The sequence below is a fragment of the Bacteriovorax sp. As-1 genome (genome assembly GCF_058446905.1).
In genome coordinates, this window is record NZ_CP184341.1 from 739,360 (window position 1) to 797,030 (window position 57,671).

A 57,671-nucleotide genomic window follows, 5' to 3' on the forward strand; every position below is an offset into this window, starting at 1 on the left:
TTGACGACAACGATAAATTCTCAAACTACGGCCACACTTACGCCGGAGTAATGTACTACCAGACAGCGCGTACAAACGGATTTAACTCTCTTGAGTCAGCACTTATTGGATTTGCTTCTTCAACAGCATGGGAAACTCTTGAGTACCATGAAGTTATGTCAATCAACGACCAGATCTTAACTCCTATTGGTGGTTATGTTATCGGTGAAGCAACTTACCAGATCTCATGTGCACTTGTTTCTAAAAATTCACTTGGAGCAAAAGCTCTTGGTTATACTCTGAACCCAAATATGGCGCTAAACCATGCTCTGGATAAAGCTTATAAAGGCGATAAATACGCTGCTCAACCAGACTGTAAAAAGCCACGTTGGTCAGACATCTCAGTCTACGTTGGTCTTGAAAAAGGACAAAAGGCCTACGAGCCATCTAAAAATAGCGACTACGTGATTGGTATGAACGCGACAGTTGTAAAGATGGAAGACTACAACAAAGAAGGTAAAGGCGGACAACTCGTTTACGATACAGCAATGTCTAAAATGATCGTGGAGCTTAACGGTAACCAGGGACTAACAGATCTTCGAGTTGTTGCTCAAGTTGTAATGGCGGCCTACCACCAGAAGAACATGACAAAAGATGAAAAAGGACAACTACGTGGATACGACCTGGTCGTTGGTATCGGTTCGGGATCAACATGGCATGACCGCGGAGGCGCAGAGCTTTCAGATAAAGAAGATTTCTACGGTACAGTTAATATTTTAGGAGCAACAGCTCACGCCAACATTAACTACAATGGCTTTAACATAAGAGCGGACTTCGGTATCTACGGTGACTTCGCGATGGTAAAAGCATACTCACTGGAAAAATACAGAACAGCTAACGGTGGAATTGATAACGAATCAAGCGTAATGAAAAGAAAAGGATACTACTGGGGAGCTGGTGCTTCGGCCATCGCCGCCATCTCAATCTCAAAAGGAAGATGGGAGGTTGGATACTGGGGACAACACTCTTCAGCGACAAGTATCAATAATAGAAACAGAGTTGAGGCGACAAGCGGAAACACATTCTCGGATACAATGCACATCAACCGCGTGTATGTAAGCTTCAGCTTAACAAAGAACTTAAAGCTTCAACTTTCTCACGAGTACAATATCAGAACTGGTTCAATGAATGGTGATGCTTTTGAGACGAAAGAAATCGAAAAGAGAACAATGGGAACACTGGTTTATAAGTTTTAAAGCTTTCAGGGTGCCCTAACACCCGGGAGCATATAAAAAAAGGGCCTCTTATTGAGGCCCTTTTTATTTTTTACTCTGCTACTTCTTCCATTATCTCGCCCGATTCTTCATCGACACGGAACGGAGTATCCGCGATGTCTACGCGGTGACGACACTTAGGACATTCCAATTGCTTACCATTTTTCTTCGTAAACTTCTCTCCCATAACCGGGTGGCCACACGAAGGGCAATCGAAGGCGTATGGTTTTGTCCACATAGCGTTTGAACACTCAGGGTAGTTTGAACATCCGTAGAATAGTTTTCCGTAACGGCTTTTCTTCTCTGCGAATTTACCAACCTTACAAAGCGGACATTGAACGTCCAGGGTAAATGGTAAAGTCGTCGCACACTGAGGGTAATCCTCACATGCTAAGAACTTCCCGTATTTCCCTTTTTTAATCGCTAAACGCTTGCCGCACGTTGGGCATGGGTCTTTAGCGAATTCTTTTTCAATAATTGTGATAACGCCATCCAGAGACTTTTTAAAGTCTTCTGTAGAGTTACAGTCCGGGTAGTTTGAACAAGCAAGGAACTGCCCGTTTTTCCCCCACTTAATCTGGTATTCACCATCAGCGCATTTGCGGCAATGAACCCCAGTTGGGATCGATTGCTTTTTAAGGTTCTTCATTTCGTCTTTCGCTTTTTCAAGCGTCAACTCAAACCCTTTCCAGAATTCGCGAAGAACTTTCTTCCAACTAACGTCGCCTTCTTCGATCTTATCCAGAAGCTCTTCAACCTTAGCGGTGAATTCAATATCCATAACGTCAGGGAAACTCTCCACTAACATTTTGCACACGACGTTTCCAAGTTCAGTTGGAACGAAACGGTTTTCAATTTTTTCTACATAGTTTCTATCTTGAATGTTTGAAATGATTGCCGCGTATGTAGACGGGCGCCCGATTCCATCTTCTTCAAGAGCTTTAACCAGAGAAGCTTCATTAAATCTTGGAGGAGGTGAAGTCCAGTGCTCTTCCATGTCGATTGCTTTCTTCTGAGCGAATGTCTCACCTTCTGCGATATCTGGAAGAAGTCCTGTTTTCGGTTCTTCATTTTCTTCTGAATCGTCTTCGTTCTTTTTGCTTTGCTTTTCAGCAAGAGAATCAAGATATACAGTTCTAAATCCCGGGAATTTTACAATCGATCCGTTTGATTTAAAGTAGTGCCCAGCTGCTTCGAAAGTGACAGTTGTCTGATCAATAACCGCAGGGGCCATTTGAGATGAGATAAACTTATTCCAGATTAGCTCATAAAGCTTTTGTTGATCAGGATCCAAATCACCACGCACTTCATCCGGTGTGAACTCAAGGTTAGTTGGACGGATGGCCTCGTGGGCGTCTTGTACCTTACTTGTTCCCTTTTTCTTATAAACAATTTCTTCAGCAGATAAAGAATCTTTTCCGTACTTCTTTTTGATGTAATCGCGAAGAGACTTCATTGCTTCCGGCTCAGTTCTCACCGAGTCCGTTCTCATATAAGTGATCAAACCTTGAAGACCGTGGTCTCTTAGTTGAACCCCTTCATAAAGCATTTGAGCAACCATCATCGTTCTCTTGGCCGTAAAGCCCAGCTTGTTAGCGGCTTCCTGCTGAAGTTTAGATGTTGTAAATGGCGCTGTTGGGTTTTGTTTTCTTTCTTTTTTCTTAACTTCGATTGCTTTTAGTGGCTTGCCTTTGATGTCTGCGAGAACACTCTTTGCAAGTTTTTCTCCGGCGTTTCCATCAAGTTCAGTTTTCTTCCCTTGCTCTTCACCGTAGTAGCGCACTTCAAAGTTAATACCTTTCTTTTCAAGTTCACCTTGAATTGAAAACCATTTCTCTGAAACGAATTTTTTAATCTGGTCTTCGCGCTCAACAATAACTCTTAAAGCTACCGACTGAACACGTCCCGCTGAAATCCCTCTTTGAACTTTGTCCCAAAGGATTGGCGAAATTTTGTAACCCACAAGACGGTCAAGAACACGTCTTGTCTTTTGCGAGTCATACATTGGCTGATTAAGTTCAGTTGGATTATCAATCGCATTTTTAACCGCAGTTTTTGTTACGGCGTTAAAAACAACTCTGTGGATCCTTTTCTTTTTTCCGATTTCTTCAGCAAGATGGAAAGCGATCGCCTCTCCTTCGCGGTCCATATCTGGTGCGAGGTAGATTTGGTTGGCATGACGAGCGAGTTCCTGAATTCTTTCGATCTTATCTTTTTTTCCAGTAATCGGAACAAGGTCTAGGGCGAAGTCATCTTTAACATCAACACCTAGTTTTGATTTTGGAAGGTCTTTGATGTGACCGTTAGACGCCACAACCTGAAATCCCTTCCCTAAATATTTTTTAATGGTTTTTGCTTTTGACGGAGACTCAACGACCACCAGGTCATAATCTCCGTACACTTTTTCATTGTCGTCTTTATCTGCCTTGCTTCCAGCTACTTTCGGAGCTTTTTTGGCCACGACAGCTTTTGCTGCTTTTGCTGGTGTCTTTTTCACGACGACTTTTTTCGCCGCTTTTTTAGCAACTGCTTTTGCACACATGTTTTTTACCTTAGTGTCTTAATTAAATTTTTGGTAACTACTTTTTGAGATCAGTATTCAACAACTCATCCACTTCTTCAAGGTCAAACTCAGTCAGACCGTATGGATTCTCTTTGTTGTTGATGTCTTCATCGAGATACTTTCTTCCGATGTCCTTCTCAATTTCGTTTAGTGACTCGAATGCATTAGGATCTTGTTGTTTAGATTTCTTCTCTAATTCTTCAAGACTCTGCTGCTCCAGGAACTTATCCTCATCCACTTTCGATTCATTGAGAGAGCCCTCAGCATCTCTAATTTCCGACTCGAGACGATCTAACTCTTTAACATCGCGCTCAGAGTCTTTGATTACTGACTTGTCGCGCTCCTGACGCTCTAGCTCTTCTAGCTCGTCTTCGGTTAATTGAATTTTATCAGCTTTATTTAAAATATCTTGGCTTACATCATCAAGATTTAACTCTACGTCTAACTCATCAAGAGCTTTGCCTTCCATTTTCTTGACGTCAATAAGCTTGTCTTTGCCTTTTAAGCGAATACTTCTCGCCTGTTCTTCCTGAGTTCTTGTAATTGCAATACTTCCCACTGCAATTTCATTCATTGAGCCAGTAATTAGAGCGGTAGCAAAATTGTCAGTAATATTAATAACTGTCAATTCACCAATCTTATACGTCGGGCTTGGAGTGATTTTTCTCTGAGTCCCGCGATCAACAAAAGAGTAAATATCAAAAACATTTCCTAACTCGACTCCATCGGCGCGCCCACGGTCAAGATAAACGACATCTCCGTAAGAAAGGCCCGAGATAGAATCGCGGTAACTGCCAATAATGGCCGCTTCAACATTTCTTCTACTAAACGTCTTTGCAAGTTTTCCAATTTTTGGAGTGTACACAGTGATGCGGTCTTTTCTTTGAACAAGTCCCGACTGCTCTACAACCTGACACTCCCAAACGTCGTCAATCTTTCTAATGGCCTTAATTTGTGCCGTTGTCGTATATAAAAATCCTGAACGATCAGACACCGGATGTTTCACTTCTCCACCCGAAGTATAAACTGAGAACATATCCCCTGGTTTGACCTTCGTTGATTTGTCGAAATTAACATAAAGAGTTTCAAGTTTATTAATAAAAACAGACTCTTTCGGTGACGCTTTAATCTCCCCTAAATCCTGAACAACGTTGGTTGTAACAAAGGTATTTAAGAAGAAACCTTCTTTGTAATTGAAAACAATTTTATTGCTCTTATCAAAACCACTGCTGTCGTAAGCTTCAGACGGCTCCGCAATAACGATATCTGACATTGGTGGATCATATTTTTCGTATTCAGTATTGCGCTGTTGTTTTTCCAAACGCTCTAAATCTTCATATGTCTCTTCCGAAGCAAACTGGAAATACACCCCTTGATCCAGAAGCTTCTTTCTTTCCTGAATCCAAGAAGGACGGTTCCTATCATCTGAACTTGTGTAAGCTCCACCGCCTTTTGCTCTTTCAATTTCATCATCGCTAAACTCGCCCACTTGAACTTGCGGGAAAGTGTCGGCATCCCCTGTATCGAAGGCCAGGATTGTTCCCGGTTCAATCTCATGGGGGTTGGTAATCTGCGGATTTAGCGACCAGATTTTTGAATAATAAAAACCTGAACCAAATAACGACTTCGAAATTTTCCAAAGGTAATCACCTTTTTGAACTTCGTATTTCTCTAATTTTGACTTAATCGCCAGGTCATCCCACTCCTTTGGAGTGATTTTATGCTGAACGTATTTAGAAAGCTCTAAAAGCTTCTTCTCTTCACTTCCGACATCAAAATTAACGCCTTCATCGGCGATAATTTCCGCTTTATCATCGGCCGCACTAGAAACATTCTGCCCCTTAGGACTGACAACGTTTAAAGGCCCTTTTTGATCGGCCGGCTCAATCGGAGCCTTGCCTTCCATGTCTGTTGGGTTTTTAACTGGCTCTTTATCAAAAACAATTTCCCCTACATCTTCTTTTAAAGACTGGAGGTCATCTTGTTCTTCGAGAGTCGACATCTGCACATCTGTCGTTGGTGCCGAAGCAGAATCGCCCGATGGGTTCAGTGATTCAAAAACATTTACTTCTTCCAGGTCAGCATTTGTCGGCTCTTGCGCGTGAACTTTCCCACTAGCAAGACTCGCCAATAAAACCAAAAATAAATACTTGTTCTTAGATACTGCCATCCTAGCCTATCCTTAACTTTTAAGTTGCTTCAAAGAAATCGTGTAAAAGCGAATAATACTTCGCTTGTTTTTCAGGTTGTTTTAGTTTTTCACTGCACACAACCAGTTTCCCCAGGGCCTTGATAACAAATCCTGAGAAGGCATATTTTCCAATGATTTCTTCATACACTTGTGAGGCCAGGTCAAATTCACCTTGAGCAAAGAGAAGATCGCCCAACATCATTTTTGCGCGGACAACGATTTGCTTTTCTTTTGAAGCTTCAAGCTCTTTTAAGATGATGAGTGCCTGCTCAAACTTATTAACCTTAACTAACTCCTGCACTTCGCGCAGTCTTGAGATCTGGTCATCAATTTCATCTGTATTGTTAACAGTCTTAACTCCCATACTTGTTGGAAGGGCCGGACCTTTTTCTTCTTTAACTGCTGCAAGCGCATCTACGCCATCAAGATTAGGTGCATCTGGAATAGCGTGATCAATCTTATTCACTAACTCAGAAGGGTCAAGCACAGTGCTCTCCGCAATTTCAGGCCTCTTCTGTTCATTAGGGTTTGCTGCTGGCTGAGCAGCTGCAACTTCTTGTGATTTTAAATTCTTGGATTGATTTAAAAGATCGTTGTACTTTCTAGCAAGCTCGTCATATTGCTCTTTTGGAACTGTCGACGACTGCGATTGCACTCCATCATTTAAAGCAGAGTCCACTGTTTGATCGCGATGCAACCAAAGCGATGAACATGAGGTTAGAAACAGGGTGCTACATAATAGCAAACCGCTGTTTATGGCCTTACTGGCATAAATCCTCTTCACTTTTTGTCCTCCATGACTTGTAAATGTGAATGCGATAACTTAACTTTTATTCTAAATCAGATCAGATACATGTCAAACGTGTTTTAAGGGTTCTATGTCAAATCAATACAGTCAACTTTTTCACTACATCATCAGACTTAATAAAGAAGATTCAGCTTTTTTTTATTTCCAACTCGAGGCCAACGATGGCATCTGCTTTTACTCAACCATTGAGCACCCCCATCACGCTCAGTATAGAGACATCGAACTCCGTGGCGATCTAAACTTAAAAGGTGAAATGGAACAAATTCTAAAAGAGTGTTCTAAAAAATTTAAAATCGATATATTACTTGATGAAACCATTGCGGATAAAAAAGGTTAAGTATGAAAAGAATTTTTTTAATTGCCCTACTCCTTATTAGTGCTTCTTGTTCGACGACACCGGTGACGGGAAATAAAGCATTTTTATTAACATCATCTGAAAGTGAAAATAAACAAGGTGAAGAAGCTTACAAAGAAATCCTTTCAAAAGAAAAAGAAGTGAAAGGAACTCCTGAAGCAAAGATGGTTGAAGAAATCGGAAAGCGTATCGCCGCTGTCGCCAACCAACCAGACTTCAAATGGGAATTTAGAACACTTCAAAGTGATGAGCCCAATGCTTTCTGTCTTCCTGGTGGTAAAGTGGCGGTCTACACTGGTATTTTTAAATACGCTAAAAATGAAGCAGGACTGGCAACAGTTATGGGTCATGAAATTGGACACGCTATCGCTCGTCACGGTGGTCAGCGCATGAGTCAACAAATGGCCACGAATGGACTGCTTGCTGGCCTTGCCGTTGTTGGTCTTTCAAAAATGGACAACACAAAAAAGACTGTCGTCATGGCCGCTCTTGGAGCAGGTGCAACTTACGGAATCATTCTTCCTTTTTCAAGAAAACATGAAACGGAAGCGGATGAGATTGGATTAGTGCTAATGTCAAAGGCCGGATATGATCCTCGCGAATCAGTAAACTTTTGGGATCGTTTTTCTCAAGCGAGTGCAGGAAAAGCCCCTCCTGAATTTTTATCAACTCACCCCAATAGCACGAATCGCAGGGATCACTTAAGAGAACTTCTGCCAAAGGTGCTTCCTGATTACGAAAACTCAGCAAAACTTGGAACTGGAAAAAATATCTAAAAAAAAGGCTCCCGAGGGAGCCTTTTTTATTTCTTCTTCGCTTTCTTTTTATCAGCTTTCTTCTCTACTTTCTTTTCTTCCTTAACCGGTGCCGGCTCTGGGTAATTAAGTTTTACCACTACCGCAAAGTGATCTGAAAACCCCATCTTCTCTTTTGTCTTGGCACTTGTATCGAAACGATTCGGCACCATAAAAGTCTTGACGTCTTTTTCATCTTCACTTCCCAGACCTTTTCTCACTTCTTTAAGGGCAAACTTTGGCAGGTAGATTTCAAAGCTCGCTACGTCGATCTCCAGGTCTTTTCCATCCTTAAGAGCACTCGTAAAGAAAATATGGTCCAGCATGTTCCACTGGTTTTTTGGAGGATAATAGTAAGTTCCTTCCGGTAATTTCTTTTTTACATCGTCGCTAATTGATTTATCAGCTTTGAATGTGTCGGCAAGATCTGAAAACAAGTTGTCTTTATAAAGAACTGTTTTAAACGGGTGCGGATTGTTTTCATCAATCGTATTGAAGTCTCCCATCGCAATAATTCCCATATTAGGATTTTTTGCCAGGATTTCTTTTACTCTTGTCGCTAGAACTTCAGCGGCCTTCACTCTCCATGAGTCTGGGTTTGCTAATGATGGCCAGTGGTTTACAAAAATAGTTAACGGTTGTCCGCCAACAGTAAACTCGACTTCAAGGATATTTCTTGATGGGTAGTCAACAGGAACGTGGTGTTCAGCGCGAGAGATTTTTTTGATGTCTGGTGATGTCTTGAATAAAAGAGCAACGTCTACTCCGCGGTTATCCGGGCTATCCGTCATCTCCATATTTTCGTAGCCAAGTTTTTTAGCTAAACGCCCAACAACATTTGGATTTTCAACCTCAACAAGTCCTAAGAAATCCGGGAGACCAGCTCTTTCTTTTGTGACAACATCAACGATCTGAGAAAGTTTGATTTCAACTTTTTCTTCAGTCCAGTCAGCGTCGTAGCACTCTTGTCTTCTGTATTTACTTTTTTCTTTAGCACAGGCCTCTTTTTTTCCCGAAGCATCTTTTGGTAAAAAGCTCCAGTCAATTTTGCCTTCGTCATGAGTAGCATCAAAAAGGTTTTCTACGTTGTATGACATAATCTCCACAGACTTTGCCTGTGCATTGACTGCCATAATCGCAAGTAGCAATGATAGAATCATTTTCATGAAATTAAGCTCCTTCTTAAGTGAATGAGCCTAAAATCTAACAGACTTAGAGTTCAGTGACTAGCGAAAGCACGTCGTCATGATGGGTTTTCGTTTTGACGTCATCCATTATGTGCTTGAGTTTCCCATCGCTCCCAATAATAAATGTTGTGCGAAGAATCCCCATGTACTCGCGTCCCATGAATTTTTTAAGGCCCCACACTCCGTACTTTTCAGCAATCGCATGGTCTGGGTCAGAAAGAAGTTCGAAATTTAGTTTTTCTTTCTCAATAAATTTTTTAAGTTTTGCCGGCTCATCTGGACTGATTCCAAAAACAATAGTGTTAGCTTTTGCCAATTCTTTTTTAGAATCACGGATACCACAGGCCTGAGTCGTGCATCCCGGAGTCATTGCCTTGGGATAAAAATAAAGCACGATCGTTTTATCTTTGATCTTCTTTAAATCAACTTCTTCTCCATCTTGATTTAAAAGAGAGAATAAAGGTGCTTTTGTTCCGACTTTAGGAAAGGCCATGAGATCTCCTACCACTTGTTTCTTAATTCACGAAGTTTAATGAAAATAGTTTTATCACTCTCGCCTTGAAGCTGCAAATGCTGCTGAATCTCTGCTTCTCGAAGGCGAAGAAAAGTATTTATCTCACGCTCTTTTTTAATATCGTTAATGAAAAAGACTTCATTGAGATTGATGCCCTCTAATTTATTTAAATAGGCCTTCGCACTTTTATTGCTGGCCTCAATGTTGAGAGTGAATTCCAGGTTTCTTTTTAAATACTCATGCCCAGGATAAATGAGAAGTTCATCTGGGTATTGAGAAAAAATTCCGCTAATTGTTTCATACAGCACTTCAGGATTCCCGCCATTGTGACAGTTGCCCACTCCCGCATTGAAAAAACAGTCCCCAGTAAAAAGCGCATGAGGCGCACCTTTTTCTTTAAGCATTAAGCAAATATGAGACATCGTGTGCCCCGGTGTGAAAATGGCCTCCAGAGACCAATCACCACTTTTGTAAACGACATCGCCATCTCGCAGGTCTTTTGTTTTTCCCGGGATATTGGCCTTCTCATGGGCATAAACTGGACACGAATAAACTTTTAGAAGCTCCTCATTGCCTGAGTAATGATCGCAATGATCATGGGTATTAATAATCCCCGCGAGCTTCTTGTCCTCACCTAAAAAGTCCTTAACTTCCGAGGCATTAAACGGATCAATGCAATAAATGGCCCCATCAGAAAAAGTGATGATATAGCAGAAGTTTCGTAGGGTATTCTTAAAGAAGATTTGCTTAACTTTCATAGGCTTCATACTATAATAGTTAAGAGAGGGTTTAAATATGGAAGCTAGTTTTTTTACCAAAATTTTTTTAGTGGCCCTATTCGTTAAAAGTCTAATTGAAAGTATCTTAGACAAACGCAATATGGACCACATTATCAAGCACAAAAACGAAGTGCCGGAAAAATTCAAAGATCAGATCACACTCGCTGATCACCAAAAAGCTGCGAGCTATTCGGTCGAAAAAATTAAAGCATCGCAAGTTTTTCACTTAGTGGACTTAGTCGTTTTTCTAGGACTGACCCTTCTGGGTGGGCTAGAACTCATTAACCACTTTGCGATGGGCTTTTCGACTTCACCGATTATGACCGGGCTTATCTTTTTTGGTTTCCTGGGAATTTTTAGCAGTATCGTTTCTCTTCCCAAGACACTTTATTTCACCTTCGTTATCGAGGAGAAGTATGGTTTTAACAAAACGACATGGAAAACATTTCTGGGAGATATGTTTAAGGGTGCTTTATTAACAGTGATTCTTGGTGGCCCTATCGCCTACGCTATTTTATGGTTAATGGCCAAGATGGGGAATCTGTGGTGGGTCTACACTTTCCTTTTCCTGAGCGCAGTTCAATTGCTGCTTCTTTTTATTTACCCGACTTTTATCGCACCAATCTTCAACAAATTCACTCCACTTGAAGAGGGTGATGTGAAAAATAAAATTCTCAATCTTCTTGCTCGCTGTGGATTTAAAAGTTCAGGTCTTTTTGTAATGGATGCTTCAAAGAGAAGTGGTCACGGAAACGCTTATTTCACAGGCTTTGGAAAAAACAAGCGCATCGTCTTTTTTGACACTCTCTTAAAGAGTCTTGATGCTGAAGAAGTTGAAGCTGTTTTAGCTCACGAACTTGGTCACATGAAAAAGAAACACGTGATTAAAGGAATGATCAAAGGATTTCTTTTTAGCTTTATTGGCCTGGCCGTTTTAGGTTACTTAAAAAACAACACGGCCTTCTTTAACGGCCACGGTGTTCAGACCATCACAGACTATATGGCCTTAACTTTGTTTTCAATGGTGGCCGGAACATACACTTTTCTTCTGACTCCACTTTCATCTTACACTTCAAGAAAGTACGAATACGAGGCTGATCAATTTGCCTCTGAGAATGCTCAGGCGAGCAAACTGATTTCTGCTTTAGTGAAGATGTATAAGGACAACGCCAGCTCACTGACGCCAGATCCGGTTTTTAGTAAGTTTTATTATTCTCACCCTCCCGCGCTGGAGAGAGTGAGTTTCTTAGAGAAATTACAAGGCGTAAGGGCGGAAGTCCGAGCGAACTAAAGAATACATATGCATATCGCGGGGTTTACCTTTTAGGTACATCGAAGCTTTTAAGGTCCCCTCGTAATGCATCCCTAACTTTTCCATCACTCGCGAACTCTGCGGATTTAAAACATCACAACGACACTGAAGTCTTTCAATTGCAAAATGATTAAAAGCATAATTGATGATCGCTTTTGATCCTTCAACCACTAATCCCTTTCCCCAATGCTCTTCACTTAAAGCGTAAGCAAGTTCAAAGATGCGGTTTTTAGGACTTGCGGGAATAAGCCCCACGCTTCCGATAACTCTTGCCTTTGGGTCATCTTTTAAAACCAACACCATTGGCTCTGGTGCGCCTTTGGCGTAAGAGCTTTGGGCATAGTCGATAAATTTCTGAGTATCTGCCACACTCTGGTGTGGCTCCCACGTTACATAACGGGCCACATTTGGGTTCTGGCAGTATTCAAAAATATCATTCAAGTCTGTTTGTTTTACTTTTCTTAAAATTAGGCGCTCTGTCTCAAACGACTCTACAGGAAAAGGCGCAAACTCTTCTAATAGAGGAAAGCTCTTCACTTCTTCCTTAAAAAAAGTTTCGAGCTCAGGAGTAAAAGCTGCCAGCCTGTTACAATCGATATCCAGCTCGGCCACAAAGTGCCCGGCCTTATCGGCAATCGGAACCACAAGCTCCGAGCGAGTCTTTAAACTACACGCGATATGAGTAGAATCCTTAGTCACATCGGCCACATTAACCGTGCGCTCTTCTCTTAAGGCCATTCCACAAAAACCGCGGTCAATAGGAATTCGGACGTGATCGGTGTGTTCGCCAATAAATGGCCCTAGAACTAAGTCTGTCGAATTCAGCTTATGCAGGTAACTTTCTTTGTAGTAAATCCCAATCCAGTCACACACCGCTGGCTGTTTTGATTTAAGAGTTTCAAGCCACGCTAAAACTTTAGCGAAATAAATATCCATATTAAGCTGTCTTGCTAAAAAGCACTTCGTTGAAAACAGTTTTTAAATGATCGAAGTATGGTTTTCTGTATTTTTCGATTTCGTTGTGAATTTCATGGTAGGCACCATCAAAAACTTTAAGCTGGAATGATTTATCTACCGTCGTAAAGTATTCGATCAAATCGCGACTTCCCACCACATGGTCCGCTCCCCCAACTGAAACATAACTTGGGCATGTTGATCTCAGAGGTCTTGAGAAAGTGCTCTTAACCGTCTTCATGATTTCAAACATAAGTTTTGATTCAAGCTTGAGTGAATTTAATGGATCTTTGATGTAGTCATCTTTTACACGTGGATCGTGAGAAAGGTATTTTAAATCAACTAACCCACCAAGCCCTACTGAATAAGGCAAGCTGCTGGCCGAATTAAAAAATCCCATCGGCAGAACTTTTACCAGCGTTCCTAAGAAACCATCAGCACCACACGGTGGAGCATTGACGATCAGGCGCTCTGGATAAATATTTTCATCTACATAATTTTGAATGAATGAACATGTAATGAGAGCACCCATTGAGTGTCCGAAAAGCACGTAGCGGTTCATGCGGTATTTTTCTTTTAAAAATCTCGTGATCTCTAAAAGGTCTTCCATATAAAGATTGAAATCTTCGATATAAGCTTTTTTCCCCGTGCTTCTGCCGTGGCCTCTTAAATCGTATTGAAAAATGTTGAAGTCGTGGCCGAAGAGGTCCACTAAGTATTTGTGGCGCTCAAGGTGTTCCTGGACTCCGTGAGTAGCGATAATCCAGACCGGGCTTCCTGACTCTTTCACTTGAGTGTAGAGTTCAGCTCCGTCGCGCATTTTAAGAAACTTTTTATCCATGAACATTGGGGCCCCCAAAAAGAGTGATGCCCCAATTCTACAATAAGATCTAAATAAAAAACAGCCTCGAAATTATTTCTTCAGCAGGCGGCACTCACGCCCTTGGTATGAGTATTCAGTGACTTCGTTAAGAGGTACAACTTCAATACCTTTGTCTCTGAAAGTCTTTAAAAGAACTTCTACTGTGTCTACCGAACGAGAATGGATATCGTGCATTAAAACCACGCCCCCTCCCATTGGGTTTCTGATAGTGTATTTCTCTTTTTTAGGTTTCCCTGACCATCTACCTTTTACCATGTTGTAAGCTGTTCCACCTTCGATGTTCGCCAGGATATTTGAAATAACATCGCTCTGATCCATTGGTTTTAACCAATCCAGAGAGTCAATATCCCAAAAAGCAAAGTTAATACAGTTGTCGCCAAAAAGTTCCTGAGAAACCTCTTTCATCACGTTCATGTGGTGGTATGAAAGAGAACCTGCTCCATACGCTCCGTATGGAAAACGGTAGTAGATCTCTCTATTAGGAGCATCTACGCTCTCAAGTACCTGAGCAACGTTTAAAATCGATTTCTTTAATCCTTCTCTATAATCCACTTCTGATTTTGAATTGTTGTTCTCGTGATCATGGTGGTGGCTGGCGACAATATGGCCTTCACTCGCTACGCGCTTAATAAGCGGAAGCGTTTTATCGTTAAATTTTTCTGAAAGCATGAAGAATGTCGCTTTCACATTATACTTCTTTAGGATTTCCAGAAGACGCGGAGTTTGCACTGGATCTGGTCCATCATCAAAAGTTAAAACAACTTTTTTAGTCCCAAAAAGCGAACGTGCTTTATATTGATCAAAACCAGTGTCATGTCCTGGTCTATAGTCTTTTCCTTCTTCAGGGAATTGTTTATCTGTAATAACCTGAGCGTGGCCCACAGAAGATAAAAGTAATAATGCTGCCAGAGTTAATGTTTTCATTTTTTATCCGTGGTTATTAGTTGCAAAGTTTTTCAAATTCAGGATTCACTTTCCCCGCTTCATACTTGATCATCGTCCAGTTATGAGCTTCATCGGGGTTATCTTTAAAGCGGCAAAGGTTTCTAAAGACACGACTTGTGTCACTTGCACTCAAGTTCATTTTTTTTACATTTTCTAAAACGCTGATTACTGTATTGGCATCAGACATCGCAAAAACTTCTTCAATTTCCTGAGCGACCAAGCGCTTATCTGAAGGGTTCTTCCCTCTAGCAATACGAAGAAGAGCGTCTGCTTTTGCCGTTCCTGTGTAATCAGCAGTAAGTTTAATCAGTTCATCTGTCTTAATGCTTTCACTGTCAAACTCGCGCAGGATATCCAGCGCTTCAACTTGCAGCATTTCTGCATCTGAAGCAGCTAATTCATGCAGCATTTCCCAGTTCACCTGAGACTTAAGAGACTCATCTTTTCTGAGACTCTCTTTCATAATTTTTAAGTTTCTATTGATAAGAATGTGCGCCGGCGTTCTCTGGTCATCAAAGTACGCATCGTCTTCGCCTCTTGTGGTCATTCCACAGAAGTCTTTTTTCAAACAAGCATACATATCAGGAATATTGATTTGAGCGGTTTTAAAGAAGCCCTGGGCATTCTCTCGGCTTACCAGAGTCTCAGGTTTAGCAGCATAGTTAGTAATCTGCTTCCACTCGTCACCTTTGATGTTTTCTGGTTTTAAATTTTTTGTGATTTTTACAAAATCGCCTTGTAAAATTTCTTCCGGCGTTTTGTCTGTCTTGACTTCAACTGTCTCAGAAGGGACAGGAGTGGTGGTGGATATTTTCCACCACACACCTGCTAATCCCAAGACAACTAAAATAAGGGAAATTATTTTTTTCATCGTAATTATTACTTTAAAACTTTATCCAGTGCAGTTCTGTTATTAGTTGCAGCTTTTAGGTTGCTTGTTACTTCCATTACAGCGTCAGCAACTTCTTGCTCAAGTTTAAAGTCAGCAACCATATCTACTGATAAAGTTCCTTTAAAGTTTAAAATCTTGTTCAGGTTTTTCTCGAAACCTTTGTCATGGTGCTTGTATGGAGATGATGAATCATCAAAGCGACAAGTTTTAGAGATTGACCCTGAGTTATATTGTCCGGCCCACACACCTCTGATCAGGTTGATGTAGCTTACTTTTGTCTTTTTAAACAGACCTGAATCAGCAATACACTTGTATTCTGTTACGTTTCTGTAAACAGGGTTGAAACCTTTCATCAGGTGACCGATTCCGTATTCAAGTGTTGATTGAACACTTTCATATTTTTTGTTCGCTAAGAAATCGTCAAAGTGCCATCTGATAGAAACTTGCATAAGCGATAAGTCTGTACCGTCTCCACCACGGATGATTTGTGTAAGTTTGTCTGTCTTGATAGCTTCACAGTTTGGAAAAAATGGTTTTTCTGCTGTCTTGAAGTATTGGTTAAACAGGTTGTAGTTTGTTTCCCCTGCTTTTTTAACCAGGTCACCGTTGTTGACTTCAGTTCTACAAATGTCTGATCCTTCTACGCCTCTGTACTGAATGTAGAGACCTTCTTGCATAGGAACTGTAAGCGCCATAGTAAGAATTGCGTAATAAGCTTGAGTGTCTCCGGCCTCAAGGTACTTTTGTCCTTGTCTGTCGGCCTCTTTAAGAATCAAGCGAACAAGGTCAGATCCGTACTTGTTCTTAGCAGCTGCGTTCCCTTGGTCGCGGAAAACTGGACCCGCAAGAGTGATTTCCGGGTTGATTGTGTACATCATTCTGTCCAGTGCCTTGTTACGTGCTGGCTCTGCAGAGAAAGCTGATGTCGTCATGATTGAAAGTGCTGCGATAGTACCCAATAATTTTGTTGTCATAGATTACCCCCCATAAATTTTGTAGTTTTTTACTCTTCCGAAAAGGCCTTTTTCAAGGGGGGCTGTATTTTTTTTACGGTATGAAGATTTTTCATACAAAGGGATTTTTGCTGGTCTTTCAAAAAATAGGGGGCTAAAAGATGGCCACTATTTTAGGACTAATTCTCAATCCAATTATAACGGGGGAACACACATGAGAAAACACATTGCGCCTATGATGCTACTTTCGGCACTGGCAATTTCACCAGTAGCTCACTCACAAGAAGCTGCTCTAGACAACGAAGAGGTAACAACACCTGCGGTTACTACTTCAAGCAATATTTATTATATTGCTCTAAATGGACTAAGAGTTCGTTCAACTCCAGAAGACGCTGGTAAAACAATGGGCGTTCTTTCACTAAACGAAAGAGTTCGTCTGGTTAGTCCTGAACTTATTAATGATAAGTATGTTCAGATCGAAATCATCAAAACTGTAAACAAAATGCTTCCTTCAGAAAAATACTATGTTGTGCGCCAGTACCTTTCTGAAAAAGTAATTGACTACAAAGAATTCACAGGAAAATACTTTACAGTTCTTAACGTAGCGACAGAAACTCTTCGTATCTATGAAAGACAATGTGCTGACAATTCTTGTCCACACAAAATGATTATGGAAACTGAAGTTGTTGTTGGTGAAGACCGCGACCACCCGGCAGCTGAAAAAGGAAAAGGACGTTCAGTTCTTGGATCGTACCGTTTAACTGGATGGGCAAAATTCTATCAAGACGGTGAAGGTCACTACCCTGCATGGTACAAAGATGGATACCCTGATCTTCCAAAAATCGGAGAAAACGATTGGACTGACTGGTTTAAGAGCAAATATATGCCAGCAGACGCTAACGGTAAAAAATATGGATCAATGAGAGGAGCTTTTGGTTGGTACGCTGGTTTCGTAGCACCAAACCCATTTGGTCAATGGACACACGGTACTGTTGGATGGGGAGAAGATAAAGATAAGTACATCAAGAAAACAAAAAAACTTATCACAAACATTGTTTCTGATCCAAGAAGCTCTGGTTGTACAAGAAACAACAACGAAGCTATTGCATTCATCAGACAAGTTATCGACACTGGTGCTCCAATGATCAAGATCTACGCTAAAGAAGCACTTCTTGACCAATCACTTTCTGATTACAGAGAAGATGGGAAGCAATGGCAGTACATCATGACAAAAAAGGCCGGAGAAAAAGCTGACCGTGCAGAAGTTCTTCAATCACTAAAAGTTAGTGGAAACGAAGTTGATACATTCTGGGCAGCAAAACGTGCTGGTGGAGAGCTAATTCTTGATCCAAAGAGTCCACTTAACCAAATCCTTGAAGTTGGAACATACGATATCGACAACCAACCAACTGTTATCGAGTACACTCCAGGGGAAAAAATGGGGAAAATTAAGCGCTCAGTGGGAAGAAAAGGAAACGTTTACGGTGTAAAATCACAGGATATGTCTGACGGTGTATTCTACATTGACGCCGGAGTTCTTTCTGGATACCACCACCCAAAAACAATTCTTGAAGTAAGTGGTTTTGAAGATGAAGAAACTCCTCCTTGGATGAACATCTCTAACTTAAACAGATAATTAATTGCAAAATTGATATCGGCAAACTTGAGGCCCCTTTACGAAGGGGCCTTTTTTTTATATGATTGTGTCTCAACTAATCGAACGAATGTTCGACTAAGGATAGACAATGACAACGACTTTCTCAAAAACGCCTTCGTACGATTTACTTCATTCATTAACATTCTGTGTATTCGACCTGGAAACAACCGGTGGGAATCATCAGCACGATAAGATCATTGAAATCGGCATGGTACGTATTCAGAACCTGCAGATCGTTGATCACAAAAGCTTCCTGATCAATCCGGAAGTTCACATTCCTGAATTCATCCAAAAACTAACCACAATTAAAGACACCGACGTTGCCAACGCTCCGGTGATTGAAACGGTTATTGATGAAATCCTGGAGTTCATGGGAGATTCAATTCTCGTGGCCCATAACACGTCATTTGACGTGCCTTTCTTTAACTCTGTCCTAAAGCGCTTAGGGAAACCGGAACTGCAAAATAAGTCGATTTGCACCAATCTCATGACGAAATACATGATCCCTAATATCTTGAGCTCGAACTTAAATTATATGAGTAAGATTTTCGATCTCAAGCACCAGAAGGCCCACCGCGCTCTGGACGACACAATGGCCTCAGCAGAACTTCTGCTGAAATACCTTTCTATCTTCATTCATAAGAAGATCGCTAAGGTTAACAGCCTTTATTACCCAAAAAATAAATTTGAGCTGGATCGTATCAACTATAAAAAAGATGTTCCTTTTGAAGGAATTATCGAGCAGATCAATTCTCTGACAACTCCCTTTCTGGTGACTTTAAAAGGTCAGGAAGGAGTGGTGCTTTTTTCTATGCCTTCCCACGGAAGAGCTGATGAAAAGGCCTATATCGTTGAAAAAGTAAAAAAGATCCCTTATGAGATGCTGACTCTTAAACTCACTGGCCCTTATTTCCAGGGTCTTCTGGAAATGTCGTCTTACTTCTCTAAGATCAGCGATGAGCTGGAGATTGAGACGATTAAAAAGCTCTGTGAATTTAACGGTATTGACCCAAAGACTGTCGATCTTCAGAACCCGCAGGAAATGCCAGCAGACTTTATCGTGATTAATCACCTGATCCCTGAGCAGTATGTGATCTACCCGCTTCGCGCGCTTCACCAGAAGCTGGAGTTGGTCTTCCGCTACCCGACTCACCAAAACAAACTAGTTCAATACATCAACTCTAAAAGTGCGAGAATGGCCCAAGGAAAAATGAAAAAAGATCACTTAAACCCGATGATCAATAACTTTCTGATCGCTTACTTAAAAGGAAGCCGCGACACACTTCTTATTCAGCGCCAGAATGCAAAGATCACCAATCAGGACCTAAAAGACCCGATTGAAAAGTTTATGAGTGAAAACCCGAACGACTACGATTTCCCTCACAAATATCTTTAGTGGCTAAGAACGATAGATAAGACGGATTTCCTGTTTCAGGAAATTCACCTCTAATTTTTCAAAAACCAGTAAGTGTTGAATCAGTTTTGACTGGACGATCTTATCTTCGTATTCGAAGTCCTCATCCAGTTTTAAAACGATCTGATTCGAAAACTCCAACACCTCTCCCGAAAGGGCCCCATGCTGAACCTGAGTGACCAGGCGGTGGTGGGCAAAAGCAGTCATGAGTTCACTGCAGATGAGATAAAAAATCATCGACATAATCGAAGCATTGATCTGGTGAGAGAAATGCTCCAAAGTCGGTGAGTATTTCATATCTAAGCGCAGGTTGGATTCAATCATTCTAAAGCGAAGAAGATTGATCGCCTGATCAAGCGAGCCTCTAATTGAAACCTGTGTGTGAGTGCTTGGAGAGAACTTAGAAAACCCTAAGAAGATTTCCACCAGCTCTTTACATCTCTTGGCCCCACTCTTCATATCTTCTAAATCAGACAGGGCATCGGGTGACCAGTCGTCTTCTAGGGAAAGCAGTGAGAGGGCCGCTAAAATCCCGGCAAGAGGATTATTTAATTCGTGAGCAATAGAGCTTGAGATAATCCCCAATTCATCTACAGAAGAAGCTTTTTTCGCCGGCTTCTCCCCGCTTTTTTGAATTTGGTTTTTATCAGTTGTATAAAAAACAAAATAAGAAACCTGGATTAAGTTGATGGGAAAATCAATGCGTCTGATCTTATAGAAGTTCTGAAAAATTTCCGCACTCTCTGAATCTTTAAAGCGCAGGCATTCCTTTGGCAGGATTCCAATTTTGGCAAACGATTCATTATAAATGAGCAGATCCCCCAGGCTTGAAATAACGGCCATCGGGTACGGGATTTTAGAGAAGATCTTTTTCCAGAAATCAATCTCTCCATCACTCTTGACCAGTTTTTGGTCGAGGATCTGAAGTGTGCGCATGCAAGTTGAAAGTAAAAGCTCGACAAATTCCGCGTCTTTTTTCACATCCAAATGCTTAAAACGCATAAAAAGATAATAGTCTTCGCTTGGAAGTTTAAAAACGAGAGAGTTCTCATCAACCTGTAAGTCTTCCTGAGACAGCCCACTGCTTGTGACCAGAGCAAGAGATTGAAGCTCGTTGCTCTTTTTTAAGAAACTTTTAAAATGCGTGTTCCAGCTCAGAAGAGACTCTTCTTGTAAAAGCAGCATTTCTAAATCGAGAATAGATTCAAAAATCTTTTTTGACTCAGCTCCATTGACCTCGACATTAATTTCATCCAGGTAGGTCTTGATAACATCGTAAAGTCTCTCACTCTCTTTAATTCTCTCCTGAATCTGCAGGTGGCGTTCGGCCAGGAAGAATTTATCAATGAAATGTGAGATCTCTTCGTAAGAATTGAAATTGATCTTACTGACTGACAACCCATCGCTTTGATCCTGGGCCGGAAGAACAATCATTTTATTTTTAAAACGACTCACCTTTCTAAGATTTTTTTTCTCCACGAAAAAAAGCCCGGGAGTGAAATCATCCAAATCTTGAATGTTGGTGGCGTACTTAATTTTTTCTTCTTGTAAAACGCGCACAAGAAACTCTGATTGATCTCTTGAGATCAAGCTTGGGTCGACAACAAATTGGATTTTGGTTTTCCCTTTAGCCTTCATTGGATTTTACTTTTCTCGAGCCATCGTGGAAGTGAAGGTTAAACGACACTCCTTTGGGAGCTTTATCAAAATCATTGGTAGAAGCTACGACTTTCCCGGCCTCTGTTTCCAGGTAGCCATAACCACGCTCTAAAACGTTTTTAGGGTTTAGGACTTTTAAGACATCGCGGGACTTATCCAGGCGGTGGTGATAGTCCTTAAAGCGCTCTTTTAGAATCTGTTTCATTCTTTCCAAGTTTTCATCCAGGCTTAGGTAGAACTCATGAATGTTTGTGAGTTCATGTAAACGCTGGTGGATCGCACACCTTGAAAGGCGCTTTTGAAAAGAGGCCAGTCTCGAAAGAAGAATATTTAAAATAGCGTGCGGATGAGCGTGCTTAAGCCTGTTTTCCAGGCGGCTCATCTTATAATCCATCACATTCTTTAAGCGCGAACGAAGATTGGTCATTTTGTCTTTAATCATCGTCTGGTGATGAGTGATGACTTCTGCTGCCGCAGACGGTGTTTCACAACGAAGATCGGCGACAAAATCAGAAATGGAAAAATCCACTTCGTGTCCGACGGCACTGATAATAGGAATCGGGCAGTTAAAAATATCGTAGGCCAATCCCTCATCGTTAAAGGCCCATAAATCTTCCAGGCTTCCTCCCCCGCGGGCAAGGACGATCAGGTCGATTTTTTTAGCGGGCTCAGCATCCATTGAGTACTTAATGACGTTATGAAGAGAAGCACGAATCGCTCTTGGTGCATCGTCTCCTTGAACAAGTGTCGGGATGACTAAAAGATCCATCCAAATAGAGCGGCGACGGTAAATGTTAATGAAGTCCTGCAGGGCCGCTCCTCTTTGAGCGGTTATGATGGCCACGCGCTTAGGCATTTGTGGGATCGGCTTTTTTTGATCCATATCAAAAAGGCCTTCGCTGGCGAGTTTTCTTTTTAGTTTTTCAAACTGCTCTTTTAAGTCCCCTGTTCCCACCGGAACAATTCTTTTAACGATGATTTGAAACGTTCCTCTTTTAGGATAAACGTTGATGTCACCGACAACGACGACCTTTGATCCGTCTTTGATGGTTTTCATCAAAGGGTTTCTCAGGGCATCCATTTTAAAAAGAGCGGCGCTGATTGCTGAATCTTTATCTGAAAGTGTGAAGTACCAGTGTCCTGATGAGGACAATGATAAATTGGTGATCTCTCCTTCGATGGAAACGTTAGAGAATTCATGTTCGAGTAAATTTTTGATTTCTCCGACGATTTCGGAGACTTTTTTAACTTCCAGGCTCATTGCCTATTAGTATTGCTAAAACGGTGTGTCGTGAAAAGTTTAAAGACGTGTTGCTAGGAGTTATTTGGACAAAAAAAAGACCCGCCGAAGCGGGTCTGTAAGTTTTTTAGAATTTTAGAGTCTTAATCAAACCAATATTTTTTAAATAATTGATGGCCTGGTTGACTTGGTAGTCTTCACCTGGGGCCACGCGCTTAGAATCGTCCTCGTCATCTCCTGCAACGACCGGCTCTTTTGCTTCAGGTTTTTTCGCCTGCTTTTTCTTTTCTCTCATCGCTTTGAATCTTTCTGTGCGCTCGATTCTTTCTTTCAGTTCCTGCTCTTCGCGGATCTTTTTTTCCTCAGGAGTTTCAATCGTCGCCGTTAAGTGGTTCTTTAAATCTTTTTCTCTGATGAAGCTAGACTCTTTTCTGTTTTCATCATACCACTCACCTTCAGCTTCACCGATTGTGACATCAGGATTAATTCCCACGGCCTGGATCTTTCTTCCAGAAGGAGTCATATACTGAGCGATCGTAAGCTTCACTCCACTTGTGTCATCGATTTTTGCCACTGACTGAACTGAACCTTTTCCAAAAGACTGAGTACCCATAATAATGGCGCGTTTAGCATCTTGAAGAGCACCTGAGACGATTTCAGAAGCAGAGGCCGAAGAACCGTTAATTAGCACCACAAGCGGCACTTCAAGTTCTTTGTATCCACTCTTTTTCACATAACGGATTTCTTTATTTTTTGGATCGCGACCTTCGGTTGAAACGACAATTCCATCTTTTAAGAAGATTGAAGAAACATCAACGGCCTCATCCAGTAATCCACCAGGGTTTGAACGAAGGTCAAGAATCACTCCTCTTAAAGGTTCTTTCTTTAACTGCTCTCTCATTTTCTTTAGAGCATCGACAATATACTCCGCTGATTTTTTCTGAAATTGAGTCAGGCGAACGTAAGCATAAGCATTTTGCAGCAATTCATACTTAACTGGTTTTAGGTAAACGATCTCGCGAGTGAGTTCGAAGTTCTTCACTCCGTCCACGCCATCTCTGACAATTCCCAGAACAATCTTAGATTTCATTTTTCCACGAAGTTTATCAATGGCCTGCTGAAGACTTGCTCCTACCATTGACTCGTGGTTAATCTCTACGATCTTATCTCCCGCTTTGATCCCCGCTTTAAATGCCGGTGAATCTTCAATTGGAGTAATGATAACCAGGACTCCGTCTTTTTGAGTGACTTCAATTCCAAGTCCACCAAACTCTCCAGACGTTTCTTCCTGCATTTTCGAGAAAACTTCGCTGTCGAGGTAAGCAGAGTGAGGGTCAAGGGTATTCATCATCCCGTTGATGGCCCCTTCAATAAGCTTATCTGTGCTCACTTCGCGGTAGTACTGCGATTCAATAAGGTAGAGCACCTTGTTGAAGAGTTCTAATTTTTCATAACGTGATTTTTTTGCAAGATCTTCTGCTGGAGCTGCAAAAGCAGCACTGGACATCAACGACAGACCAACCAAGAGACTGGTCACAGTTCTCTTCATAACGACTCCTTCCATGGTTATTTGCCTAGTGAGATGAATTTTTCGCGAGCGACTTCTTATCCAACAGCAAATATGTATTTTGAGCTAAATTGTTTTTTCTAACTTCGAAATAAATTCTTCCCTCTCCCAGACCATTGCCTGATCTTGGGTTAGTGAAACCTACGACCTGTGCATCCTTGACGCTGTCGCCATTTTTAACTGAGTAATCAAACTGCCCTAAAAGAACAGTGCGGGTATCATTTCCGTGGTCAATCATCAGGACGTTACCGTAGTTGGCCAGTGTCCCGGTATAAACGATTTTTCCGGCCTTAGTGGCACGCACTTCGTTTTTCCCGTGAAAATTAAACGTCACCCCTTTCTTCTGGTACTCCATTGCCTGGTAAGAATAGATGGGCGGATAAAACTCTCCACCAGAAAGCGGCTGAGAAGGAATTTTGATTTCTTCAGTAATCTGCATAGGTGCCAGACGTTCGCGCTCTTCGACGATTCTTTTAGACTTCTGGTTGATGGCCAGTTTGTTTTTTTCTTCATCAAAACGAATCTTCATATCAGCATTGCTTTTTGTCTGCTGCTCCAGCGAGTTTCTAAGCTCGCGGCGTCTTTCTTCAAGCTCTCCCATCACCGCCAGGAGTTCTTTTTCTGTATCCATTGATTCCTGAAGTTTGGCATATAATCCATCGACGTCAGTCTGAAGGGCCTTGTTGGTTTTCATCATTCCATCGAGGTCTGCAAGTCTCTTTTGCAATTTTTCGATCATGACTTTTCTAGCCAGCATATCAGAAGAGTTTTCAGTGTTTTCGAGTTTATTTAAAAGCACACCCATCAGAAGATTTTTAGTCTGTGAGTAGTTCTTTTTTAACGTCTCGCTGTCGAAGTCAGCATTTCTTCTGGCCGAGGCCAGGCTCTCTTCAATACGCGCTCTTTCTTCAGCAAGTTTAAGATATTTTTTATTATTAAGTCCTAATGTCACTTCAACATTGGCCACTTCTTTAGCTAAAGTCTGGATGTTTTTATTTTGATCCTGAAGCTTGCGCTTCATCTCAAAGACGTTAAGTTTATCAGCACTCTCTTCCTTGGCCTGGGGCACGCCGACAGCAGACTGAGCTGACACAGCACCAGTCAAAACGATCAATGGAATAATAAGAAGAGATCTGGCCATCATCACGAGCGGCTCTCCCACTGGTATCTTTTGGCGTGAAGGAAGATCCCCACAATAAAGACAGCAAGGGCCACCAGAAGGTTGATCAATTGAGGCATTCCTAAAATAAAAGTGAAAGCGACAGAAAGAATGAAGATTAATGTCAGTCCATTTAAGGCCATTTTTAGTCCTACTTTCTTCTTTCTTTGGTAACTCTCAAGGAGATATGAAGCTTCGGCGATCTTCGCTCTTACAGAAAGAAGAGAGATCGTCCAAAAAATGAAAACGATGAAAAGATACAGCGAGTATCCCCATGTTTTAATCACGCCGATAAATTGAGCGCGTTTATCTGCAATCTGGTCATTTGATTTGATCGCTCCCAGAGTGATGTTGCCTTCCCCTACTAGGTGAGAAAGGTAATCGCGGACCAAGTCCTTTGCTCTTGGCTTAAGATCTTTTGTATAAATAACTTTTAACCCGGCATAGTTTAAATCCAGGCTTGAATCAGTCATGTCTACCTGAAGTGAACCTAAGATGTTTTTAACTTCTTCTTTGATCTGCGCTTCTGAAAGAATCTCGACTTTAAAAACTCCAGGAAGTGCGCTCATCTGGCGGGCCACTGATTGGTAAGACTCACTTGAAGCAATAAGCGCGTAGAAATAATCCCCCGCTTTATTTTCAGGAATCATTCTGGTGAATTGCTCTTCTAAATAATTCTTTTGTCCAATTGAGAAAACAAAAAGGATGGAAAAGAAAAACAGAAAGAAGCCTCTCACTGGAGACTTAAATAAAATTTTAAAAAACTGAATTAGATAAAACATGCATTCCCCGAATACACTAAACGTCCATTGTCTAAATGAATAATTCGGCCGGTGAAACTCTTAATGAGATCCTTATTGTGAGTGGCCCACACGACAGTCAATCCGCGCTTAACATTATACAGGTTAAGAACATCAAAAAGCCTTCTGGTGTTATCGATATCAAGTGATGATGTCGGCTCGTCTGCAATTAAAACATCCGGGCGAGTCAGAAGCGCTCTGATAATAGCGACCTTTTGCTTAAGGCCCCCATTGGCGTCGTTAATTTTTAAGTGAAGTCTGTCTTTGATTCCCAGAATGCGGGCAAGTTCATTCAAGTCCTGAGTGAACTCTGCTTTAGAAGCATAGATTGAAGAATCATATGAGAACATTAAGTTCTCTTCACAAGTGTATTTCCCCATTAAACGTAAGTCTTGAAAGACGTTGGAGATGAATAGACTTTTTTTACCTGAACCTTTTTCTGGTCTGATCACACGTCCTGAAGTCGGATCTTGTAATCCTGATAGAACTTTTAGAAGAGTTGTTTTCCCTGCACCACTAGCACCTGTGAGAAAAATAATTTCTCCACGATCAATTGTTAATTGAACATTTTTAAGGGCCATAATTTCGTCGAATTGAACCGAGACGTCTTCACAATAAAAAATGGGACCTTTCTGGCCTTGTTGTTGTGGAGCTTTCATAGTTCTGTGGTTCGCTGTTTGAGAAAAATTTTGCATACTGACCATCACTCCTAAGTCCATCACAGAAATCGTCCTGATTCCTGCAGGAAATCCATACTAGATTCCCTAGCTAAATTTTAGCCTACATTTGGATTTTTAGATAGAAAATTGAATATCCATCAATTTCCCTCAGGTACTTTTTATAGGATTAACTAAAAGACCCGTCAATAACACCCTCTGCTAGGAGAAGTTCATAGGCAGAAGTCGAACAATAAACGTTCGGGATGAAGTTGTTACTGTTAAAAAGTCTGGAAATCAGCGAATTCTCGACGTCGGCCAGAAGCTTGATCTCCCCATTTTCCATGGCCATCTTCACCGGATCGCGATCCAGGAGGATATTGTGCTTGCCGGTCGTTGAGCCGCGGGCCACGTTTTTAGGAGATTTGACGAACATAATCGACTTTTTCGGGATATCGGAAATGACCCAGTCAGAGGGTCCACCTTTTTTCTTTAGGAACTCTTCGATCTCTAAAAACTTCGCATGGGCGCGTTTATAGTATCGCTCAACCGCCTGTGGGTCGTCCTGAGACAGGAGTCTCGACTTAAATTCCTCGCAACGAATCGCTTTTCCACCACTGGCCAAAAGGATCACGCGGGCCATGTCTTTAACCTTTGGATTTTTATCCAGGTCCCCATTGTTGTAGTGTTTGTGGACTAAAGTCATGAAGTAGTTGTCATTAAAACCGTAGAACTTCATGGGATCTTTTTCGATCATTTCCAGAAGCTCACTGTATTTATAAATGTAACCCTTTTCTAAAAGATACTGACAAACTCTCTCGGCAATCGAGTCAAACTTCGCACCACGGGGCGAGCGGATAACTTGCGAGTACCAAGAAAAACGGCTGGTCAAAAAGTCTTCCACGCAGTGAAGAGCATTGTGACGAATCGTTAAGATGTCGTGGTTGTCTACGCGCTTAACCTGAAAGTGATACAGAAGATAATCGCGGTCATATGACCCATATGAAAGACCTGTGTAGTGAGCGTCTCTTAAAAGGTAATCCATGCGGTCGCAGTCAACCTCAGAGTGCAGGATTTGGTTAGCAAGAATAGACTCGTCTACTCCCTTTACTAAATCAGAAATTCTCTGCGGGCTGATGCCGTATTTTTTTAGGATATAAGTGATACCACCAGGGTAATCTGTGTTTTTAATGATGAAGGCACCTAGATTTTCATGGTCGTCAGGAAGGCCTTTTCCGCCTTTTGCTTTTGTAGTCTCACCGTACTCAATATAGGCCATCTCTGTCGTGTGTGAGAACATAAACGTTCCCAGATCGTGCATTAAGGCAGCAAGACGCAAGCTCTTGTGATACACGCACTCTGGAGTTAAACAGCTTGCATCCATCAGTTCTTTTTCACTCACGGCACGTCCGCATGACTCCAGGATTTTATGAGCGTTGAACATTACACCAATCGAATGGTGAAAACGCGAATGCTCGGCTCCCGGGAAAACATAACAAGAAAACCCTAGCTGCTTAATCCATCTTAAACGTTGATAGAACGGGCTGGAGATGATTTCAAATTCAATCGGGTTAAGCTTGATGAAGCCGTAGATTGGATCGTAAATGACGTGATTTTTCTGGTTAGTTTGCGGGGCCTTTAGGCCTTCTGAGTTTGCGACATCCATGTTCACACTTCTTTTTAGACAAAAAGGCCCACTCATCTATGAGCGGGCCTTCGTTTAATTAATTAATGTAGGTTCTTTTTAAGATTTTTAGTTTCTTTCTTTTTCTTCTTAACAGTGATCATTACTTTTTGCTGAATAAGCTCAAGCATGATCTTTGCTTCACGTCTAAGGTCGTTATCGTTTACGAAGCGGTAGAAGTTTTCAATATCGATTGCAGTTCTAAAGTTCCTCGGAGTCTTCGGGCTCTCTACGACTGCTTCTGTATTTGTTTCTAGTGACATGGTGTATCCTCCAACTTTCTAATATTACTGTATTTCACCTAACAATTACAACAAATTAAGCTTCCTTATCGAACTCAACTCCGTAAGAGTGAAGTTTGTTGTATAGAGTCTTAACTGTAATTCCAAGAACTTTAGCCGTTTTTGTCTTGTTTCCACCTAGGTTTTCAAGAGTTCCCATGATGTGGTTTCTCTCTAGTTCTTCTAGTGTTACGTGTTGGAACTCAACCGGCTTAGCCACTACTGGAGCTGCTGCCTCGATTTTTGCTTCTTCTGCGTTCTGGATGTTTTGGTCCAGGTGTAGTTTTTCAATGATTGATCCTTCTGCAAGGATGTAAGCGCGCTCTACTACGTTTTGTAGCTCTCTTACGTTTCCTGACCAGTTAAACTCTGTAAGAGCTTTGATCGCAGATGGAGAGAAAGACTTATGAGCTTCCTTCGCTTTATTTTGGTTAAGGAAGAAGTTCGCCATTAGTTCGATATCTTCTTTTCTTTCTCTTAGAGCTGGAGCTTTAAGAACTACAGTGCTTAGTGCGAAGTATAGGTCTTCTCTGAATTTTCCTTCGCGCACTAGTTCCATAAGGTCTTTAGTTGAAGCAGAAATTAATCTTACGTCAGACTTAAAGAAACCATTATCAGCTTTAATTCCCATTTTGTTATTGATGAACTGAACAAGCTTGTTTTGGATAGCTGGAGTCATCTTTTCAATTGAGTTGATGAAAAGTGTTCCGAAGTTTGAAACTTCAAGCATACCCATGTGGTTTTCTAGACCAAACATTTCGCGGTCAAGTTGAGCTTCGTTCATCGTTGAACAGTCTACAGTTACGAAAGCTCTGTCACGACGGTGTGATCTGCAGTGAATACGACGTGCGATCATCTCTTTACCTGTCGCTGCTTCACCCATGATGAAAGCAGAGATTTCTTTATCAGCAATTCTATCTACTAGAGCAAGAAGGTCTTTCATTGCTTGAGATCTACCGATGATTTCTTTTTCAATGATTCTGAAAGAATCTTGAATCTTTACTCCAGAGCGTGACTCTTGAAGTTCTTTTTCTTTTAATTCAATTGTACGAAGTAGAACTTCGTTCATATTTTTAGCAGCAAGGTACATTTTCATGTTTTGGATTGGGCTCTTAATGTCAGCTAAGATTGACATACCAAGAGTCATATCTTCACGAGAAAACTCACGAGAGTTATCTAGCATTTGACAGTGGATTGAACCAATAACAACACCATCAGCAGAGATTGGAAGACAAAGCTCGGCTTTTACTCCTAGAGCAGCCTCTCTTGTAAAAACCGGGTCTCTTTCTACTGTATTTGAAAAGTATCCTCTTTTTGTACGAGCGATATATCCAGCAGCACCAACACCTTTATCCAGTACCAGACCGTTTGTTACTGAGTGTCCGTCTTCCGACATAAGGATTGCTGAACCGTTTTCCAGGATTTTGTAGACCTGAACTTTATGAGCGTTCATATGACCTTTGAAGAAAGCGTTTAGAGATGTAAAAAAGTATGCTTCATCTAGGCTTAAAAGAAGAGATGAAGTTAGGTTTTCTAGGCTTGTCTTGTGGTTAATCATTGAACTAGTCATTGTAAAACTCCTGGACAATTTAGTATTAAAAACTGCATTGCGTTACTCAGTAAATAATACAGTGCGTCTGAATATTTTACAAGACTAAAATGCTCGGTTGTCTAAAATTTTTTCCACATTTACATGATTTCTAGAACTTATACCATCTAGGACTTATACAATTCCCGAATCCAGCGGTAATGGCCCCTAAAATCCCCCCGTCACGGTCCATAATGTAGATATTTTGGTCGGCCTTAACTCGTGAGATAACACGTTGACTAGTAAAGGCGATAAACTCCCCATCATTCGAGTAGCTCGGGTCCTCGTTAGAACCAAAATCCTTCGTCAGACGGGCAAGGCCCTGGCCATCAGATGAGATTCTGAAAAGGTCAAAAGAGTTATCCAGCCAAGAAGAGAAAACGATCTCTTTCCCGTCCGGTGAAAAGCGTGGAGTTGCATTGAACTGACCGACGAAGCTGATCCTCTTTACATTAGACTCGGTCCCGCGTGGGTCCATCGTGTAGATCATCGCCTTTCCAGGTCTATCAGATAAGAACGTCATCAATGAGCCATCGTATGTAATAGAAGGGTCAACGTCCGAAGCAAAGTGATTAGTGATTTTTCTTAACTCTTGAGTCGCCAGGTTCATCTCATAAATTTCAGCATTTCCTGAAACTGTCAGTGTAAGCGCAATACTCTTTCCACCCGTTAAGAAGATAGCTCCCGAGTTTACCCCATCTCTATTAGAGATGATCTTCGTTTCGCGAGTTCTCATATCCATCAAGTAAAGGTCGTTGTTTCTTTTCTTCGCTGAGTTTGAAATCAACGAGTATATCAAGTAGCGTCCATCCTGAGACATAGAAGGTGAAATAACGATCCCGCTATGGTTCGTGATCTGAGTTACATTTTTTCCATCGAAGTCCATCATATAGACTTCTTTTACTGTCTTCTTCCCTCTTGTGTTTCTATCTGAAACAAAGACGATCTTAGAAGTGAAGATTGAATCCTTTCCAATGATTTGCTTATAAACACCGTTGGCCATCTCGTGTCCTTCTTTACGTAGAGTCGCGATCGTGACCATTTCTGTTTTGTTATAAATTTGCTTTCTGTTTTTAATATCTTCGAAAACAACCGTTACTTTCATGCCCTCGCCGGCCTTATCAACCGATGCCGTTCCTAAAAAGCGCACACCTTTAGACTGCCAGTACTCATAGTTAGTTGGTTGGCGAACAGATGTATTATTAGGGGCTGCTTCAACTAAGAAGAATTTCTTTTGGTAAAAAGAGAAATCGTTTCTCATTAGCTTTACAAGTTCTGAAGCTGCCGTTTTTTGAGCAGCCGTTAAAGTTCCTGACATATATGGATCTTGAATGACCATTTTATCTTTTTCTAATGTAGCTTCACCAACAGCGACGATTGTCAGGTTATCATCCTGAGCGAATGCACCAACTGAAATGAAAATCATCATAGCGACTAATAAACTTTTCATAAAACCTCTTATAAAGGGAAACCTAACAGGATATCACCACTCATTGCTTTCTTTGCAAAATCTTCTTTCAACGGAGGAAATTTGGCTAACTTAATAGCTTCAACAGCTCTTTGGTCATACTCATCATTTCCACTTGATTTATAAACTTCTGTGCGAGTCACATCGCCATTCATATTGAGCCAAACTCTAATATGGGCCTGTAATTTTTTGTCCATTAGATAGCTTGGAAGCGACCAATTAGTACGAACATAATCTGGAAGCCTTGATGCATAGGCTTTAAAAGCTGTAAGATCTCCTCCTCCACCTTCTCCATACATCGCCGTTCCTTTAGATAATTTATTTCCAGAAAGAACCAAATCTTTTAGTGCAGTCTCTTTGCTGCCGTAAGCGCCTTTTTCAGCTTTCTGTGTTCCTTCAGAGTCAACTTTCTTATTTCCAATCGTCTTAAGCTTACTCAAGAAATCTTTTCTTTTCTGAGCGGCCTTTGCTTCTTCAAAAGTCGGACCAGCATCCGGTTTTTCTTCGGCCACTTTTGGTTCTTCTTTTGGTTCTGGTTTAGCTTCAACTTTTTCTACTGGCTTTTCAACCTCAGGAGCTTTTTCTTCACGTTTAGCTTCCTCTACACCACTTGAAAGATTTTTAAGTTCATTCAGAGTATGAGTTGGCATCGCCACCATATCAACACGAACTGAGGCCTGAATCAGCTCCAGGTTCTTTTCTCTTTCTGCGCGATTGAGATCAAACGCCACCTTTCCACCGATTAAAGTAGAGGCCACGAGTGCTGCGTGAATATAGGTTGAACGTCTTAAAAAGAAGTTAAACCCAGGGTGATTAAATTTTGGAGTTTGAAAGACTCTCATTCTTTATTACTTCTTGTCTTCTGTGACTGTAACCAGTGCAATCTTATGGATTCCACCGCGCTTTAAGTGCGACATCAGTCTTGCCACTTTTCCATAGGCCAGACCAAAGTCTGCGCGAAGGAAAACCGTGTCTGTATTATTGGCCTTAAACTGTTTTTGAATTTCCGGAACCAATTCCCCTAAAAGCATTTTATCTTTGCCCAGGAAAAACTCTTCAGACTTACTGATTGAGACAATCACCTGAGTGGCGTTTAGGTTGACCGGGTTGACTTCTTTTGTTTTTGGCAGGTCGAGCTTAATTCCGTTTAACATTAAAGGTGCTGTTACCATGAAGATAACTAAAAGCACGAGCATAACGTCAACAAGTGGTGTGACGTTGATATCGGAGATGGCTCCCTTTTTTTTACCTGTGCTAAATCCCATTTTTAACTCCGTCCTACTCGATTACTGAACGCTCAACAACGTTAATGAAGTCTTGTCCAAAGCTCTCCATTTCAGAATTCACTTTTTCGTTGATGCTGTTGAAATGGTTGTAAAACCAAACTGCAGGAATCGCTGCGGCCAGACCTACCGCTGTAGCAACAAGAGCTTCAGCAATACCAGGAGCAACTGCATCGATTGATCCACCACCGCCAGCAAGACCGGCGAAAGCGTCGATGATCCCCCAAACAGTTCCGAATAATCCTACGAATGGAGTTACCGATCCAATTGAAGCAAGTGTTGGCAGAAGTTTACTTAGTTCATCGTTAGTTTCGTTTGCACCTTTTTTAAGACCGCGCTCTAAAACGCCCATCCCGAAATTCTGGAAGTGAAAAGCTAAACCGCTTTGGTGCTGGCCTGAGTAGGCTTCTTTCATTTTCACTAATTCTTTATAGCCGTTTGTATAAAGAGCTTTGTATGGTGAGAACGGAAGCATCTCTGACTTAATCATGATGTCTTTTAGGTTTTCTGAGTTTTGGTAAATCTCATAAAAACGCTTATTGTTTTCCTCAACTTCAGAAAAAAGTTTTTTCTTCTTTAAGATGATGGCCCAAGAATAAACCGAAGCGGCAACTAAAAGTCCCAGTACGATTTTTACAATAATTCCTGAATGCCAGATGATGTTGAGAATATCTAATTTTGCGCCTTCCACAGTCTTTGACTCCTGATGAAATAAAGAATTTTTTATGCCTTAATATCATAGACAATTTTTCTTAAATTATTAAGTTAAATCGTCTAATCCCGATAGATATACTCTGGTTTCTTTTTCAGAGTGTATTGCAGATATCCGATGGCGAAGGCCACCAGAATAAGAAATGAAGCCCATCCAATTTTTCGTGTTGGTGCAAATGGCGAGTAAATCTCTCCCCACACCGGATCAAGACTCATAAGAGAGAAGGCCGGAATGATAAACACTGAAAGAAACAACGCCGGAAGCGTCCAGTTCTTTCGTCTCCATTCTCCACTATAAAGGAGAAGGAAAAAGAGCGGGTAAAGTTTGAAAGTTATCGTCTGCTCATAAACAAAAGTTGCGGCCGTAAAAAAGTAGAATAAAAATGGGAATAAAAAAATTCTCTTTAAACGTGTTTTGTCATCTCTGATTGGATAAAAAACATCGAGAATAACCAGCAGGACGTAATCGACTGCAAAAAAAATGAATGTTCCGGCAATAGATAAGATTAAACGATCAATCTCAACAATCATCGTTTTATTGAACCTCATCTCTCCGATTCCCATTAAACCAATGATCAAAAATAAAATCGCCACAAACACTTCCAGTCTCGGAGTCTGGATACTGTTGCGGAAATAACTTTTAAGTGAAAAGATTTTTTTGGTCTTTAAGTTAACAAAAAGCATGGTCAGATAAAACACCACCAGCTTGGAGATGATAATGAGAGTCCACCCTCTATCTCCAATCCAGTCGCCAATCGTCCTGATATTGTGATTTAAAAGCAGATGGAAATAAGACACCAGAGAAATCAGAATTAAGTGAAAGCCCCACAAAAAAGCATAGAAGAAAGAATAAATCAGCATCTGACGCCCTAAAGGAGAGCGCAAAAATGCCTGAGTTTCTTCGTAGTAGTGGGACAGTGTCTCTTTCATTAAAAACGACTTGGTTTAGGCCTTAACCAGTTGAGCTGAAGCTCCGGCGAAGGGTAAATCTGAGCGTATTTTTTATAAAGAGTGTTCGACTTTGTCAGCGCATCGATTTTCTCTAATAAAGTCAGATAAGTGTTCCAGATCTTCAGGTCGCTCTTTAAAAGTGCGTCCATCTCCATTGTCACTTCAAACTGCTCCTGGAAACTAAAGCCTTTTTCCAGAAGAAGCGTGTTGTATTTTTTTAGATGGTCATCAATAAGTTTTTTATTAAATGGCTTTCCATTAAAGTTAGAGCCCAGGTAAGACTCCAGGTCTTTTGAAAGCACATAATTTTTAAAGTAACCACGTCGGGCCCTTAAAAAATCTTCAAAGAGGATTAAAGAAATCTCAACTTTAGACAAATCCATTGTTCTGATAAAAGGCTGAGACAATAAGAAGATGTATTCCTTGTCATTTGTCGGTAGGGCCGCGTGGATGACTTCAGTTGTGTCCAAAAGAAGAATTTTAATTTTCTTCTCATAGATCCCCTGCTTTTCTAAGAGTTCAATAAAAGATTTTTCCAGGTCGTATTCCGGCTTGTGGAAATCCCATTTCAAAAATGTTGCATTTTTCACCAGCCACAATTCCGAAAACATATTCCAGAATTCGTCCTGCCCGGGAACGTTGTAGCGCTTCATATCGTCGCGCTTTTTCTTATCCAAGAAAACGCGTTTTTCTTCCTGCTTCTTTTTTAACTCTCCTTCCAGACCATCTTTTTTAATCAGGTCTTTAATGGAATTAAAATCTAAAAGCTCCTTGCCTTCTCCTTCCTTAGTAGCAGGAGTGGCCTCTTCTTTTTTAGCTTCGCCATGCCCTTCAGCGGAGTGCGCCGACAAGGACATTAAAAGAGATAGTAGGATAAATGATTTCATTAGCGCACCTTTGATTTCCCCTGAACGTACTGATCATACAGTCTCGCCCAGTAATAAAGGTCATTGATATCGAGGTTGAGTCCATCAAAAAATTTTGAGTACTCTTCTTCAAAACAAACATTCTTTTTATCGCTTAAGTAGTCGGCCATGACAAAGCCTTCATAGGGGCCTACGACAACTGAATACCAGTTGTTATCCCCATATAAAAGAAACTCTTTTCCATCTTTCGATGTTTCTTTCATGACTTTAACCGGATGGTTACAACTGATTGTGGTTAAAACCTGTGAATAGCGAGAGGCATTCTGATGGACGTTCCCCATCATCTGATTGAAGTATTTCACTCCCACTAATGTTTTAGTCATCGGAGCCGTTGTCTGTGCGCCGAGATTAAAACTTAAAATAAGCATCATGCTTAAAATAGTTTTAGACATTATACCTTCCATCTAAATTGGATAGTCTCCCACTCGTGACACTGAGGGCATCTCCAGAAAAGGCTGTCTGAATTGTATCCACATTGACGGCAGTAGTGTTTTGCCAATGTCTGGTGAAGATTGTCCAGTAGTCCTCTAGTCTGAGTAAGAGCTTCATCTTTCTTTTGCAGCTCAATTAAAAGTTTAATGTATTCTACCTTCATCACTTCTGATGAATTCTTGTTGGTGTCCATCCAGCCTTTTAATAGTTCAAAGGCTTCATTAATCATGCCCGCTTCTTTTAATAAACGTACTTTAGATAAAACTACAGAAGCTGATGTCGTCAGGTCTTTATCATCTAAATCCAGGAAGTACTTTCTTAAAACTTCCAGGCGCGCTTGATAATCTTTCTTCAGAGCTTCATTACTTGTCTTAAAGTCTTCGCCGATTGAAACGAAAACAAAAGAAGCATACATTGGATGTTCTTTTAAAATCTCAAGCAACAGGAATTTTGCCTGCTCTAAATCACCACTGACTAAAAACAGTTTTAAACGCAGGATTTTTGCCGACACACTTGGAGCAAACCTGAAAGCATCCTCTAGGTCTTCTTCACATTTTTTAAAATCACCTTTTTCAAAATACTGTTTTGCTTTTTGAACCAGGATGTGTGAAATCGTTTCCGCTTGGTTATTGTGCCCTACTTTAGAAAGCATAATGCGGTAGTTGTAGGCCTGATCCCAATCCTCGATATCTTCATAGATACGGCATAGGGCCTGGATAACTTCAAACTGGTCGCGATTGATTTTTAAGACATCGCGGTAAGTTTCAATCGCTTTATCAATGAATCCACCTTTATCAAAATCCAGTGCCAGCTCTTTAAGTGCGCGCAGGCGGTGAGATTCTGAAATATTTTCGCGAGCAATAAGCGAGCGGTGAATGCTGATCGCTTTTTCAATTTCGCCGTTACTTCTAAAGAGGCCTCCGAGTGCGAAATAAGTCTCGATGGTTTCACGGTTAATATCGACCGCACTTAAAAATTCCTTGATCGCCAGGTCTTTATTCCCTGAGATCAGGTATTGAGTTGCATTCAGGAAAATCTTTGATTGAGCTTCAAAGATTGAGTTTCTATAACGTTTAGAAAGTTTTGCACCTGTCTCTTTTTCAATCAGGTAATGATAGACCAGTACGATGGTGATTAAAATCGCCACCACGGCCAGTAAATGTTCTTGTATCCAAGGGAGAATTGCTTCCATTATTTCTTTATAACCTATTTAAACATTAAACGTGGAGACTGATCCATCGTTGCAATAGAACTCAGGTTTAGTCTGCTGATGCTTTCTTCTAAAGATCCCATCAAATCAAACAGTCCTACTTTCTTTTTCTTTTCAATAAATTTTAAAGCGAACTCATCTTTCATTTTCATTTCAGTGTGAATCGCTCTTCCCGCAGTCCATAAACTTCCCATCTCATCGACCAGACCAATGTTCTTAGCTTCTTCACCAGAGAAGATCTGTCCTTGAGCGTGTTCAGTAATATCGCCTTTAATTTTGTCAGCTCTGCGCTTTAAGATATCGTTGATAAATTGTTTGTGAACTCCGGCAATCAGTTTGTTCATCATATCTGATTCTTCTTGAGTTAAAGCGCGAGCAGGATTTCCCGCATCTTTATAACGGCCGGCCTTTACTGTTTGTGGGCTTACTTTTGCAAACTCATAAAGTTTTGAAAGATCCATGAACTCCATGATCACCCCAATTGAACCTGTCAGTGTTCCCGGGCTTGCCCAGATCTTTCTTGTTGCTGAACCAAGATAATACCCACCACTGGCCGCGATACCTCCGAAAGAAGCATAGATTGGTTTCTTTTTGTCGATTCGCTGGATCTCTTCATATATTTCCTGAGTCGGTCCAACAGCACCGCCCGGAGAATCGATTCTTAGAATGATGGCCTGAAGTTGCTTGTCTTCTTCAGCAATTTGTAAAAGCTCGATTGTGTCTTTTGAATCCATAATAACACCATCAACAGTGATAACACCGATGTGAGCGCTATTAGACTTTTTCTGAACCAGTGAGGTCTCATTAAAAGCATTCATAGTGATAAAAGCAAAAGCGATTAAAATGACGAAGAAAACGAAAACCATGGCGAAAATGCCAAATAAGGCCTTGGTATTTTTAGATGAGGTCACAAAAACTCCATTTTTTGATCAAAACTAAAATAAATCCCTTCTATAGTCTCAAAAACATAGGCGAACGTAAACAAACTTCGAGAAAGCCCGACCTTTTCCCTCAAGTTCTACAATAATTAAACCGATAAGCATTTTGATCCGATATGGTCGGTAAGGAGTGAATGTATGAAGACAAAAATGATCTCACTATCTCTTCTGACTCTGGCAATTTGTTCAATGGCAGTGGCCACTGAATATAAAAACCCTGAGGTTAGTTTCAAAAAGCACGCTGCCCCTTCTAAAGAGATGAAGACGGCAGAATTTGGTGATCACTACAAGGTGGAAACGGGCGCCGTTACAGACCGTCAGATCGCATCTGAAGAAGAGGTCTCTGACAGAGAGCCTTCTTCGGTAATCGCCAAAGAAAAGAAGAAAAAGGTTTACGACGTTAAGCCTGAAGTTAAAGAAGAACCGGCCGAAGCACCAAAACCTTGGTTGTATCGTATGGAATCAGAAAGCAGACACTAAGCTTTTTGACTTTACTTAGAAAACTGCATCTCGAAGGCTTTGGATTTATTCACGTCCCAAAGGTTCAGTTTTTCGTATTCGCTTTTTAATTGTCCACAAGCGGCCAGGATATCCTGGCCTTTTGTGGTTCTTGTCGTACAAACAAAACCACGCTTTAAAAGCTCTTCCTGAAACCAGATAATCTTTGAGTTACTCGGACGTTTGAATTTTGAGTCTGGAAAGTCATTGTATGGAATGATGTTGATCTTTGATTTACTCTTCTCTAGAAGGTCACAAAGCCCGTCGATATCTTCCTGGCGATCGTTAAGGTCAGCAATCAGAATGTATTCGTACGTGATGCGACGGTAAGCTTTTAGCGGCACTTTTCTGATCGCTTCAAACAGTCTTTGAAGGTCGAATGCCTTGTTGATTGGCATTAGTTCAGAGCGAATATCGTTGTGAGCAGCATGCAGAGAAATAGCGATGTTCACCGGTGGGAAATCCCACATTTTTTCAATTTGCGGAACAAGTCCTGAAGTCGAAAGCGTGATCTTTCTTTGAGACAGACCAAGGCCTTTGTCTTCCATGAAAATAATCGTCGCACTTCTGACGTTATCGTAGTTATGAAGCGGTTCACCCTGCCCCATGAAAACGATGTTTGTGAGTTTTTCTTCAGCACTGACGTTAGCCTTTAACCAGTCAGTGATCGCCAGGAACTGACCGACGATTTCATCAGCTAAAAGGTTTCTCTTTAATCCCATTGTTCCCGTGTGACAGAACGTACATCCAATCGCACACCCAACTTGAGAAGAGATACAAAGAGTCAGTCGGTCTTTTGCTGGAATAGCGACCGCTTCAACAGTCTGACCATCGCGCATTTTCACCAGGAACTTTCTCGTCCCGTCTTTTGAAAGCCCGTTCCAGACAACTGTTGGCAGAGTTAAATCAAAATTATTTTCAAAATCCTCGCGGATCTTTTTAGAAATGTTCGACCATTTTGAAAGGTCGCGCTCATGGAATTTGTACATCCATTGGTAAATCTGATCGGCCGCAAATTTCGCCAGTCCCTTTTCTGCAAGGTAATCGCGAAGCTCTACGAGTGTTAGGGCGTATAAAGAAGGTTTTTCTAGTTTTAAATTAATGCTCATAAGTGTGGGCGTTATAGCAAACTTCACAGGGGATGGCCTTCAAAAAGTAATTTTTACAAACCAAACCAGCTGGTTTACGCTTTTAAGATGAAAAACTTTATCCTTAGCCTTTTTGCAGTTAACGCCCTTATTTCATTAGCTTCTAGCTCCTATGCACAGAGCTCTCTCGCCCAGAGCGTCTTTGTTAACAGGCCAGAAGTTGCTTTTCCCGTCCCAGGTGACGAGGAAGTTATCAACACTTTCGGAAAGGCTACGAAGAATCAACTGCCAGCAAGAAAGTTTAGATTCCTTGTCTGGAATCTGCACAAAGGAACGGAAGAGACCTTCAAAACTGAATACCTTTCCCTTAGTTTTAACCGCGACATCATCATGAATCAGGAAGTATTTCTTGATCCCAACATGATGGATGTTTTCCGCTACCTTCCAAATTTTTATTTCACAACTGCGACTAGTTTTTTCTCAGGTAAAGAAAAAGTGAGAACGGGAGTGGCAAATATCAGTGCCGTCAAACCGGTTTACACCGAATTCATCCGCACTGAGATTTTAGAGCCAGTCGTTAATTCACCAAAAGTTGCTTTAATCAACAGCTACCCTATCCGCTTTTCAACAAAAGAGCTGACGGTGGTGAATCTTCACGGAATCAATTTTGTTTCGACAAAAAGTTTCCGCTACGAACTTAACCGCATCTACGAAAGAATTAAGGACATTCCCTCTCCTCTGGTTTTTGCAGGGGATTTCAATACATGGAATAAGGAGCGCATTGCAATCCTTGAGGAATACGCTCAAAAATTAAACCTGGTTGAAGCGCGTTTTCTTCCGGATAATCGAATGACTTTTAACGGGTATCCACTGGATCACTTCCTTCATACAAAAGATTTAAAAGTCACACGTGCAAGAGTCGACGGAGACTTTAAAGGCTCGGATCATAAGCCGCTGCAGGTAGAAGTTGAGTATTCTCCTCTGAAATTGGATTTTGAGGAAGACGAGTTTACTCAAGATTTAGGCCTTGCACACTAGGGAAAAGTTTTCCCCACTCTGCCTTCACATTCTTAATTCCCTTAAAATAGACATGTTATTATTGTTTTAAATAGGCATGTATTCCAAGGGAGTTCTCATTGAAAAATAAAACGATATTTAAGATATTGTTCCTGTCGTTGGTTTTATCTTCGTGTGGGTTGATCGAAAGATTCAAAACTCCTGAACAACCAACTGATGGCACTTCAACGTCAAGCACTGATGAACTCAACTCTGCTCCAGCGACAACTTCTTCTGCTGATGCAACAGATGACCTGTTCAGCAAAACAATGGAAGAAACAAGCGGGACACACACTGACAATCCATCAAACATTTCAGCTAACGATCCTGATCTAAAGTCACTTGAAGATGAATTCTCAGCTGACAGACCGGGTGAAACAGTTAAAGAATCACAAATTGCTCTAACTCCGGATAAATCACAAGAAACACACGTAGAAGTTTCAGAAGCTCTTCCTGAAATTAAGTCAGAACCAGAAGTTCCAGCTTACAGTGAAGCAGGGCAAGTGAAGTCTTATAAAGTTAAAAAAGGTGAAACGCTTATGCAAATCGCCTTCAAACTTTACGGCGATATCTCTAAGTGGAAAGAAATTAAAAACATGAACCCAGGTCTTGGCAACAACACTGCTCTTCGTGCCAACACAGAACTTAAGTACCGCGCACCAGAAGCTCCATTTGTCTGGAACCCAGCTGGCTCTCCATACTTAATTAAAACTGGTGAAACTCTAGGAACAATTTCAAACACTGTTTACTCTACTCCAAAAAAATGGAAATCAATTTGGGAAAACAATAAGCCGCTAATTAAAAACCCGAACGTTATTTATGCGGGGTTCACTCTGTATTACACAAATGGTGGAATGGCGAACTTTGTTCAGCCAAAAGCAGCTCAACCAAAGCAGGAAATTGCTGAAGAAGAAATTATTGTAGACCAGACATTAACTGCTGAAGCGCCAGCTCAAACAGTAGCAGCTGAGTCTCCAAAATCGACAGTACAATTCTCTGAAGAAGCTCAAACAGATGAAGCAGTTCAAACGCTTTCAGCTCCAAAAAGAGAGCTTGTTAAAACTGCAGTTGAAAAAATGTCAGCTCCAGAGGGTTCTGAAATTGACCTGATCAACAATGTATCGGTTCCACATGAGCAGGAAATCGCTCCGGATATCGACGAAGAAATTCAAACTCTTTAAAAACAAAAAAGCCCCTCTATGAGGGGCTTTTTTTTGCCAAATTAGCTGAAAAATCTGCTTAAAAATCCTTTTTTCTTTCTTTCGATGTTCTCCATCACATTCCCCTTCTCTAAAAGGTCGCGATGAAAATCAGAGGCCAGTTGAGAGTTTTCCAGAAGAGAATTGTATTCACTCACCGACATTAAACTCACCTGAGCGGCGTTGAGCTCTTCACATAAAGCGAAGGCAAATTGGTTGACGTTTTCCAGTGCTAAAAACGGCCCGATCATATTTGGTGGACACTTCACACCTTCTAAGTGTTCGCTTAAAAAACGCTCCTTGAAAAGCTTTTGTGCTCCTTCTTTTTCCAGAAGACCTTTCTCGTCTAAAAGATAAAGCATGAAGTAGTGTTCTTCCTGACCTTCTTCCGGGTAAGGGTTGAAGTTGTTATAGATCCCTACGATATATTCAATTTCTCTCATGAGAACACTCCAAAATCTACAATCACTGAGCCTTCCGGAGAAAGTTCGATTTCAATTTCGTTTGGATAGGTCTGAACGATAACGTTGATTTCATCGATAACTTTGTACACGACAAAATTTTTCGTCAGGCTCATTTTAATTTTTTTGCGGTAACTAGTCGGGTTGTAAAGTGAAAGGCGTCTCACCTCTTCAAACTTTAATTCATTGGCCGAACTTGGTCTCGTTCTCCAATAGAAATCTATTCCGTCTACATTTTGAATCGGCACGTGCACTAACGAAAAAGTCTCAACTAAAGTCTTCCAGAAATTCAGATAATCATTTTTATCCATTTCTTTGAAGCCTTCGCCTTCAATGAGAACCAGTCTTCCCTCGCCCAGAGCAATGTTCTGGATCTGAGTCTGGAAATGCACTTTTTCTACGTTTAAATTATTTTCTAAAAAGAACGTTTCAAAACGTTTTGCGAATTCATCCGAGAGACCCGAGCGGTTTAAAATCACGCGTCCACCGTTCATAAACGTTTTTAAAATATAATTAAAAATCGTGCGGTCCACATCGTGACCGTGGAAAAGATGAATGTGCTCCTGATAAGGAGTCTTATTTTCATGCAGCTTTAATGTGTCATTGGAAATGACCTTATAACTCCACCCGAATGAACCCTTTAAGTAAGGCCATAAGTGTAAATCGTTCCAGTTTTGGAAGAGTGAACTTACACCGTCAACTCTCTCATAAACTTTAAAAAACGACAGCGGCTGAAACATGTTGATGTCGTCGTGATCGTAAGCTGAACTTGCTAGCCTCGCCGGCAGATATGAATTGGCAACCAGGTCGTTGAGCTCTCTGGTTAATACTCCCTTTTTCAAGCGATGAGGAAGCAGAACTGATGACGGGATAATATCTTTTGCCAGGGCCTCATAAAGCTCGCCCGAGTAATCGACCGTTGAGATCGTTCCCGAAAGACGCTTTAAAAAATTCTCTGTTCCCGCTCCCAAAAAGGCCACATCAAGAGTCCCTTCAAAATTATTTTTGATAGATTCGCGGGCATTCGTTTCGTACAAATTCTGAATCGTTTTATTAAATTCAAACGACAGTGCACGCTCTTCGATAGGAGAAAGCGTTTCATCTGCCGATTTTTTTGTCTGAAGAAAACGGTGGAAAGCTTGTTCAAAAGTTTTTGATGAATCTTCAATAAAACTTCTATACTGCCCTTCCTTGAAATACCCTGAACGGATACCCCAGACGTCAGCATTGATGGTGGCCTGAGAAAAATACTGGCCAAGTTTTTTTACAAATCTATCGAAAGCTTCAAAAACTCTCGGATCAAAAAATGAATAAATTTTAACTAAATGATCGTCAGCGTCAATCACCCCGTAGGCCATATGCTCATTATTTAGCGCAATGCTCCTAGCTAGTAAGTGAGGTAGACCTCCGTTAGGCAGAAAAGGCGCAGGTGTCACTGGTAGAAAAAAGACCACCATTTTTCCCACTTCCTGGGCAATCTCAACTAATTTTTTTAAGTTTGTCTCTGGTCTGTGTTCTCCGAAATCAAATTGATCTCCGGTTTCCGAATGAAAAGACCAGTTAAGCGGAATAATAATTTTGGTTCCAGGAAACTCCTGAAGTTTAGTTTTCCATAGGGACGCCGACGTTTTCCAGTAGAAAAACCAGTTCTCTCCGGGAAAAACAGTGTCTTGGTCGCGCGGAACAGGGGTCGTGAGAGTCACTACTAACACCTCATGTCTTACAGTGTTAAGAGAAATTTGCTATAAATTCTCTCTATTTTTATTAAGAAAATTATACTCACTGAAAAGGCGGTTAAGCAATGTGGTTTTTTACGAGCGAAGAAAAAGAACTTCAATCTGTGTGCAGAGATTTTGCGAGCAAAGAACTTGCTCCATTTGCAGAGAAACACGATCACGATGAATCTTTCAATATCAATGCATTCAAGAAAATGGGCGAGCTCGGTGTTCTAGGAATTACAGCTGATCCAAAATACGGTGGGGCTGGCCTTGGGGCCACTGCTGCGACAATCGTTATGGAAGAATTTGGTAAGGCCTGTGCTGGCTCTACCCTGTCATACCTTGCGCACACTATTCTTTGCGTAAACAACATTCAAAACAACGCTTCTGAAGAACAAAAAGCAAAATACCTTCCAAAGCTTATCACAGGTGAGCACATCGGTTGTATGGGAATGAGTGAGCCGGAATTCGGTTCAGATGCTGTTGGTATCCAGACAAAAGCAAAAAAAGACGGCGATCACTATGTGATCAACGGAACAAAAATGTGGATCACAAACGCTCAGTACGCTGACGTGGCCTACGTGTACACAAGAACAGGTGAAGAAAGAAAAAACCTTTCAACATTCATCATCGAAAAAGGAACTCCGGGATTCCATGTTGGAAAACCAATCCACAAGATGGGAATGAGATCATCTCCAACAGGAGAGCTGGTTTTTGATAAAGCTAAAGTTCCAGCAACTCAATTGGTTGGAAAAGAAGGCGACTCAATTTATCACATGATGAAAAACCTGGACATTGAAAGAATCACTATCGCTGGTATCTCTCTGGGGATCGCTCAGGCGTGTGTTGATCAATGTGTGAAATACGCTCAGGAAAGAAAACAATTCGGAAAACAAATTGGTAACTTCCAACTGATCCAAAAAATGATCGCTGAAATGAAAGCAGAAACAGAAATGATGAGAGCTTTCCTCTACTCTATCTGTAAGCAGTACGATGCTGGAGAAAGAGGGCCGGTTAACGCTGCCATGGTTAAACTTCAACTACCAAAAATGGCAACTAAGATCGCTTTAGATGCTATCCAGCTTCACGGTGGATACGGTTACTCTCGCGAGTTCCCGCTTGAGCGCATGATGAGAGACAACAAGCTTAACGAAATCGGTGCTGGTACAAACGAAGTTATGATCATGATCATCGCTAAAAACATGCTTAAGGAATTGGATAAATAATGAACGAACTACAAGTAGAACTTAAATCACAACTAGAAAAATTCTGTCTGGCAAAGATCGAGCCTTTCATGGAGCACGATGATGAGACAGAAGAATTCCGCATGTCGATCTTCACTGATTTAGGTGAACTTGGATTTTGTGGGATGACTATTCCTGAAGCTTACGGTGGTGCTGGTTTAACTTACCAGGACTGCGCAGTCGCTTTAGAAGAAATCGCTAAATACTCTGTTCCCTACGCTGTGACTGTGTCAGTTTCGACGATGGTTCAATCAATCATCAACGACTTTGGAACTGAAAAGCAAAAGAGCACTTTCCTTCCGCCTCTAACTGCTGGCCAGGAAATTGGTGCTTTCTGTTTAAGTGAATCTGGTGCCGGTTCAGATGCAAGCTCGCTAAAAACAACAGCGAAAAAAGCAGACGGAGGCTATATTCTTAACGGGACAAAACTTTGGATCACTTCTGGTGGAATCGCTAAAACATACATCGTGATGGCAAGAACTGGAGGAGAAGGCAGTAAAGGTGTTTCTGCTTTCATCGTTAGAGATGGAACGCCAGGACTGTCGTTTGGTAAAAAAGAAAAGAAAATGGGATGGAGAACAAGTCCAACCCGCGAAGTTATTTTTGAAAACTGTTTTGTTCCTGAAGAAAATAGGCTTCTGCTGGAAGGCGAAGGCTTTAAAGTGGCCATGGCCGCTTTAGATAAAGGAAGAATCACGATTGGTTCAATCGGTGTTGGTCTTGCTCAAAGAGCGCTTGATGAGTCTGTAAAATACTCTTTAACTCGCCAGCAGTTCAACCAGCCTATCTTCGACTTCCAAGGACTGCAATTCATGATGGCAGACATGGCCTGTGAAACCGAAGCTTCAAGACTTTTAGTACAGGAAGCTGCAAGACTATACGACGAAGGAAGGCCAAACCAAAAGATCGCTTCATTTGCAAAACTAAAATCAACGGATACGGCAATGAAAGTGACAACAGACGCTGTTCAGATTTTAGGTGGTGTTGGTTATACCAGAGAATACCCGGTAGAGCGTTTCATGAGAGATGCTAAAGTTCTTCAGATTGTTGAAGGAACAAACCAGGTTCAGCGTGTCGTAATCGCAAGACAATTAAAGAAAGAATACACAACTCACTAGGGAAATATATGGCCGTTAAATTTCAATTTTATCCAGAGCGCCCTTACCTGTCTGAAGACCTGACTGCGAAAAAAGTTGATGCTTTTAAAAGCATCATCAATAACCCTCGCACGCAGTTCTTCTACACTTACACTCGCTCGGAGCTGGAGCTCTCTTCAAAGGCCGTCTTCCACAAGTTTAAGGACAGAAAGACTTTCGTTCATATTGGAATTGGCGGCTCAAGCCTTGGGCCGGAAATGTTAGTGAGTGCACTGGGAAAAAGTGAGACGAAGTTTATCTTCATCAACAACGTTGACCCGGAAGAAATCCACTCACAGCTTAAGCCTCTTCATGGTGCTGACCTAAAAGACTGCTTATTTTATTTTGTTTCTAAATCTGGCGGAACAGCTGAAACGATGGCGGCGATGGCGATTATTTCGCAATTGTTTGAGTCTCGTGGAATCAGGCCTTCTGAATACAAAAACTATTTTGTCTTTGCTACTGACCCGGTTAAGAGCGAGCTTCTCACTCTTGCCCGCGAATGGGACATCACCACTCTTGAAGTGCCAAGTGATGTCGGTGGACGCTTCAGCGCTCTGACACCTGTTGGTTTCCTCCCTGCTCTTTTTGCAGGTCTGGATATCAATCAGCTTATCCAGGGAGCAAAAGACGCTCAGGCCGAACTCCTGTCGACTGATGTAAAAAAGAATGAGCTGATTGCTGCTGCTGAATTTCTTTATGAATTAAAAACTAAAAAAGATATCTCTCAAACAGTTTTCATGCCGTACTCTTCAAAACTAAGAAATCTTTCTTTCTGGTTCACTCAATTGTGGGCAGAGAGTTTAGGAAAAAAGAAAAACAAACGCGGTGACGTGATCAATGTTGGATTCACTCCCATTGTTGCTTACGGGGCCACTGATCAACACTCTCAAGTTCAACTTTTTATGGAAGGCCCAAATGACAAGGCCTACATCATTGTTGAAGTTGAGAAGTTTGCTCATGACTTCCCTCTTCACTCAGTGCTCTCAACTAATAACCTTCAAAAGCTCTCAGGTTTTAAACTTTCAGATTTAATAAAAGCTGAGATGGAAGGGACAATTAAGGCCCTGCGCGAACAGGAAAGAGCTGTTCTGCACGTAAAAATCGCTAAAAATGACGAGTACCATCTTGCTCAACTGGTTCTTTTCTTCGAGAGCCTCACGGCGCTTATGGGAGATTACCTAATGATTGATCCTTTTGATCAACCAGGAGTTGAAGCTGGAAAGATCTACGCATTTGAATTTTTGAACCAGTTGTAAAAAGTTTGACCCTTAGTTAAAATTAAAAGCTAAGAAATCACTAATAGAAAAGGATCCTGTTCAATGAGTACTGATGACACAACCATTGTCTTAACCGACATTAGGGCCGCTTTACAAGCTTCGGAAAAAGAAGCACAACAAAAGCCCGCTGCTTTGCTCGTGGTTGGTGGTGATTTAAATGGAACGCTGTTTGATCTTATTGAATCAACAACAGGTGTAGGTAGAAACGCGGATAACTCTATCGCTTTAGAGTTTAACGGTGTTTCACGCTACCACTTCAAACTTCATGCTCAAGGGGACACTCACGTCCTTGAAGACAGTGGATCAAAAAACGGAACATATCTTAACAATAAAAAAGTTGAAGGCAATGCCACTCTTGCAAAGGGTGACATCATTAAGATCGGAAGTATCGCTCTTAAGTATCTTCCAAAGGGAGATCCTGAAAGACTGACATACGATAAACTTAACCTTGAAGCTAACACAGATAAACACACTGGTTGTTACAACAAAGGTTATTTCAACAACAGAATCACTCTTGAAGTAAACAAATCAAAAGTGACAGGTGATCCTCTATCGCTAATCATCTTCGATCTAGATCACTTTAAAAAACTTAACGACAACTTCGGCCACGATGCCGGAGACTACGTTTTAAAAGAAATGGCAGGCCTCATCCGTACAAACGGAATCAGAGAGCAGGACGTCTTCGCCCGTTACGGTGGAGAAGAGTTCGTTATTCTTTTACCAAAGACAAACTTAAAGCAGTCTTTTGAAATCGCTGAAAGATTAAGAAAGCTGATTGAAAACAAAGAATTTATGTACGACGGGAAACGACTTCCCGTAACCGCATCTATTGGAGTTGCAGATTACCGCCAAGGCGTAAACACCGGAACAGATCTCTTTAAGAGAGCTGATGAAGCTGTTTACAAATCTAAGGAAGGGGGCAGGAATCAGGTTCAATTCTATAGGGGCTAATGACATCAATAGATTCTAATCCTACCATTGAAATTCTGCCGGAACATATTATCGACCAGATTAAGGCCGGTGAAGTGCTCGAGCGCCCTGCTTCGCTTTTAAAAGAGTTGATTGAAAACTCTCTCGATGCCGGTTCAACTGAAATTCATCTGCATTTAATTGAAAATGGCATGGACCTCTTATCGATTGAAGATAACGGCCACGGAATGAGTTTCAAAAACCTTCCGTTTGCTTTTCTTCGCCACGCGACTTCGAAACTTAAAAGTTTTGAAGATATCTATCGTCTTCATAGTTTTGGTTTCCGTGGAGAGGCGCTCGCCTCAGTGGCAGCATCAGCGCGCCTGACTTGTACCACTCAGCCTAAAGACTTAAGTGCCGAAGGTGGAAAAATCATTATCAATGGTGGGGCCACAGAGCTTCTTATCCCTCAGCGCGCCAGCACCCAAGGGACTTCGATTTATATCAAAGACCTCTTTTTCAATACGCCGGCGAGACTTAAGTTCATTAAATCAAAAGTTAGTGAAAAGTCTGCGCTCAAAAAAATGATCTACTCTTTTGTTCTCTCTCACCCTCAAGTGACTTTCACTATTAAATGGGATGAAAAAGAAAAAGAGATCTTTAAGGCCGTTGAAGAAGACAACGATATCGAAAGAATCGCTCAGGTTTTTTTCTCAAGAAAAACTGAGACAAAAAACATCATTGCGGCCTCTCAAGAGTACGAAGGATATAAAGTTCAGGTGTATTTCACCAGAGAAACACATACGACTCCGCAGTACCGCCACCACTATCTTTTTGTGAACAAGCGCTTCTTCCAGGATAAATCATTGCATCAGGCAGTGCTAAGAAACCTGGATATCTTCTGGCGTTTTGGAGAAAGCGGTCACTACGTGATTGATATCCAGACCCCGCCTGAAGATATTGATGTCAACGTCCACCCAAATAAAACGCAGATCAAGTTTTTAAGATCAGACGTCGTCTACTCTCTTTTGGTGACTTCAATTAAGGCCGGAATTAAAACTCAGGCGATTGAAGCCCCACCTTCGTTGGGCCTTGATTTTTCAGGAAACTCTCCAGAAAGCACTCCTTCTTTTTTTTCGAAAGACGAAAATAGAAACTTTGACCTGATGAATTTTTCCAACACAAATGAGGAAAGCTCTGCTGACTATAGCCTCTTTAAGTCGGAGTCGCTGCTGACACCTCCCCCGCGCTTTCAGCGACTGTTAACTCAGTTTTTAATTGCTGATCAGGGAAAACCGACATTAGTCGATTTAAGAAAGCTTCTTTCATGTACTATTAGCGAAGAGCTTCAGCACTTTTCATTAAACGATGAATCAGCTGGGCCGCTTCTGATCAGTGAACCTTTTAAAATGCTCAAAGGAAAAGTCGATAAACACATTGAAGACTTAAAGGCCTTAGGTTTTGAATTCGACCGCCTGAATGCTGAGTATATTGTTTTAAGAACGATTCCCAAGTTTCTTCCACAAGTGCTTTTAAACTCTGTGGCCGAAGGGCTGATTAAGTATTACGAGCTTCCAAAAACTCAGAATTATGAGAAGGATTCATTTAAAAAGTTCTATCACGAATTTATCAACGACGATCTGCTGATGTCTGTTCCTGATAATTTTATTGAAAAATACCTCAATACTCCTCTATGCGCTGAGTTCTCTGTCGAGCTCTCGCATGAGCGTTTAAAAAGCTTGTTTAAAGCATGAATAAACTCATCATCGTCTCAGGGCCAACCGCTTCCGGGAAAACCAAAACAAGTATAGCTATCGCACAGAAAATCCAAAACGACCTTGGAAAAAAAGCGGCCGTGGTTAATTTTGATTCTCTGCTTTTTTATAAAGAGATTTCTATCGGTACGGCCAAGCCAACTAAAGCTGAGCAGGCCGGTATCGAACACCATATGGTTGACATCGAATCCATCAAAAGCCCGATGAATGCCGCCCAATTTATTAAAATTGGAGAAAAGCTCATTTTAGATTTGATGAAAGAAAATAAGGTCATCATTCTCGTTGGGGGAAGCGCCTTTTACCTGCGCGCTCTTTTAAAGGGAATGTATGAATCTCCCACTCCTTCTCAGGAAATAAAAGACAAACTAGATGGGTGGTATAAAGCAGAAGGGATCGCTCCTTTTATTGAATACCTTAAAATTCACGACCCGCAGTCTCTGGTGAATCTGCACTCCAACGACCACTACCGTCTAATGAGAGCAGTTGAACATTTTGAAGTGACGGGAAATAAAATCTCTGACCAAAAAAAAGAATTAGACGAACAAAACCCTTACGACTTTTCTCAAATCGCTCATCCCTGGGATATTCTGCATATTTATCTCGATCTTCCTAAAGATGAACATTTCCAGGTGATCACAAAACGCACGGAAGAGATGTTTGTTCAGGGATTAATGGAGGAGATCGAAGGTCTTGCCCGCGCTGGTTTTAGCCTGGAAGAAAAGCCCCTCGCCTCTATCGGCTACAAAGAGGCCATTGAGCTTCGCCGGGGTCTTTTTGCCACAGAAAAAGAATGTATCGAGCGCATTTCTATCTCGACTCGTCAGCTGGCCAAAAGCCAGAGAACATTTTTCAATAAGATAACGCCAAAAGAAAGTTTTAATCCGCTCCATGATCAGGGTATGATAATGGATAGAGTGGAAACATTTATAAAGGAAGAAAAATGAACCTCGAAACAAAGCGCCTGAAAATTATCATCATTTCCGATGGAACAGGAGAAACTGCAACAGCGATTTCCCGTGCAGTTATGGCCCAGTTTAAAGAGCGTGAAGTTTTTTTTACCCGTTATAAAAACATCCGCACCACTGAACAAATCGACGCTATTTTTAATGAAGCGGCCGTTCACCACGATCTGATTATCCATACGATTGTTTCTGGAAAACTTCGCGAATACATCGCCGAGCTTTCGCGCACTACACGAGTGCGCACACTGGATCTAATTGGACCGGCCCTAACCGCTTTTTCTAACTACTTTAACCAGGAACCAATGAGTGAACCTGGACTTCTTCACGCCGTCAATGACGAGTACTACAAGCGTGTTGAAGCGATGGAGTTTACTCTCAACCATGACGATGGAAGAAACCTTGCGTCTCTTCACTTAGCAGACGTTATCCTCGTCGGTGTTTCAAGAACTTCAAAAACTCCACTTTCTGTTTACCTTTCTCAGCACGGAATTAAAGTTGTCAATATTCCGATGATCAAAGACCAGCCTTTGCCGACCGAACTCTTTGAAGTCGACCAGAGAAAAATCTTTGCTCTGACTATTGATCCTGAGTCCTTAAGAGAAATCAGAAAGAATCGCCTGCAACGCCTGGGAGCTGAAAAGCACCAAGGTGACTATGCTGAACATAATAAAATTGTAGAAGAAGTCGAGTGGGCCAATAGAATCTTTAAAGAAAACAAGCGCTGGCCGGTCTTCAACGTGACCGATAAGGCCCTTGAAGAGACGGCAGCGGATATCATGAAACTTTTAAGTATGAGAAAAAATAATATCTTTAAGCAGACAAAGAAAGAAGAGTCTAACGAATAGTCCTACAGGTACTCGCACAGGTCGATTGATTGATCTTCGCGCTTAATCGTGATTTCAATTTTGCGCTCAATCTCTTCACCTGTCTTCTTGAAGAAAAGCTCATAAGTCGCAGGCGCCACCTTTCCGTACTCATCAAGATTTAACGGGAAAGCTACACCGAAGTCTTCGTTCATCGGAACTGGACTCACGCGTTTTTCACCGTAAATATCAAAGCGCACTTCACCGGCAACAGCACAATCTTTTGATGTATGAACATACCCATAAGGGATGCTTGGCATTTCAGGAATTTCTTCCTCCACCGAAGTGTTGTTGGCAAGATTTAATTCTTTAATAAAATGTTTTTTGCCATCAATCTGCACGCGAAGAACAAATGGTCTTCCAACTGGCACTTGAATGGAGTTTAATAAATCTACTGATTGTGCCTGGCCATCAACAAAAACCTGCATCTTCTGCTTATCAAAATGACTTAACGTCATCTTCGCCACACCTTCTGCCTGTGCAGTAGGAGTGATGTCGTTTGCTGGTTGACGAACTGGTTTCTCGGCGTTTGGATTCTTAACCGGCTCCACAACTGCCACGTGTTCTGGTTCTGCAAAGAAACTTACGTAGTAGTAATAAGCACCACCCAATAAGAATGCGATCAAGGCCGCATAAGTAATTGGAGATGTCTTTTGTGCTTTGGTCGATGTCTTTCTTGTATCTGTTTTGTTTTCGCCTTTTAGAATCTTAGTCCCTTCTTTGCTGACTTTTGACTTCGTCCCTGTCCCCTGTTTCAGGTTGGTCATGGTACTGTCATTAATATCAGCAATCCTTCTCGACATTGTATTGTCGTCACCGGATAAGGTCTTATCTTTTGGCGTCACTGAAGTTTTCTTTACAGTGATAGTATTTCTTTTCTTAATCGCAGCTTGGTCTTCAAAACCAAAGTCCAGGACTGCCTCTTTCTTAATCGCCGGAGAATCTGATCCGCCATTAACTCCTACAACTGGAGCAGCTGATCCACCACGTTCTTGCTCTCTTCTTAGATCATCAAGATAAGGCTTGATATCAATCTTACCGTATTCGAACATTTTCTCGCGGTCTCTCTTAATTTCCTCTCTGAAAAGCTCCTGAGCGAAATAAGATAAGTCTGTCGCGTTGAAGTCCGGGTATTTTGCATACAAGAACTTCATTAGCGCGCGGTTCATCTGATCAAGGTTTTCAAAACGCTTCGAACGGTTCTTGCTTAATGCTTTAAGGACGATTTCATCCAGTTCTTTTGGAACGTTCGGGTTGATTGAAGAAGGAACTGGAATTTTACATTCCTGAATCTTCTTTAGTACTGCAAGATCGTTGTTTTCTTTGAACAACTTTCTCGAGCACAGCATTTCCCAAAGTGTAATCCCAAGAGCGAACTGGTCATAACGAGGGTCAAGCTCTAGTCCTTCAAGGTATTCAGGTGCCAGGTAAGAAAGCTTACCTTTAATTGTCCCTGCTTGAGTCGACTCAGAATTTGTTTGTGATTTAGCGATACCGAAGTCGATAATCTTAACCGCACCATCATACGTAAGCATGATGTTGTGTGGAGAGATATCACGGTGAATGATATTCGCTTCCTGTCCGGTTAATTTATCTCTGAACGTGTGAGCATAATAAAGTCCCTGACACGCTTGCGAGATAATATAAGTTGAAATTTCAACCGGGAAAACGAACTTGCGTTCTTTTAACTTGTCTAAGTATTCTTTTAAGTTTCGGCCATCACAGTACTCCATGGCAACGAAAAGTTGCCCTTTGTTCATACCGTAATCGTAAGTTTGAATAACGTTCGGGTGAAGAAGACCAAAGGTAACTTTGATCTCATCCATAAACATGGTTTTGAAAGCTTCATCCTTAGAAAACTGCGGCTGCACCATCTTAATGGCAACAACTTTGTCCGCCTGCTCACCTAAAAAGCGGGCACGACAAATTTTTGCCATACCGCCATCCACCAAGTGGTCTAGGATAAGATAGCGTCCGAATCGATCGCGTTTTGCTAATTCTGACATTTTTTAAAGCTCCCGATACCTTATATCGGAAGATTTAAAGAAAAACTTAAGCCAATTTTTTGTTTAGTTGACTACTTTTTCTGTGAATCCTGGGAAGTTAAAAATCAGTGGTTTAGTTTCGTTGGCCGAACGGCAGATCCCGTATACCTGATATAAACGCAATGAATTCATTTCAGAGTCCGGGTGTTGAAGGAAATGTTTCTTAAATGTAAGCAGGTCGATTTTTTTATATCCTGCGAGGTCCAGTTGCTCATTTAAAATTGAGTACGGAAGGATCTTGGTATCAAGTGAGTAGGCCATAACAACTTTGAAGTCCTGGCATTTTCCGATTTCGGCCAGCTCCCCTGCAGAAAACCAGAAGTTAAAGCCAGACTGTGGAGAAATGCTTCCCATGATCAGGTCGAACTCCATCGTCAGCTCGTGGTACCAAGACACTCTGGTAAGAGTTAAATTTTCTTTCCAGATCTTATCCCCGGCCGTTCCGTTTCTCACGACAAAGCTTCCCTCTTTCACTGTATTTTTACTTAAATTCGCGCATGAACTAAGCGCTAAAACCATGGCAAATAAAACAAAGAGAGAGTAGGACTTTTTCATGATTGGACCCAATGAGCAATATCGTTATAAACTTCTAAATTATCTCTTTCATTATACAAGTCATGTTTTAAATTTGGATACTTCTTTTCTGTCAAAAATCCCTTTTTAAAACCCTTGGAAAACGACTCCATCCCTCTCGAAAAAAGGTATGGACTTTCACTCTTTAAAAGCAGAGTTGGTTTATCAAGAAAATAGGCATCTTGGTAAATACTCTTCACTTTGTGCCCGATGCATTGGAAAGTCTGGAATGTTGGCCTTCTTATCATTAGCGGGTCTTCCAGGTAAGCAGTCTGCTCTCCCGGGTGAGTGAGTACCATTGATGGAAGATAAATCTCCATAGGTCTCACAGTCTTCATAAGATTTTCCAGAGGAAGAGCTGACGTCAAAAGTTTATTTTGAATTTCGAGCATCATCGAAGAAAAATTTAAAACAAAATTTGAAACGACATAACTGTCAATTTTCCCCTCAATAGATTCATCAAAACGATTGGCTACTTCCAGAAGGGCCAGTGCCCCAAGGCCATGACCTAAGGCCACCCATTTTTCATCTGGTTTTTTTTCAATCAACTCCAGCGCTGTCACAACATCTGAAGCAATGTCACCGAATTTTTCAATATGCCCACGGGTTCCTGAGCTAAGCCCATGTCCTAAAAAATCCATCAGGACAAAAGAGACGTTAGGGTGTTGAGCACGAAACCAATTTATGAAATTGAGAAAACGCCCGTGGTAAGCTGAGAGGTCATGGAATAAAAAAAAGGTCACTGGATTTGTGCCAGGCCTTCTTGCTTGAATGTGTTTTAAATAAATCTGCTCAGGACGATACATCCCGTGGCGCTCGGAAGAAAAGTGAGTCACTCTCACCTCTTCACTGAGATTTTTCCATTCTAAATGAGGTGCATCTCTTCTAGACTGCATGATTTAGCATGATTCGTTTAGCGTCCTGGTTTAAGTCCATAAACAGACACTCAATCGACTGGTCTCTTTTATCGTAGTTCTGCACAATCACTTGCACATCTCTAGCTTTAATTTCACTGCCTACATAAAGAGAGGCCTTCACTGTTTTATTAGTGAATTCTAAAAATGGACCTGCTCCCAGCAACACCCCATCTTTCACTCCCGCTTTTTTCACCATCGTCACCAATGGCAATGGTGTATAATCAAACACCAGCATTAGTGGCTGTTCATTCAATGCAATGGATGTTGATCCCGGACGATGCTGATCATTAAGTGGAGTCTCTTCAATCTTTACCCATGAACTCATTCCTGGTGCAAAAACCAAAGTCTGAAGATTGATTCTTTTTTCTTTCAGGGCCTCTTTTAATTCAGTCATCGAGTATGGCCCGAAGATATCTGAGTCACTTGTCTTTCTGTCTTTACCAATTCTCACGAAAAAAAGTTCATCATTCTCTTTCGTTTTTCTCCAGTCAAAAGTGAAGTGAACTTCAGGAGAAGATGGCCCTTCTTGTCTGATCGGTTCTTCTTTTTTTACTTCCGCTCTTCTTTGTGGAAGTGGTGTCGGTGCTGGCATTGCTGCTTCTACTTCTACGGCTGTCTCTTCTTCTTCAAAAGAAAGTTCAGCGACATCTTTTAAGCGCTCCCAATTCTGGAACCCTTTTCTCCAGATATATGTCTCATTTGTAATTTCGTTATTCAAAAAAAGTTGTTTGAGTGCCTCTACACTGACCGGGCCCACGCGCTCGCTACCCACTACGTAATACCAGTTAACCATATAGTTCTCCCCATCCTTATATACATGCCTATCCTTCTATTTTAACTTTTTGAAATTACAAAAAAAGATTGAACATTTTGCCCTTTTAAGAGGATTTTAATCAACTATCTCAAGAAATATCCTAAGAATCCGATAAGTCTAAAGAATAGTCTTATGAAGACGTGTGAACTTTCGTACGGATAAGGTAATTTATGAAAAACAAACTACTGATGATGGCCATGATTCTCCTCTTTTCTGCCTGTGCAAAGGAAGAATTTGCGGTCAACAAAGGATCACAGAACACTAGTTTAAGCGCACTGGATACCACGGCCAATAAACTGTGTGCTCAATCAACACTCATCAGCCCTAAAGTAGATATCCTCTTATTATGGGATAACTCTTCTAGCTTTAGCTTAGTTAACAGCAGTACAAAAGCTTCTATGAACTCTCTTATTAGCAGTATTCCAGAAAGATTCGATTACCATATTCTTTCAGTTCCTCTGGTTTCACAAAATGCTAATACGCTTTACGAAGCTCAATTAGTGGCAAAAAACCCGATTGGACTTAACACGACAGCAATGGGAATCCTAAAAGATAAAGCAACAGCTGCTCAAAGTTTAAATTTCACAACAAGCAATCAATCAGCAGAGCCCGGTATCAACCGCGCGACTCAGGTAATTGAAGCAAACCGTGGAAATGGAATTTTTAGAAATGAAGCCTACACCATCGTCGTTATGATTTCTAACGAGGATGATGACACTTGTGAACTGGAAACAGGATATGGTGAGTGTGGTACTTCAACATGGAAAGCAAAAGTCGATGCTCAAATTAATAAGCTTCTTTGTATGCGTGGAAACTCTTATGCAAACTGTTCAGGAACTGGATACTCTAGCAGCAACAGCTTAAATTCTCTTATGATGAGATTTATCAACATCTCACAAATCAAGAGCAGCACAAAAGGATTATGTACTAACGGCGTTGGTGCTGTTAACCAACGTTATAAATACGTTGCAGATACTATCTACAAAGCTGAGTACACAAATGGTATGAACAGAGCAAACGACCATTTAAATCCAATGGATAGTCTATCATTCGATAGCTATGATCTTTGTACAGTGGGATTCAATCATATCTTTGACGGTCTTCAGACTTCAATTACTGAAAGTAT

53 protein-coding genes (2 of these 53 only partly in view) are annotated in these 57,671 nt (G+C 41.2%); 17 read left to right on the plus strand and 36 right to left on the minus strand.

Annotated features, from left to right (window positions below):
* Positions 1 to 1,235, plus strand: the 3' portion of a protein-coding gene (locus ACN20O_RS03710) for a DUF3943 domain-containing protein (protein ID WP_491637330.1). Its footprint begins 763 nt before the window's first position; 1,235 of the gene's 1,998 nt are visible here — the last part of the coding sequence; its start codon lies beyond the left edge, outside the window; its stop codon occupies positions 1,233 to 1,235.
* Between the two features lie 70 nt (positions 1,236 to 1,305).
* Here the strand turns inward: ACN20O_RS03710 and topA are convergent, their stop codons facing one another.
* The 3 genes from topA to ACN20O_RS03725 are packed head-to-tail and all read right to left on the minus strand — an operon-like array spanning position 1,306 to position 6,791.
* On the minus strand, positions 1,306 to 3,795 hold the full coding sequence (topA, locus tag ACN20O_RS03715; protein WP_491637332.1) for a type I DNA topoisomerase: 2,490 nt from the start codon (positions 3,793 to 3,795) through the stop codon (positions 1,306 to 1,308).
* A 37-nt stretch (positions 3,796 to 3,832) separates the two neighbouring features.
* Positions 3,833 to 5,986, minus strand: a complete 2,154-nt coding sequence (locus ACN20O_RS03720; RefSeq protein ID WP_491637334.1) for a LysM peptidoglycan-binding domain-containing protein — start codon at positions 5,984 to 5,986, stop codon at positions 3,833 to 3,835.
* Positions 5,987 to 6,005: 19 nt separating this feature from the next.
* The gene (locus ACN20O_RS03725; protein WP_491637336.1) at positions 6,006 to 6,791 is read right to left on the minus strand and encodes a tetratricopeptide repeat protein; all 786 of its coding nucleotides are present in this window, start codon (positions 6,789 to 6,791) and stop codon (positions 6,006 to 6,008) included.
* A 94-nt stretch (positions 6,792 to 6,885) separates the two neighbouring features.
* Between ACN20O_RS03725 and ACN20O_RS03730 the strand changes: the two genes are divergently transcribed.
* On the plus strand, positions 6,886 to 7,152 hold the full coding sequence (locus ACN20O_RS03730) for a hypothetical protein (RefSeq protein ID WP_491637338.1): 267 nt from the start codon (positions 6,886 to 6,888) through the stop codon (positions 7,150 to 7,152).
* Between the two features lie 2 nt (positions 7,153 to 7,154).
* Positions 7,155 to 7,946 carry a M48 family metallopeptidase gene (locus tag ACN20O_RS03735; protein ID WP_491637340.1) on the plus strand — a complete coding sequence of 264 codons (792 nt, stop codon included), beginning with the start codon at positions 7,155 to 7,157 and terminating at the stop codon, positions 7,944 to 7,946.
* A 26-nt stretch (positions 7,947 to 7,972) separates the two neighbouring features.
* On the opposite strand, the gene ACN20O_RS03740 is transcribed toward ACN20O_RS03735, so the two are convergent.
* The 3 genes from ACN20O_RS03740 to ACN20O_RS03750 are packed head-to-tail and all read right to left on the minus strand — an operon-like array spanning position 7,973 to position 10,423.
* Positions 7,973 to 9,130 carry an endonuclease/exonuclease/phosphatase family protein gene (locus ACN20O_RS03740; RefSeq protein WP_491637342.1) on the minus strand — a complete coding sequence of 386 codons (1,158 nt, stop codon included), beginning with the start codon at positions 9,128 to 9,130 and terminating at the stop codon, positions 7,973 to 7,975.
* Between the two features lie 46 nt (positions 9,131 to 9,176).
* Positions 9,177 to 9,644, minus strand: a complete 468-nt coding sequence (bcp, locus tag ACN20O_RS03745) for a thioredoxin-dependent thiol peroxidase (protein ID WP_491637344.1) — start codon at positions 9,642 to 9,644, stop codon at positions 9,177 to 9,179.
* Between the two features lie 8 nt (positions 9,645 to 9,652).
* Positions 9,653 to 10,423 (minus strand): hydroxyacylglutathione hydrolase, encoded by a 771-nt coding sequence (locus tag ACN20O_RS03750; RefSeq protein WP_491637346.1) that lies wholly within the window; start codon positions 10,421 to 10,423, stop codon positions 9,653 to 9,655.
* A 37-nt stretch (positions 10,424 to 10,460) separates the two neighbouring features.
* Between ACN20O_RS03750 and ACN20O_RS03755 the strand changes: the two genes are divergently transcribed.
* Positions 10,461 to 11,735 (plus strand): M48 family metallopeptidase, encoded by a 1,275-nt coding sequence (locus ACN20O_RS03755; protein WP_491637348.1) that lies wholly within the window; start codon positions 10,461 to 10,463, stop codon positions 11,733 to 11,735.
* On the opposite strand, the gene ACN20O_RS03760 is transcribed toward ACN20O_RS03755, so the two are convergent.
* From ACN20O_RS03760 to ACN20O_RS03780, 5 genes are all read right to left on the minus strand, one after another.
* Entirely contained in the window at positions 11,700 to 12,692 is a 993-nt protein-coding gene (locus tag ACN20O_RS03760) for a GNAT family N-acetyltransferase (protein ID WP_491637350.1), read from the minus strand. The two genes, ACN20O_RS03755 and ACN20O_RS03760, sit on opposite strands and share 36 nt — an antisense overlap.
* 1 nt (position 12,693) lies before the next feature.
* Positions 12,694 to 13,557: an alpha/beta fold hydrolase gene (locus ACN20O_RS03765; RefSeq protein WP_491637352.1), complete on the minus strand. Its 864-nt coding sequence runs from the start codon at positions 13,555 to 13,557 to the stop codon at positions 12,694 to 12,696.
* A 66-nt stretch (positions 13,558 to 13,623) separates the two neighbouring features.
* Complete coding sequence (locus tag ACN20O_RS03770; RefSeq protein WP_491637354.1) at positions 13,624 to 14,517, minus strand: polysaccharide deacetylase family protein; 894 nt, start codon at positions 14,515 to 14,517, stop codon at positions 13,624 to 13,626.
* A gap of 16 nt (positions 14,518 to 14,533) precedes the next feature.
* A complete protein-coding gene (locus tag ACN20O_RS03775; RefSeq protein ID WP_491637356.1) occupies positions 14,534 to 15,409 on the minus strand; it encodes a hypothetical protein in 876 nt (291 codons plus the stop codon).
* 8 nt (positions 15,410 to 15,417) lie between these two features.
* Positions 15,418 to 16,404: a hypothetical protein gene (locus tag ACN20O_RS03780; RefSeq protein ID WP_491637358.1), complete on the minus strand. Its 987-nt coding sequence runs from the start codon at positions 16,402 to 16,404 to the stop codon at positions 15,418 to 15,420.
* A gap of 193 nt (positions 16,405 to 16,597) precedes the next feature.
* On the opposite strand from ACN20O_RS03780, the gene ACN20O_RS03785 reads away from it, so the two are divergent.
* Together ACN20O_RS03785 and ACN20O_RS03790 are read left to right on the plus strand one after the other, a co-directional pair.
* A complete protein-coding gene (locus tag ACN20O_RS03785) occupies positions 16,598 to 18,019 on the plus strand; it encodes a hypothetical protein (protein WP_491637360.1) in 1,422 nt (473 codons plus the stop codon).
* A gap of 109 nt (positions 18,020 to 18,128) precedes the next feature.
* The gene (locus ACN20O_RS03790) at positions 18,129 to 19,436 is read left to right on the plus strand and encodes a 3'-5' exonuclease (protein ID WP_491637362.1); all 1,308 of its coding nucleotides are present in this window, start codon (positions 18,129 to 18,131) and stop codon (positions 19,434 to 19,436) included.
* Positions 19,437 to 19,439: 3 nt separating this feature from the next.
* Here ACN20O_RS03790 and ACN20O_RS03795 read toward each other — a convergent pair whose 3' ends face one another.
* The 18 genes from ACN20O_RS03795 to sppA all read right to left on the minus strand — a co-directional run bounded on the left by ACN20O_RS03795 (position 19,440) and on the right by sppA (position 37,980).
* Positions 19,440 to 21,092, minus strand: coding sequence for a histidine kinase dimerization/phospho-acceptor domain-containing protein (locus tag ACN20O_RS03795; RefSeq protein ID WP_491637364.1), 1,653 nt, complete (start codon positions 21,090 to 21,092; stop codon positions 19,440 to 19,442).
* A complete protein-coding gene (gene xseA / locus ACN20O_RS03800) occupies positions 21,082 to 22,374 on the minus strand; it encodes an exodeoxyribonuclease VII large subunit (protein ID WP_491637366.1) in 1,293 nt (430 codons plus the stop codon). Before xseA ends, ACN20O_RS03795 begins: the two co-directional genes overlap by 11 nt.
* 106 nt (positions 22,375 to 22,480) lie before the next feature.
* Positions 22,481 to 23,902, minus strand: a complete 1,422-nt coding sequence (locus tag ACN20O_RS03805; protein ID WP_491637369.1) for a S41 family peptidase — start codon at positions 23,900 to 23,902, stop codon at positions 22,481 to 22,483.
* 25 nt (positions 23,903 to 23,927) lie between these two features.
* Entirely contained in the window at positions 23,928 to 25,064 is a 1,137-nt protein-coding gene (locus ACN20O_RS03810; RefSeq protein ID WP_491639256.1) for a murein hydrolase activator EnvC family protein, read from the minus strand.
* Positions 25,064 to 25,861: a hypothetical protein gene (locus ACN20O_RS03815; RefSeq protein WP_491637371.1), complete on the minus strand. Its 798-nt coding sequence runs from the start codon at positions 25,859 to 25,861 to the stop codon at positions 25,064 to 25,066. Before ACN20O_RS03815 ends, ACN20O_RS03810 begins: the two co-directional genes overlap by 1 nt.
* On the minus strand, positions 25,849 to 26,574 hold the full coding sequence (locus ACN20O_RS03820; protein WP_491637373.1) for a cell division ATP-binding protein FtsE: 726 nt from the start codon (positions 26,572 to 26,574) through the stop codon (positions 25,849 to 25,851). The genes ACN20O_RS03815 and ACN20O_RS03820 overlap by 13 nt, the downstream gene beginning before the upstream one ends.
* Before the next feature lie 151 nt (positions 26,575 to 26,725).
* The gene (locus tag ACN20O_RS03825; RefSeq protein WP_491637375.1) at positions 26,726 to 28,201 is read right to left on the minus strand and encodes an HD domain-containing protein; all 1,476 of its coding nucleotides are present in this window, start codon (positions 28,199 to 28,201) and stop codon (positions 26,726 to 26,728) included.
* A 62-nt stretch (positions 28,202 to 28,263) separates the two neighbouring features.
* Complete coding sequence (locus ACN20O_RS03830) at positions 28,264 to 28,482, minus strand: hypothetical protein (protein ID WP_102244581.1); 219 nt, start codon at positions 28,480 to 28,482, stop codon at positions 28,264 to 28,266.
* Positions 28,483 to 28,537: 55 nt separating this feature from the next.
* Positions 28,538 to 30,070 carry a sigma 54-interacting transcriptional regulator gene (locus ACN20O_RS03835; RefSeq protein WP_491637377.1) on the minus strand — a complete coding sequence of 511 codons (1,533 nt, stop codon included), beginning with the start codon at positions 30,068 to 30,070 and terminating at the stop codon, positions 28,538 to 28,540.
* A 130-nt stretch (positions 30,071 to 30,200) separates the two neighbouring features.
* Entirely contained in the window at positions 30,201 to 31,538 is a 1,338-nt protein-coding gene (locus tag ACN20O_RS03840; protein WP_491637379.1) for a hypothetical protein, read from the minus strand.
* Positions 31,539 to 31,546: 8 nt separating this feature from the next.
* Entirely contained in the window at positions 31,547 to 32,398 is an 852-nt protein-coding gene (tolA, locus tag ACN20O_RS03845) for a cell envelope integrity protein TolA (protein ID WP_491637381.1), read from the minus strand.
* A gap of 6 nt (positions 32,399 to 32,404) precedes the next feature.
* Positions 32,405 to 32,821: a biopolymer transporter ExbD gene (locus ACN20O_RS03850; protein WP_491637383.1), complete on the minus strand. Its 417-nt coding sequence runs from the start codon at positions 32,819 to 32,821 to the stop codon at positions 32,405 to 32,407.
* Between the two features lie 13 nt (positions 32,822 to 32,834).
* Positions 32,835 to 33,530: a MotA/TolQ/ExbB proton channel family protein gene (locus ACN20O_RS03855; RefSeq protein WP_102244586.1), complete on the minus strand. Its 696-nt coding sequence runs from the start codon at positions 33,528 to 33,530 to the stop codon at positions 32,835 to 32,837.
* Positions 33,531 to 33,613: 83 nt separating this feature from the next.
* Complete coding sequence (locus tag ACN20O_RS03860) at positions 33,614 to 34,480, minus strand: hypothetical protein (protein WP_491637385.1); 867 nt, start codon at positions 34,478 to 34,480, stop codon at positions 33,614 to 33,616.
* On the minus strand, positions 34,480 to 35,388 hold the full coding sequence (locus ACN20O_RS03865) for a hypothetical protein (RefSeq protein ID WP_491637387.1): 909 nt from the start codon (positions 35,386 to 35,388) through the stop codon (positions 34,480 to 34,482). Before ACN20O_RS03865 ends, ACN20O_RS03860 begins: the two co-directional genes overlap by 1 nt.
* Entirely contained in the window at positions 35,388 to 35,819 is a 432-nt protein-coding gene (locus tag ACN20O_RS03870; RefSeq protein WP_491637389.1) for an SH3 domain-containing protein, read from the minus strand. The genes ACN20O_RS03865 and ACN20O_RS03870 overlap by 1 nt, the downstream gene beginning before the upstream one ends.
* Entirely contained in the window at positions 35,819 to 37,051 is a 1,233-nt protein-coding gene (locus tag ACN20O_RS03875) for a hypothetical protein (RefSeq protein ID WP_491637391.1), read from the minus strand. Before ACN20O_RS03875 ends, ACN20O_RS03870 begins: the two co-directional genes overlap by 1 nt.
* A 14-nt stretch (positions 37,052 to 37,065) precedes the next feature.
* Positions 37,066 to 37,980: a signal peptide peptidase SppA gene (gene sppA, locus ACN20O_RS03880; RefSeq protein WP_102244591.1), complete on the minus strand. Its 915-nt coding sequence runs from the start codon at positions 37,978 to 37,980 to the stop codon at positions 37,066 to 37,068.
* Positions 37,981 to 38,145: 165 nt separating this feature from the next.
* Between sppA and ACN20O_RS03885 the strand changes: the two genes are divergently transcribed.
* Positions 38,146 to 38,487: a hypothetical protein gene (locus ACN20O_RS03885; protein WP_102244592.1), complete on the plus strand. Its 342-nt coding sequence runs from the start codon at positions 38,146 to 38,148 to the stop codon at positions 38,485 to 38,487.
* A gap of 11 nt (positions 38,488 to 38,498) precedes the next feature.
* On the opposite strand, the gene rlmN is transcribed toward ACN20O_RS03885, so the two are convergent.
* Entirely contained in the window at positions 38,499 to 39,614 is a 1,116-nt protein-coding gene (gene rlmN, locus ACN20O_RS03890) for a dual-specificity RNA methyltransferase RlmN (RefSeq protein WP_491637393.1), read from the minus strand.
* An 87-nt stretch (positions 39,615 to 39,701) separates the two neighbouring features.
* On the opposite strand from rlmN, the gene ACN20O_RS03895 reads away from it, so the two are divergent.
* Together ACN20O_RS03895 and ACN20O_RS03900 are read left to right on the plus strand one after the other, a co-directional pair.
* The gene (locus ACN20O_RS03895) at positions 39,702 to 40,631 is read left to right on the plus strand and encodes an endonuclease/exonuclease/phosphatase family protein (RefSeq protein WP_491637395.1); all 930 of its coding nucleotides are present in this window, start codon (positions 39,702 to 39,704) and stop codon (positions 40,629 to 40,631) included.
* A gap of 98 nt (positions 40,632 to 40,729) precedes the next feature.
* Positions 40,730 to 41,830, plus strand: coding sequence for a LysM peptidoglycan-binding domain-containing protein (locus ACN20O_RS03900; RefSeq protein ID WP_491637397.1), 1,101 nt, complete (start codon positions 40,730 to 40,732; stop codon positions 41,828 to 41,830).
* Between the two features lie 41 nt (positions 41,831 to 41,871).
* On the opposite strand, the gene ACN20O_RS03905 is transcribed toward ACN20O_RS03900, so the two are convergent.
* Positions 41,872 to 42,291, minus strand: a complete 420-nt coding sequence (locus ACN20O_RS03905; RefSeq protein WP_102244596.1) for a hypothetical protein — start codon at positions 42,289 to 42,291, stop codon at positions 41,872 to 41,874.
* Complete coding sequence (locus ACN20O_RS03910; RefSeq protein WP_491637399.1) at positions 42,288 to 44,012, minus strand: hypothetical protein; 1,725 nt, start codon at positions 44,010 to 44,012, stop codon at positions 42,288 to 42,290. The genes ACN20O_RS03905 and ACN20O_RS03910 overlap by 4 nt, the downstream gene beginning before the upstream one ends.
* Before the next feature lie 98 nt (positions 44,013 to 44,110).
* On the opposite strand from ACN20O_RS03910, the gene ACN20O_RS03915 reads away from it, so the two are divergent.
* From ACN20O_RS03915 to ACN20O_RS03945, 7 genes are all read left to right on the plus strand, one after another.
* On the plus strand, positions 44,111 to 45,253 hold the full coding sequence (locus ACN20O_RS03915; RefSeq protein ID WP_491637401.1) for an acyl-CoA dehydrogenase family protein: 1,143 nt from the start codon (positions 44,111 to 44,113) through the stop codon (positions 45,251 to 45,253).
* Positions 45,253 to 46,389 (plus strand): acyl-CoA dehydrogenase family protein, encoded by a 1,137-nt coding sequence (locus ACN20O_RS03920; RefSeq protein ID WP_102244599.1) that lies wholly within the window; start codon positions 45,253 to 45,255, stop codon positions 46,387 to 46,389. The genes ACN20O_RS03915 and ACN20O_RS03920 overlap by 1 nt, the downstream gene beginning before the upstream one ends.
* Before the next feature lie 8 nt (positions 46,390 to 46,397).
* Entirely contained in the window at positions 46,398 to 47,666 is a 1,269-nt protein-coding gene (locus ACN20O_RS03925; RefSeq protein WP_491637403.1) for a phosphoglucose isomerase-related protein, read from the plus strand.
* A 63-nt stretch (positions 47,667 to 47,729) separates the two neighbouring features.
* A complete protein-coding gene (locus tag ACN20O_RS03930) occupies positions 47,730 to 48,638 on the plus strand; it encodes a diguanylate cyclase (protein WP_491637405.1) in 909 nt (302 codons plus the stop codon).
* On the plus strand, positions 48,638 to 50,350 hold the full coding sequence (gene mutL / locus ACN20O_RS03935; RefSeq protein WP_491637407.1) for a DNA mismatch repair endonuclease MutL: 1,713 nt from the start codon (positions 48,638 to 48,640) through the stop codon (positions 50,348 to 50,350). The genes ACN20O_RS03930 and mutL overlap by 1 nt, the downstream gene beginning before the upstream one ends.
* Positions 50,347 to 51,315, plus strand: a complete 969-nt coding sequence (gene miaA, locus ACN20O_RS03940) for a tRNA (adenosine(37)-N6)-dimethylallyltransferase MiaA (protein ID WP_491637409.1) — start codon at positions 50,347 to 50,349, stop codon at positions 51,313 to 51,315. The genes mutL and miaA overlap by 4 nt, the downstream gene beginning before the upstream one ends.
* Positions 51,312 to 52,178 (plus strand): pyruvate, water dikinase regulatory protein, encoded by an 867-nt coding sequence (locus ACN20O_RS03945; protein WP_102244604.1) that lies wholly within the window; start codon positions 51,312 to 51,314, stop codon positions 52,176 to 52,178. Before miaA ends, ACN20O_RS03945 begins: the two co-directional genes overlap by 4 nt.
* 2 nt (positions 52,179 to 52,180) lie before the next feature.
* On the opposite strand, the gene ACN20O_RS03950 is transcribed toward ACN20O_RS03945, so the two are convergent.
* From ACN20O_RS03950 to ACN20O_RS03965, 4 genes are all read right to left on the minus strand, one after another.
* Positions 52,181 to 54,202: a serine/threonine protein kinase gene (locus tag ACN20O_RS03950; RefSeq protein WP_491637411.1), complete on the minus strand. Its 2,022-nt coding sequence runs from the start codon at positions 54,200 to 54,202 to the stop codon at positions 52,181 to 52,183.
* A gap of 63 nt (positions 54,203 to 54,265) precedes the next feature.
* Positions 54,266 to 54,796, minus strand: a complete 531-nt coding sequence (locus ACN20O_RS03955; RefSeq protein WP_491637413.1) for a hypothetical protein — start codon at positions 54,794 to 54,796, stop codon at positions 54,266 to 54,268.
* Positions 54,793 to 55,710 (minus strand): alpha/beta hydrolase, encoded by a 918-nt coding sequence (locus ACN20O_RS03960; RefSeq protein WP_491637415.1) that lies wholly within the window; start codon positions 55,708 to 55,710, stop codon positions 54,793 to 54,795. The genes ACN20O_RS03955 and ACN20O_RS03960 overlap by 4 nt, the downstream gene beginning before the upstream one ends.
* Positions 55,700 to 56,524 (minus strand): DUF4339 domain-containing protein, encoded by an 825-nt coding sequence (locus tag ACN20O_RS03965; RefSeq protein WP_491637417.1) that lies wholly within the window; start codon positions 56,522 to 56,524, stop codon positions 55,700 to 55,702. Before ACN20O_RS03965 ends, ACN20O_RS03960 begins: the two co-directional genes overlap by 11 nt.
* Positions 56,525 to 56,715: 191 nt before the next feature.
* On the opposite strand from ACN20O_RS03965, the gene ACN20O_RS03970 reads away from it, so the two are divergent.
* On the plus strand, positions 56,716 to 57,671 hold the 5' portion of the coding sequence (locus tag ACN20O_RS03970; RefSeq protein WP_491637419.1) for a hypothetical protein. 565 nt of this gene lie beyond the right edge of the window; 956 of the gene's 1,521 nt are visible here — the first part of the coding sequence; the start codon lies at positions 56,716 to 56,718; its stop codon lies off the right edge, out of view.

What these genes read in the sequence shown, in the direction of transcription:
- ACN20O_RS03815 (WP_491637371.1), bottom strand. Translation starts at nt 25,861, where the DNA reads ATGTTTTATCTAATTCAGTTTTTTAAAATTTTATTTAAGTCTCCAGTG.
- ACN20O_RS03810 (WP_491639256.1), bottom strand. Translation starts at nt 25,064, where the DNA reads ATGATGGCCAGATCTCTTCTTATTATTCCATTGATCGTTTTGACTGGT.
- ACN20O_RS03925 (WP_491637403.1), top strand. Translation starts at nt 46,398, where the DNA reads ATGGCCGTTAAATTTCAATTTTATCCAGAGCGCCCTTACCTGTCTGAA.
- topA (WP_491637332.1), bottom strand. Translation starts at nt 3,795, where the DNA reads ATGTGTGCAAAAGCAGTTGCTAAAAAAGCGGCGAAAAAAGTCGTCGTG.
- mutL (WP_491637407.1), top strand. Translation starts at nt 48,638, where the DNA reads ATGACATCAATAGATTCTAATCCTACCATTGAAATTCTGCCGGAACAT.
- ACN20O_RS03730 (WP_491637338.1), top strand. Translation starts at nt 6,886, where the DNA reads ATGTCAAATCAATACAGTCAACTTTTTCACTACATCATCAGACTTAAT.
- ACN20O_RS03895 (WP_491637395.1), top strand. Translation starts at nt 39,702, where the DNA reads ATGAAAAACTTTATCCTTAGCCTTTTTGCAGTTAACGCCCTTATTTCA.
- ACN20O_RS03765 (WP_491637352.1), bottom strand. Translation starts at nt 13,557, where the DNA reads ATGTTCATGGATAAAAAGTTTCTTAAAATGCGCGACGGAGCTGAACTC.
- ACN20O_RS03785 (WP_491637360.1), top strand. Translation starts at nt 16,598, where the DNA reads ATGAGAAAACACATTGCGCCTATGATGCTACTTTCGGCACTGGCAATT.
- ACN20O_RS03950 (WP_491637411.1), bottom strand. Translation starts at nt 54,202, where the DNA reads ATGTCAGAATTAGCAAAACGCGATCGATTCGGACGCTATCTTATCCTA.
- ACN20O_RS03805 (WP_491637369.1), bottom strand. Translation starts at nt 23,902, where the DNA reads ATGAAGAGAACTGTGACCAGTCTCTTGGTTGGTCTGTCGTTGATGTCC.
- ACN20O_RS03760 (WP_491637350.1), bottom strand. Translation starts at nt 12,692, where the DNA reads ATGGATATTTATTTCGCTAAAGTTTTAGCGTGGCTTGAAACTCTTAAA.
- xseA (WP_491637366.1), bottom strand. Translation starts at nt 22,374, where the DNA reads ATGAGCCTGGAAGTTAAAAAAGTCTCCGAAATCGTCGGAGAAATCAAA.
- ACN20O_RS03795 (WP_491637364.1), bottom strand. Translation starts at nt 21,092, where the DNA reads ATGAAGGCTAAAGGGAAAACCAAAATCCAATTTGTTGTCGACCCAAGC.
- ACN20O_RS03770 (WP_491637354.1), bottom strand. Translation starts at nt 14,517, where the DNA reads ATGAAAACATTAACTCTGGCAGCATTATTACTTTTATCTTCTGTGGGC.
- bcp (WP_491637344.1), bottom strand. Translation starts at nt 9,644, where the DNA reads ATGGCCTTTCCTAAAGTCGGAACAAAAGCACCTTTATTCTCTCTTTTA.
- ACN20O_RS03835 (WP_491637377.1), bottom strand. Translation starts at nt 30,070, where the DNA reads ATGACTAGTTCAATGATTAACCACAAGACAAGCCTAGAAAACCTAACT.
- ACN20O_RS03905 (WP_102244596.1), bottom strand. Translation starts at nt 42,291, where the DNA reads ATGAGAGAAATTGAATATATCGTAGGGATCTATAACAACTTCAACCCT.
- ACN20O_RS03920 (WP_102244599.1), top strand. Translation starts at nt 45,253, where the DNA reads ATGAACGAACTACAAGTAGAACTTAAATCACAACTAGAAAAATTCTGT.
- miaA (WP_491637409.1), top strand. Translation starts at nt 50,347, where the DNA reads ATGAATAAACTCATCATCGTCTCAGGGCCAACCGCTTCCGGGAAAACC.
- ACN20O_RS03870 (WP_491637389.1), bottom strand. Translation starts at nt 35,819, where the DNA reads ATGTCTAAAACTATTTTAAGCATGATGCTTATTTTAAGTTTTAATCTC.
- ACN20O_RS03885 (WP_102244592.1), top strand. Translation starts at nt 38,146, where the DNA reads ATGAAGACAAAAATGATCTCACTATCTCTTCTGACTCTGGCAATTTGT.
- ACN20O_RS03720 (WP_491637334.1), bottom strand. Translation starts at nt 5,986, where the DNA reads ATGGCAGTATCTAAGAACAAGTATTTATTTTTGGTTTTATTGGCGAGT.
- ACN20O_RS03830 (WP_102244581.1), bottom strand. Translation starts at nt 28,482, where the DNA reads ATGTCACTAGAAACAAATACAGAAGCAGTCGTAGAGAGCCCGAAGACT.
- ACN20O_RS03875 (WP_491637391.1), bottom strand. Translation starts at nt 37,051, where the DNA reads ATGGAAGCAATTCTCCCTTGGATACAAGAACATTTACTGGCCGTGGTG.
- ACN20O_RS03740 (WP_491637342.1), bottom strand. Translation starts at nt 9,130, where the DNA reads ATGAAAATGATTCTATCATTGCTACTTGCGATTATGGCAGTCAATGCA.
- ACN20O_RS03820 (WP_491637373.1), bottom strand. Translation starts at nt 26,574, where the DNA reads ATGCAAAATTTTTCTCAAACAGCGAACCACAGAACTATGAAAGCTCCA.
- ACN20O_RS03735 (WP_491637340.1), top strand. Translation starts at nt 7,155, where the DNA reads ATGAAAAGAATTTTTTTAATTGCCCTACTCCTTATTAGTGCTTCTTGT.
- ACN20O_RS03790 (WP_491637362.1), top strand. Translation starts at nt 18,129, where the DNA reads ATGACAACGACTTTCTCAAAAACGCCTTCGTACGATTTACTTCATTCA.
- ACN20O_RS03755 (WP_491637348.1), top strand. Translation starts at nt 10,461, where the DNA reads ATGGAAGCTAGTTTTTTTACCAAAATTTTTTTAGTGGCCCTATTCGTT.
- ACN20O_RS03750 (WP_491637346.1), bottom strand. Translation starts at nt 10,423, where the DNA reads ATGAAAGTTAAGCAAATCTTCTTTAAGAATACCCTACGAAACTTCTGC.
- ACN20O_RS03825 (WP_491637375.1), bottom strand. Translation starts at nt 28,201, where the DNA reads ATGGATGTCGCAAACTCAGAAGGCCTAAAGGCCCCGCAAACTAACCAG.
- ACN20O_RS03960 (WP_491637415.1), bottom strand. Translation starts at nt 55,710, where the DNA reads ATGCAGTCTAGAAGAGATGCACCTCATTTAGAATGGAAAAATCTCAGT.
- ACN20O_RS03930 (WP_491637405.1), top strand. Translation starts at nt 47,730, where the DNA reads ATGAGTACTGATGACACAACCATTGTCTTAACCGACATTAGGGCCGCT.
- ACN20O_RS03955 (WP_491637413.1), bottom strand. Translation starts at nt 54,796, where the DNA reads ATGAAAAAGTCCTACTCTCTCTTTGTTTTATTTGCCATGGTTTTAGCG.
- ACN20O_RS03780 (WP_491637358.1), bottom strand. Translation starts at nt 16,404, where the DNA reads ATGACAACAAAATTATTGGGTACTATCGCAGCACTTTCAATCATGACG.
- ACN20O_RS03840 (WP_491637379.1), bottom strand. Translation starts at nt 31,538, where the DNA reads ATGAAAAGTTTATTAGTCGCTATGATGATTTTCATTTCAGTTGGTGCA.
- rlmN (WP_491637393.1), bottom strand. Translation starts at nt 39,614, where the DNA reads ATGAGCATTAATTTAAAACTAGAAAAACCTTCTTTATACGCCCTAACA.
- ACN20O_RS03915 (WP_491637401.1), top strand. Translation starts at nt 44,111, where the DNA reads ATGTGGTTTTTTACGAGCGAAGAAAAAGAACTTCAATCTGTGTGCAGA.
- ACN20O_RS03945 (WP_102244604.1), top strand. Translation starts at nt 51,312, where the DNA reads ATGAACCTCGAAACAAAGCGCCTGAAAATTATCATCATTTCCGATGGA.
- ACN20O_RS03965 (WP_491637417.1), bottom strand. Translation starts at nt 56,524, where the DNA reads ATGGTTAACTGGTATTACGTAGTGGGTAGCGAGCGCGTGGGCCCGGTC.
- ACN20O_RS03850 (WP_491637383.1), bottom strand. Translation starts at nt 32,821, where the DNA reads ATGGGATTTAGCACAGGTAAAAAAAAGGGAGCCATCTCCGATATCAAC.
- ACN20O_RS03865 (WP_491637387.1), bottom strand. Translation starts at nt 35,388, where the DNA reads ATGAAATCATTTATCCTACTATCTCTTTTAATGTCCTTGTCGGCGCAC.
- ACN20O_RS03860 (WP_491637385.1), bottom strand. Translation starts at nt 34,480, where the DNA reads ATGAAAGAGACACTGTCCCACTACTACGAAGAAACTCAGGCATTTTTG.
- tolA (WP_491637381.1), bottom strand. Translation starts at nt 32,398, where the DNA reads ATGAGAGTCTTTCAAACTCCAAAATTTAATCACCCTGGGTTTAACTTC.
- ACN20O_RS03775 (WP_491637356.1), bottom strand. Translation starts at nt 15,409, where the DNA reads ATGAAAAAAATAATTTCCCTTATTTTAGTTGTCTTGGGATTAGCAGGT.